At 69.2% G+C, this 55110-nt stretch carries 60 protein-coding genes and 1 pseudogene (2 of these 61 running past the window's edge); 17 read left to right on the forward strand and 44 right to left on the reverse strand.

The window, feature by feature from the left end:
- From RS86_RS15825 to RS86_RS21110, 4 genes and pseudogenes are all read right to left on the reverse strand, one after another.
- Positions 1-163, reverse strand: partial view of a tyrosine recombinase XerC gene (locus RS86_RS15825; RefSeq protein WP_045273206.1) — the beginning only. It extends 740 nt beyond the left edge of the window; only the first 163 of its 903 coding nucleotides appear in the window; its start codon is at positions 161-163; its stop codon lies beyond the left edge, outside the window.
- A gap of 77 nt (positions 164-240) precedes the next feature.
- Complete coding sequence (gene dprA, locus RS86_RS15830) at positions 241-1494, reverse strand: DNA-processing protein DprA (RefSeq protein ID WP_052680312.1); 1254 nt, start codon at positions 1492-1494, stop codon at positions 241-243.
- Entirely contained in the window at positions 1491-1853 is a 363-nt protein-coding gene (locus RS86_RS21105) for a hypothetical protein (RefSeq protein WP_268747854.1), read from the reverse strand. Before RS86_RS21105 ends, dprA begins: the two co-directional genes overlap by 4 nt.
- Positions 1842-2099, reverse strand: a pseudogene (locus RS86_RS21110) (ATP-binding protein); the annotation flags it as partial. The gene RS86_RS21105 and the pseudogene RS86_RS21110, both read right to left, overlap by 12 nt.
- 37 nt (positions 2100-2136) lie before the next feature.
- Between RS86_RS21110 and RS86_RS15840 the strand changes: the two are divergent.
- From RS86_RS15840 to RS86_RS15860, 6 genes are all read left to right on the forward strand, one after another.
- Positions 2137-3615 (forward strand): recombinase family protein, encoded by a 1479-nt coding sequence (locus RS86_RS15840; RefSeq protein ID WP_045273207.1) that lies wholly within the window; start codon positions 2137-2139, stop codon positions 3613-3615.
- Positions 3616-3859: 244 nt separating this feature from the next.
- The gene (locus RS86_RS15845; protein WP_045273208.1) at positions 3860-4153 is read left to right on the forward strand and encodes a hypothetical protein; all 294 of its coding nucleotides are present in this window, start codon (positions 3860-3862) and stop codon (positions 4151-4153) included.
- Positions 4154-4205: 52 nt separating this feature from the next.
- Positions 4206-4331, forward strand: a complete 126-nt coding sequence (locus RS86_RS21115) for a hypothetical protein (protein ID WP_268747853.1) — start codon at positions 4206-4208, stop codon at positions 4329-4331.
- Positions 4332-4620: 289 nt separating this feature from the next.
- Entirely contained in the window at positions 4621-4803 is a 183-nt protein-coding gene (locus RS86_RS15850; RefSeq protein ID WP_045273209.1) for a hypothetical protein, read from the forward strand.
- 24 nt (positions 4804-4827) lie between these two features.
- Positions 4828-5100: a hypothetical protein gene (locus RS86_RS15855; protein WP_045273210.1), complete on the forward strand. Its 273-nt coding sequence runs from the start codon at positions 4828-4830 to the stop codon at positions 5098-5100.
- Between the two features lie 77 nt (positions 5101-5177).
- Positions 5178-5753, forward strand: coding sequence for a hypothetical protein (locus RS86_RS15860; RefSeq protein WP_045273211.1), 576 nt, complete (start codon positions 5178-5180; stop codon positions 5751-5753).
- Positions 5754-5946: 193 nt separating this feature from the next.
- Here RS86_RS15860 and RS86_RS15865 read toward each other — a convergent pair whose 3' ends face one another.
- The 15 genes from RS86_RS15865 to RS86_RS15925 form a co-directional block, all read right to left on the reverse strand.
- Positions 5947-6246, reverse strand: a complete 300-nt coding sequence (locus RS86_RS15865) for a DUF7169 domain-containing protein (RefSeq protein WP_045273212.1) — start codon at positions 6244-6246, stop codon at positions 5947-5949.
- Between the two features lie 14 nt (positions 6247-6260).
- Positions 6261-6428 (reverse strand): hypothetical protein, encoded by a 168-nt coding sequence (locus RS86_RS20670; RefSeq protein WP_160299702.1) that lies wholly within the window; start codon positions 6426-6428, stop codon positions 6261-6263.
- Positions 6425-7054, reverse strand: coding sequence for an HNH endonuclease (locus RS86_RS20470; protein ID WP_152642203.1), 630 nt, complete (start codon positions 7052-7054; stop codon positions 6425-6427). Before RS86_RS20470 ends, RS86_RS20670 begins: the two co-directional genes overlap by 4 nt.
- A 107-nt stretch (positions 7055-7161) precedes the next feature.
- On the reverse strand, positions 7162-7338 hold the full coding sequence (locus RS86_RS20675) for a hypothetical protein (RefSeq protein ID WP_160299703.1): 177 nt from the start codon (positions 7336-7338) through the stop codon (positions 7162-7164).
- Positions 7339-7747: 409 nt separating this feature from the next.
- A complete protein-coding gene (locus tag RS86_RS15875; protein WP_045273214.1) occupies positions 7748-8053 on the reverse strand; it encodes a hypothetical protein in 306 nt (101 codons plus the stop codon).
- Positions 8050-8448 carry a hypothetical protein gene (locus RS86_RS15880; protein ID WP_045273215.1) on the reverse strand — a complete coding sequence of 133 codons (399 nt, stop codon included), beginning with the start codon at positions 8446-8448 and terminating at the stop codon, positions 8050-8052. Before RS86_RS15880 ends, RS86_RS15875 begins: the two co-directional genes overlap by 4 nt.
- 443 nt (positions 8449-8891) lie before the next feature.
- Positions 8892-10007 carry a phage major capsid protein gene (locus RS86_RS19975; RefSeq protein WP_052680316.1) on the reverse strand — a complete coding sequence of 372 codons (1116 nt, stop codon included), beginning with the start codon at positions 10005-10007 and terminating at the stop codon, positions 8892-8894.
- A gap of 559 nt (positions 10008-10566) precedes the next feature.
- The gene (locus tag RS86_RS19980) at positions 10567-11295 is read right to left on the reverse strand and encodes an HNH endonuclease (protein WP_052680317.1); all 729 of its coding nucleotides are present in this window, start codon (positions 11293-11295) and stop codon (positions 10567-10569) included.
- Positions 11296-11555: 260 nt separating this feature from the next.
- Complete coding sequence (locus tag RS86_RS15895) at positions 11556-12491, reverse strand: ATP-binding protein (protein WP_052680318.1); 936 nt, start codon at positions 12489-12491, stop codon at positions 11556-11558.
- The gene (locus tag RS86_RS15900) at positions 12488-12850 is read right to left on the reverse strand and encodes a YraN family protein (RefSeq protein WP_045273216.1); all 363 of its coding nucleotides are present in this window, start codon (positions 12848-12850) and stop codon (positions 12488-12490) included. Before RS86_RS15900 ends, RS86_RS15895 begins: the two co-directional genes overlap by 4 nt.
- 402 nt (positions 12851-13252) lie before the next feature.
- Entirely contained in the window at positions 13253-13579 is a 327-nt protein-coding gene (locus tag RS86_RS15905) for a DUF2469 family protein (RefSeq protein ID WP_045273217.1), read from the reverse strand.
- A gap of 53 nt (positions 13580-13632) precedes the next feature.
- On the reverse strand, positions 13633-14292 hold the full coding sequence (locus RS86_RS15910) for a ribonuclease HII (RefSeq protein ID WP_045273218.1): 660 nt from the start codon (positions 14290-14292) through the stop codon (positions 13633-13635).
- Complete coding sequence (lepB, locus tag RS86_RS15915; RefSeq protein ID WP_045273219.1) at positions 14273-15055, reverse strand: signal peptidase I; 783 nt, start codon at positions 15053-15055, stop codon at positions 14273-14275. Before lepB ends, RS86_RS15910 begins: the two co-directional genes overlap by 20 nt.
- A gap of 121 nt (positions 15056-15176) precedes the next feature.
- A complete protein-coding gene (gene rplS, locus RS86_RS15920; protein WP_045273220.1) occupies positions 15177-15527 on the reverse strand; it encodes a 50S ribosomal protein L19 in 351 nt (116 codons plus the stop codon).
- Positions 15528-15717: 190 nt separating this feature from the next.
- Entirely contained in the window at positions 15718-16245 is a 528-nt protein-coding gene (locus RS86_RS15925; protein WP_045273221.1) for a hypothetical protein, read from the reverse strand.
- Between the two features lie 103 nt (positions 16246-16348).
- Between RS86_RS15925 and map the strand changes: the two genes are divergently transcribed.
- A complete protein-coding gene (gene map / locus RS86_RS15930; protein ID WP_045273222.1) occupies positions 16349-17131 on the forward strand; it encodes a type I methionyl aminopeptidase in 783 nt (260 codons plus the stop codon).
- Between the two features lie 76 nt (positions 17132-17207).
- Positions 17208-17801 (forward strand): histidine phosphatase family protein, encoded by a 594-nt coding sequence (locus RS86_RS15935; protein WP_235281798.1) that lies wholly within the window; start codon positions 17208-17210, stop codon positions 17799-17801.
- A 50-nt stretch (positions 17802-17851) separates the two neighbouring features.
- Here RS86_RS15935 and trmD read toward each other — a convergent pair whose 3' ends face one another.
- The 9 genes from trmD to RS86_RS15980 form a co-directional block, all read right to left on the reverse strand.
- Positions 17852-18580 (reverse strand): tRNA (guanosine(37)-N1)-methyltransferase TrmD, encoded by a 729-nt coding sequence (trmD, locus tag RS86_RS15940; protein WP_045273331.1) that lies wholly within the window; start codon positions 18578-18580, stop codon positions 17852-17854.
- Entirely contained in the window at positions 18570-19190 is a 621-nt protein-coding gene (gene rimM / locus RS86_RS15945) for a ribosome maturation factor RimM (RefSeq protein ID WP_045273223.1), read from the reverse strand. Before rimM ends, trmD begins: the two co-directional genes overlap by 11 nt.
- Positions 19191-19192: 2 nt before the next feature.
- Positions 19193-19423, reverse strand: coding sequence for an RNA-binding protein (locus tag RS86_RS15950; protein ID WP_045273224.1), 231 nt, complete (start codon positions 19421-19423; stop codon positions 19193-19195).
- Between the two features lie 6 nt (positions 19424-19429).
- The gene (gene rpsP, locus RS86_RS15955) at positions 19430-19861 is read right to left on the reverse strand and encodes a 30S ribosomal protein S16 (RefSeq protein ID WP_045273225.1); all 432 of its coding nucleotides are present in this window, start codon (positions 19859-19861) and stop codon (positions 19430-19432) included.
- A 175-nt stretch (positions 19862-20036) separates the two neighbouring features.
- Entirely contained in the window at positions 20037-21470 is a 1434-nt protein-coding gene (locus RS86_RS15960) for an aminopeptidase P family protein (protein ID WP_235281799.1), read from the reverse strand.
- Positions 21471-21521: 51 nt separating this feature from the next.
- Entirely contained in the window at positions 21522-22487 is a 966-nt protein-coding gene (locus tag RS86_RS15965) for an ABC transporter permease (protein ID WP_045273226.1), read from the reverse strand.
- Positions 22484-23434, reverse strand: a complete 951-nt coding sequence (locus RS86_RS15970) for an ABC transporter permease (protein ID WP_045273227.1) — start codon at positions 23432-23434, stop codon at positions 22484-22486. Before RS86_RS15970 ends, RS86_RS15965 begins: the two co-directional genes overlap by 4 nt.
- Positions 23431-25263, reverse strand: coding sequence for an ABC transporter ATP-binding protein (locus RS86_RS21155; protein WP_045273228.1), 1833 nt, complete (start codon positions 25261-25263; stop codon positions 23431-23433). Before RS86_RS21155 ends, RS86_RS15970 begins: the two co-directional genes overlap by 4 nt.
- Positions 25264-25333: 70 nt before the next feature.
- The gene (locus tag RS86_RS15980) at positions 25334-27103 is read right to left on the reverse strand and encodes an ABC transporter substrate-binding protein (RefSeq protein ID WP_045273229.1); all 1770 of its coding nucleotides are present in this window, start codon (positions 27101-27103) and stop codon (positions 25334-25336) included.
- Between the two features lie 113 nt (positions 27104-27216).
- Here RS86_RS15980 and RS86_RS15985 point away from each other — a divergent pair, with 113 nt between their 5' ends.
- The 3 genes from RS86_RS15985 (at position 27217) to RS86_RS15995 (ending at position 30478) form a co-directional block, all read left to right on the forward strand.
- Complete coding sequence (locus tag RS86_RS15985; protein WP_045273230.1) at positions 27217-28146, forward strand: ornithine cyclodeaminase family protein; 930 nt, start codon at positions 27217-27219, stop codon at positions 28144-28146.
- Between the two features lie 64 nt (positions 28147-28210).
- Positions 28211-29212 carry a proline racemase family protein gene (locus RS86_RS15990; RefSeq protein ID WP_045273231.1) on the forward strand — a complete coding sequence of 334 codons (1002 nt, stop codon included), beginning with the start codon at positions 28211-28213 and terminating at the stop codon, positions 29210-29212.
- An 81-nt stretch (positions 29213-29293) separates the two neighbouring features.
- A complete protein-coding gene (locus RS86_RS15995; RefSeq protein WP_045273232.1) occupies positions 29294-30478 on the forward strand; it encodes a metal-dependent hydrolase family protein in 1185 nt (394 codons plus the stop codon).
- A gap of 64 nt (positions 30479-30542) precedes the next feature.
- On the opposite strand, the gene RS86_RS16000 is transcribed toward RS86_RS15995, so the two are convergent.
- From RS86_RS16000 to RS86_RS16055, 12 genes are all read right to left on the reverse strand, one after another.
- Complete coding sequence (locus RS86_RS16000) at positions 30543-32021, reverse strand: aldehyde dehydrogenase family protein (RefSeq protein ID WP_045273233.1); 1479 nt, start codon at positions 32019-32021, stop codon at positions 30543-30545.
- A gap of 9 nt (positions 32022-32030) precedes the next feature.
- On the reverse strand, positions 32031-33032 hold the full coding sequence (locus RS86_RS16005) for a proline racemase family protein (protein ID WP_045273234.1): 1002 nt from the start codon (positions 33030-33032) through the stop codon (positions 32031-32033).
- A 55-nt stretch (positions 33033-33087) separates the two neighbouring features.
- Positions 33088-34020, reverse strand: coding sequence for a dihydrodipicolinate synthase family protein (locus tag RS86_RS16010; RefSeq protein WP_045273235.1), 933 nt, complete (start codon positions 34018-34020; stop codon positions 33088-33090).
- A gap of 159 nt (positions 34021-34179) precedes the next feature.
- Positions 34180-35538 (reverse strand): FAD-dependent oxidoreductase, encoded by a 1359-nt coding sequence (locus tag RS86_RS16015; protein WP_045273236.1) that lies wholly within the window; start codon positions 35536-35538, stop codon positions 34180-34182.
- On the reverse strand, positions 35535-35780 hold the full coding sequence (locus RS86_RS16020; protein WP_045273237.1) for a (2Fe-2S)-binding protein: 246 nt from the start codon (positions 35778-35780) through the stop codon (positions 35535-35537). Before RS86_RS16020 ends, RS86_RS16015 begins: the two co-directional genes overlap by 4 nt.
- On the reverse strand, positions 35777-36988 hold the full coding sequence (locus tag RS86_RS16025) for an NAD(P)/FAD-dependent oxidoreductase (protein ID WP_045273238.1): 1212 nt from the start codon (positions 36986-36988) through the stop codon (positions 35777-35779). Before RS86_RS16025 ends, RS86_RS16020 begins: the two co-directional genes overlap by 4 nt.
- Positions 36989-37117: 129 nt before the next feature.
- Positions 37118-37828 (reverse strand): ABC transporter ATP-binding protein, encoded by a 711-nt coding sequence (locus RS86_RS16030; protein WP_045273239.1) that lies wholly within the window; start codon positions 37826-37828, stop codon positions 37118-37120.
- Positions 37825-38745 carry an ABC transporter ATP-binding protein gene (locus tag RS86_RS16035; RefSeq protein ID WP_082076828.1) on the reverse strand — a complete coding sequence of 307 codons (921 nt, stop codon included), beginning with the start codon at positions 38743-38745 and terminating at the stop codon, positions 37825-37827. Before RS86_RS16035 ends, RS86_RS16030 begins: the two co-directional genes overlap by 4 nt.
- Positions 38742-39935, reverse strand: coding sequence for a branched-chain amino acid ABC transporter permease (locus RS86_RS16040; RefSeq protein ID WP_082076829.1), 1194 nt, complete (start codon positions 39933-39935; stop codon positions 38742-38744). Before RS86_RS16040 ends, RS86_RS16035 begins: the two co-directional genes overlap by 4 nt.
- 1 nt (position 39936) lies before the next feature.
- Positions 39937-40824 carry a branched-chain amino acid ABC transporter permease gene (locus tag RS86_RS16045; RefSeq protein WP_181158377.1) on the reverse strand — a complete coding sequence of 296 codons (888 nt, stop codon included), beginning with the start codon at positions 40822-40824 and terminating at the stop codon, positions 39937-39939.
- 72 nt (positions 40825-40896) lie between these two features.
- Complete coding sequence (locus RS86_RS16050; RefSeq protein WP_052680320.1) at positions 40897-42084, reverse strand: branched-chain amino acid ABC transporter substrate-binding protein; 1188 nt, start codon at positions 42082-42084, stop codon at positions 40897-40899.
- A gap of 94 nt (positions 42085-42178) precedes the next feature.
- On the reverse strand, positions 42179-42841 hold the full coding sequence (locus RS86_RS16055; protein WP_045273241.1) for a GntR family transcriptional regulator: 663 nt from the start codon (positions 42839-42841) through the stop codon (positions 42179-42181).
- A gap of 92 nt (positions 42842-42933) precedes the next feature.
- Here RS86_RS16055 and RS86_RS16060 point away from each other — a divergent pair, with 92 nt between their 5' ends.
- Positions 42934-44073: a glutamate--cysteine ligase gene (locus RS86_RS16060; protein ID WP_045273242.1), complete on the forward strand. Its 1140-nt coding sequence runs from the start codon at positions 42934-42936 to the stop codon at positions 44071-44073.
- Positions 44074-44127: 54 nt separating this feature from the next.
- Here the strand turns inward: RS86_RS16060 and RS86_RS16065 are convergent, their stop codons facing one another.
- Positions 44128-45090 carry a sugar-binding transcriptional regulator gene (locus tag RS86_RS16065; RefSeq protein WP_045273243.1) on the reverse strand — a complete coding sequence of 321 codons (963 nt, stop codon included), beginning with the start codon at positions 45088-45090 and terminating at the stop codon, positions 44128-44130.
- Positions 45091-45198: 108 nt separating this feature from the next.
- Here RS86_RS16065 and RS86_RS16070 point away from each other — a divergent pair, with 108 nt between their 5' ends.
- From RS86_RS16070 to glpK, 3 genes are all read left to right on the forward strand, one after another.
- Complete coding sequence (locus RS86_RS16070) at positions 45199-46908, forward strand: glycerol-3-phosphate dehydrogenase/oxidase (RefSeq protein ID WP_045273244.1); 1710 nt, start codon at positions 45199-45201, stop codon at positions 46906-46908.
- An 86-nt stretch (positions 46909-46994) separates the two neighbouring features.
- The gene (locus tag RS86_RS16075; protein WP_045273245.1) at positions 46995-47768 is read left to right on the forward strand and encodes an MIP/aquaporin family protein; all 774 of its coding nucleotides are present in this window, start codon (positions 46995-46997) and stop codon (positions 47766-47768) included.
- A gap of 30 nt (positions 47769-47798) precedes the next feature.
- Positions 47799-49313 (forward strand): glycerol kinase GlpK, encoded by a 1515-nt coding sequence (gene glpK, locus RS86_RS16080; protein WP_045273246.1) that lies wholly within the window; start codon positions 47799-47801, stop codon positions 49311-49313.
- Positions 49314-49395: 82 nt separating this feature from the next.
- Here glpK and RS86_RS16085 read toward each other — a convergent pair whose 3' ends face one another.
- The 3 genes from RS86_RS16085 to RS86_RS16095 form a co-directional block, all read right to left on the reverse strand.
- Positions 49396-51513, reverse strand: coding sequence for an endo-beta-N-acetylglucosaminidase (locus RS86_RS16085; protein WP_045273247.1), 2118 nt, complete (start codon positions 51511-51513; stop codon positions 49396-49398).
- Between the two features lie 227 nt (positions 51514-51740).
- Entirely contained in the window at positions 51741-53291 is a 1551-nt protein-coding gene (ffh, locus tag RS86_RS16090; protein WP_045273248.1) for a signal recognition particle protein, read from the reverse strand.
- 43 nt (positions 53292-53334) lie between these two features.
- Positions 53335-53922, reverse strand: coding sequence for a TetR/AcrR family transcriptional regulator (locus tag RS86_RS16095; protein ID WP_052680327.1), 588 nt, complete (start codon positions 53920-53922; stop codon positions 53335-53337).
- 85 nt (positions 53923-54007) lie between these two features.
- On the opposite strand from RS86_RS16095, the gene lipB reads away from it, so the two are divergent.
- Together lipB and lipA are read left to right on the forward strand one after the other, a co-directional pair.
- The gene (gene lipB / locus RS86_RS16100; protein WP_045273250.1) at positions 54008-54649 is read left to right on the forward strand and encodes a lipoyl(octanoyl) transferase LipB; all 642 of its coding nucleotides are present in this window, start codon (positions 54008-54010) and stop codon (positions 54647-54649) included.
- Positions 54646-55110, forward strand: partial view of a lipoyl synthase gene (gene lipA / locus RS86_RS16105; protein ID WP_045273251.1) — the beginning only. 525 nt of this gene lie beyond the right edge of the window; 465 of the gene's 990 nt are visible here — the first part of the coding sequence; it begins with the start codon at positions 54646-54648; the stop codon falls past the right edge of the window. The genes lipB and lipA overlap by 4 nt, the downstream gene beginning before the upstream one ends.

A 55110-nucleotide genomic window follows, 5' to 3' on the forward strand; every position in this document is an offset into this window, starting at 1 on the left:
AGTCCCGCAGCGCCTCCAGGTCGACATCGGCGAGTTCCGCATCCGCCGTGGAGGCGGCGAGGTCGGCCAGATCCGAGCGGTATGCCCGCACCGTCGCCGGGGAGAGCCGGCGCACCTGGGTGAGGTGCGTCGTGAACGCCGCGGCTGCCTCGGGTACGCGCATGGCTCCAGCATGCGCTCCTCTGCGCCGCAGCAGCCGGAGCACGCGCGGGCGCGGTATCGACTCGGGGCAGGATGCTCTCACCGCAGGACACTGCGCCACCCGCGTTCGGAACGGACGGCGCCGCCGTCCAGCTCGAGGACGCCGAGAAGGGCCTCCACGCGATCGATGCTCAGCCCGCTGCGCTGCGCCAGCTCCGAGCTGCTGCGCGCCGCGCGCACGTTCAGGGCATCGGCCAGGCGCACCATGTCCGGATCCTCCGCGCGCCTCGCCGCCACGACCGGCGCCCCTCCGAGCAGCTCCCGCACGTCCGCCACAGACGTGACGCAGCACGCGTCGTAGTCGCGCAGCAGCCGGTGACATCCCGCCGACGCCGTCGAGGTGATCGGCCCCGGCACGGCACCGAGCGGCCTGCCGAGCGCGGCCGCATGCCCTGCGGTGTTCAGGGATCCGCTGCGCTGCCCTGCCTCGACGACGATCGTCGCGGCGGAGAGCGCGCTGATCAGCCGGTTGCGAGCCAGGAACCTCCACTTCGTCGGTGCGACGCCGCACGCGACCTCGCTCACGAGCGCGCCGCTCGCGGCGATCCGCTCGAACAACTGCGCATGCCCGCTCGGATACGGCCGATCCACGCCGCCGGCCAGCACCGCCACCGTCGTGCCGCCGGCGCGCAGCGCAGCCCGGTGGGCGGTGCCGTCGATTCCGTACGCGCCTCCGGAGACGATGACGCGCCCCTCCGCAGCGAGCTCTCCCGCGAACTCCCCTGCCACGTGTTCGCCGTAGCTCGAGGAGGCCCGCGCGCCGACGAGCGCCACGCCGGATCCGGCCAGGGCCGCAGCATCGCCACGCAACCAGAGCGCGAGCGGAGCATGCTCGCCGAGGTCGGCCAAGGACGCCGGCCATTCCGGATCCGACGGGAGCAGGAGCCTCACGCCCATGCGCGCCGCTGTTCGCAGGCCGCCCACATGCAGCTCGGGATCGAGTCGGGGCGCCCATCGACGGCGCCCCTCCCGCAGCGACTCCGCGGCGGGACGATCGTCATCCGCCGGCGCCCCGGAACGGCCGTATCCGCCCGCCACCACCTCCAGAGCGTCCGTGGCCCCGAGCGCCGCGACCAGGGCACCGGCGACGCCATCGCCGGGCTCGGTGATGAGGCTCCAGATCAGCCCGTCACGCACGTCGGGCTCTGCGCCGTCGGGACGGATCCGGCCCGCTGCCGCGAGGAAGTCGGCATTCCCGCGCAAGTCCCTCAGCAGCGCCTTCAGCTGCGCGACGCTCGGGGTGCGCCGCGCCGCAGGGCCGGTCGCCCCCGCCATGTGTTCCGTGCCGTTCATGCCGTCATCCCTTTCTTCAGATAGAGCGCCAGGCCCACGTGCGCGAGCCCGGGAGCGTCCGCACCCGCCAGATCCGCCACCGACCACGCGAGACGCAGCACCCGGTCGTATCCGCGGAGGGTGAGGGCGCCGCGCTGGAGCGCGCGATCCAGGGGCGCCCGCGCCTCGACCGGGAGCCGGAACTCACCCTGGCGCAGCCATGTCCCTGGCACGTGGGCGTTGAGCCGCCACGGCATCCCTCTCCATCGCCGCGCTGCGCGGTCACGGGCGGCCTCGACCTGCTCGCGAGCATCGGCCGTCGAGAGCGTGCCGCGCTCCTGCGCCGTGACCTGGACCGCGGACACGCGGGCGACCCTCACCTCGATGTCGAGCCGGTCCCTGATCGGGCCCGACAGCCGCGCCGCGTAGCGCCGGATCGCCGAGGGCGGGCAGATGCACTCCTCGCCGACCACTCCGAACGCTCCGCACGGGCACGGATTCGTCGCCAGCACCAATTGGAACCGCGCGGGGAAGCGCGTCGTGAACGCCGACCGATGGATCTCGATCATGCCCACCTCGAGAGGCTGCCGAAGCGCCTCCAGGACGCCGCCGGGAGCCTCGGCCGCCTCATCGAGGAATGCCTAAAGGCGACATAATGGGGCCATGAAGAAGGCGGTTCTGTACATCCGAGTGTCACGTAGCAAGGACGAGTCTGTCAGCCTGGCGCGGCAGGAGGCTGAGCTGCGGGAGCTGTGCCAGCGCGAGAACTGGGCAGTGGCGGCAGTGGTCGAGGACGACGGCATCACGGGCACCCGAGAGCGTGAGAACGCGGAAGCGGCGCTGGCTATGGTCGCGTCCGGGGAGGCTGATGTGCTGGTCTCCTGGGAGTTGTCGCGGTGGTCGAGGATGGGGCTGTCGGCTGTGGCCAAGCTGGTCGCCGTGCTGGATGAGCGGCCCTCGGCCCTGCTGGTCTTTCACAAGGAGGGGTTGAGGTCGAGCCAGCCGGCCTTCGGGATCATGGCGGCTGTGATCGCCGAGGTTGCCCGTATGGAGGCCCAGGGGACGCGGGATCGCATTCTGTCGATGCGGGCTTATGTGCTCGGCCAGACGGCCCCAGAGGATCAGAGGTGGCTCGGTGGCAAGTGTCCTGTCGGGTACAAGGCCGTGCCTCGTCCGGATGGGAAGGGCAAGCGGCTCGTCGTCGATGAGGAGGCCGCCCGGCACCTGCGAGAGGTTGCCCGCCGGTTGATCGCGGGACATACCTTGACGGAGGTCACGCAGTACCTCACTGACAACCTGCCGACTCCGCAGAGTAAGGGGCCTTGGCGGATCTCCACCGTGCGGAAGCTGATGCAGTCGCCGACGCTGCTGGGTCGAACTACGCAGAAGGTCGAGGTCGGGAAGCGGGTAGATGGCTCCCCCATCATCGAATACCACGTGGTCACGGATGCTCAGGGGCTGCCGATTCAGCGGTGGGATCCGGTGCTCGATGCTGGGACGTTCGCAGCCGTGCAGGAGCGGTTCTACAAGAAGGGGCCGAACCAGCCGAGGAAGGCGGCGAGCTGGCTGAGTGGGTTCATGATCTGCGCGCTCTGCGGATCGGTGATGTACGCCAACTCGCGGAAGAACAGGGCTGTGGACACGTTCAGGTGCTCCAACAGAGCCATACCCGGACAGGCATGTCCGGGTGTCTCGATCAGTCGCAAGGTGCTCGAGGACTATATGGAGTCGGTCATCCTCGGGATGATCGGGAGCCTGAAGGAATATACGGTGACCGAGCGGATCGAGGGGCCTGACCTGGGATCACTGGATGACGTGGGCCTTGCGATCGCGGATGTGCAGCGGGCGCTCGCGGCAGACGGGGCGGACTATGGGGTCCTGCTCCCCCAGCTCGATGCGTTGAAGGCTGAGCGGCGTCGGCTGGTTGATTCGCCGGCACGGGTGGTCCGGAAGCGCGTTCCAACCGGGCGGACGCTGGCTGAGGCGTGGGTTGAGGGGACGATCCCGCAGCGGCAGTACATCATCTCGGACATGCTCGACTGCGTGAAGGTGAGTCGGCCCCGGGTCGCCGGCAAGGCTGGGCGCATCGAGGACCGGATCGAGGAAGTCTGGATCGACCCTGTCGCGGAGCCCGACGACTAGACCCGACACGCCGTAAGAGTCAATCCGACACGCCGTAAGCGGCAAGTCCGAAGCTGGCAGTTTGCTATGTCTGGGCTGGATGTGGGCTGAGAGCGGAGAGGTCGCGGCCAGTGTTTGCAATGGCTATGTGCAGGCTGTGAGGGCGTTTTCGCGCGCGGGCCGGAAGGGGGCCTGAACAGGGGTAAAACCGGCCTCATGATTGTTTCTGCGGCCGGGATGGTCCTGGTCGCGGAGAGGATACACCATGCAGGTTGAAGAGGTCATCGTGGACGGCGAGCCGTTCTACGGAGTCATCATGGCGGACGATGCATCGCTGGAAGATCAGCAGAGAGCGGCCCTCGTTCTCCTCGATCACGCGGAGTGGATGGCTGCTCATGGGCCGACTGCAATGGTCCGGGCGAACTATGCCGAGATTGCCGCCGCTGAGAGCCCTCTGATGCTGGCGATCGACCTGGATGACAGCGACCCGTCCGGCTCCACTGCCTCGCGCTACCTGCTGACGCTGGTCCTCATGCAGGCGAGGGTCCTCATGTACTGACCTGCGTCATTGCCCCGCCTGCGTCCCGAGTTGACGCGACTCAATCAGCGGTGTGAATCCATACATCATCCTGATCCTGGCCTTCGTGGCCGCTGTCCCTCCGCTCGCGTTGCTTGGTTCCTGGCTTGGCGACCTCATTGTCGGCCTGCTGCCTGAGTCCTGGCAGGACGAGCTGTGAGCATCCCTCTGTACCCGTCGCGGCATGCGCTTGAGGCGATGGAGGCTCGCGGAGTCACTTGGGGCCAGGTGGTCGAGACCGTTACGCATGCGGAGGTCTCAGAGCCTCACCAGGGGCGGACGCGGTACCACCGTGGCGACCTGTGTGTCGTGGTGGCCCCTGGCGGGTGCGTCGTGACGGTGCTCCTGCGTGCCCTCGTTCGCTGGGATGACTGCGACGTGAGGGCACGGCGCGGAACTCCCGACCTGCGCCCGGGGCGTCCCGGAGTGCGCGGTGCACGATCGAAATCGTGAACAACAGCAAGCACGGCACCAAGACTCAGGCACTCATCGCCATGGCGACTGACATCGCGGAAGCACTTGAGGCGGGGACGACCCAATCGGACACGGTTCAGGCGTCCCTGCCTCAGTTCGCGGCGATGGTGAGGCCGCATGATGCCGTGCTTGCTGATCGCATCCTCGCGTTCGCTTGACCCAACCAACAAGGAGAAGAAGACATGGCTGCTATCGCCAACACCACCAAAGCCCTTGAGGCGCTCAAGGCTGAGTATGCCTTCGGAGAGCGCGAGTTCGCGGATGGTGCGGAGCTCGTGGCGTACGTCGCGGAGCTCGACGTCATCGTGCAGGAAGCCCGGGATATCAAGGGGTTCTACAAGAACAAGTTGGCGGTCATCTCGTCTCAGAAGAGTCGGGCGGCTCGGCAGGAGCGGATCGAGAAGGCACTCGCGCTGCTGGAGCGCGAGGAAGCGGCCCACGCGAACGCGAAGTGACGCGTGCATCTCGTCCTCACTCGTTCGGGTGAGGACGGGATGGGCGTTTCAAGCCCTCCAGAACAAAGGAACTGAGAATGACTGACACCAAGAAGACGTGGTCCGTGAAGAAGCGCTGGGCGATCCTCGGTGGCGTGCCTGTGGGCCTTGTCGCCCTGCCTGCCGCTGCGCTCGCTGCGTACTTTGCGCTCGCTGGGATCAGCGGCTCGGGGACGAACGGGGAGTTCACGGCCAAGTGGGCGACGGGATTCGCGCCGACCATGGATACGAGCGCACTGACTGTGCAGCCCGCGGGAACTGCCGCGGTGAACAGCGGGCGGCTCGACCTGCCCGCGCTCACGATCTACCCGAACGAGACATTCACTGTCGAGGCGCCCATCGTGTCGGGTGCGGCCAGCCAGGCGGGCTACGTGGCCGGGGTCGCGATGCCTGGCCTTCCGAAGGGTGCCACAGCTGAGCTCGTGAGTGGGTGTGGTGTGAAGGTGACGAACTCGATGCAATACGTCAAGGTGAAGGTGACGGCGCCCGCCGCGCTCGTCGCAGGTGGTCAGTGGTCGCTCGCTGCGGATAGCGGCGTCAAGGTCACGCCGCTGGCATCCAGCACGTCGAGCGCGCCCGCAGGGGTGACCTGCCCTGTGTTCACGGCTCCGTAATCGCCTGCGAAGAAGGCCCCGTCGCTCCTGGTTTGTCCAGGGTGGCGGGGCCTTCGTCGTTCAGGGCTTGCTCATCTCAGCGACGTTGAGTTCTGGGCTCCCCGAATGGCTTCTGAGTGGCCTAGCAAGCGCTGGCGATTCGGGGAGCCCAGATGAGCCGTATGGCTTGCGTTCTGAAACTGCCCTAACTGCCCTACTTACCCTCAAGGCGGGCGATTGCGTCGGCCATGGCGGCTTCGGCTTCGCGGAGGCTCTTTTCGGCTTCGATGACCGCTTCGCGGAGAGCGATCCGGCGGCCGTCGAGCAAGTGGTAGACGGTGGGATCGGAGACTGGGCCCTTGCTGCGCTCGGTGGTGTCCTCGATGGGGCGCGGTGTTGCGCCGGCCTGCCACTGGGCTTCTGCTGCGTCTCCGATGAGGGCGTGAGTTCTGAGGTAGGCGGCGCCGAAGAGTTCGAGGGTGTCGAGAGCGTCGGTTGGAGCGGGAGCAGCCATGGGAGAGCCTTTCATTAGTGGTTGGGGTTGCGGTAGGGGATGACGTCCTCGCCATACAGGAGGCGAGCACCGTGGATGCTGCTGGGCAGGTCGCTGGACTGCTGCCATACGTGGTCGATGGGATCGGCGTCGGCGAGGAAGCCGCCGGTAGCGTGGCTGGGTGGGGCGGGCTGGTCGGTCATGCGGTCTCCTTGATGTGTGGGAAGAGCTCGATGATGTGGTCGACCCGGTGAGGGTAGGTGATTGCGAGCCAGGTGATCGGGTGGACGTCGTGCTTGCCGCCTGGGCCGCGATTACAGGTTGAACAGGACGGCGCGAGGTTCGAGAAGTCGTCTGAGCCGCCGAGTGCCTTCGGCATGACGTGTTCGAGGTCTTCGGCTGGGTTGGTCAGGCAGTAGATGCAGACCTTCGGGTCGATGCCCTGGGCGGTCCAGTGGGCGGCTAGCTTCTTGTCCCGTTTGAGCTTCCGGTGGCGCTTGCGGCAGCCATTACGGGCGCAGCGGCGCTGGCGGCCGTCGAGCGCGGTCCAGTCGCGGCTGAAGGCGTCTGCGGGGAGGAGTTCGCCGCAGCCCGCGCAGGGCCTCGTCTGGCCGCGGAGGCGGAGGAAGTCGGCGTCGGCTTCTGCTTCGGTGCGGGCTCTGAGGCGGGCGTAGGTGGCGCGGTGGGCAGCGAGGTGCGCTTCGCGACCTGCCGGGGTGGCCCGGCGGCGGCGAGAGGCTTCGCGATTGGCTTCGCGATTGGCTTCGCGGCCGGCTAGGGTGGCCCGGCGACGGCGCATGGCTTCGCGGGCTGCCTTGCGGTTCGCCACCGTGCACGGGACACAGGCAGACTCTCCGCGGCGACGGTGGGCCGTGTAGCCGGCGGTAGTCCCGCACCGGGGGTCGGTAGTCGGGGGGAGTTTCTTGGTCGCGGTGGTCACTGGGCGGCCGCCTGCGCGTTCTTGAGCTGGGCGAAGTGCGCTTCGCGGATGGCGCGGTCGCGCTCGTTCCGGGCATGGCTGCGGCGGCGCTGGACCCAGCGGATGCGGTTGTGGATGCGCCAGCGATCGTGCGGGTCGGTGGTTTCGGCGAGCAGGGCGTTCAGCCGGCTCATTGAGGCTGGAAGGTGGTGTGGAAGGGCCATGGTGGGCTCTCTCTCGGTGGGGGCGCTGTCGGTCTGAGGGGGCGAGAAGAACGCCCCCAGCCGGCAGCGCGGGCGACTGGGGGCGTGCGCATATGTTGACGCGGTTAGGTCTGGGGACTGGCGAGAGCTGCGACCTTGGCTGCCCGCTTCTTCGCCCGGTACTTCTGGGCGGCGGCTACGGCCTTAGCGCGGCCAGCCGGGGTAGCGCGGCGAGCTCGGGCATCTTCTTTGTTACAAGGGCGACACCAGACGGCGAGACCGTCTGCACGGTGCCGATTGGGGGCGAAGTCATGGGTGTGGGTGCCACATTTTGGGCATCGTTTAGAGGCCAGCCGGGACTCTATGGTTGCGGCGGCTGAGGTGATGGTGTCGATGTCATTCATGGGCGAGCTCCGGCGGTCTTGGCGGTCTTCTGGGCCTTGAGGACGGCGAGTCGTGAGGCCGATGCGGTGGGCTTGGCGCCGGCGCGGAGGCGGCGATCGCGGTCGTCACGGATGGTGCGGTTGATCTGGGCGAGCTGGCCCTGGAAGGTCGCGAGGAGCCGAGAGTCGAAGGATCCGGTCGGGAGCTGGGCGTCCATCTGGTCGGCTACTGCGCGGGCGAGGGAGACGATTGCGGCCATGCGGTCTTCGGCCATGACCGGGTCGGAGGCGATGACGGTTTCGAGATCTTCGCGGAGGGTCATGCGTAGCCTCCATGGAGGTTGGTGAGTGTGCTGATGACTGCGTACCGGTGGGCGTGGCTGGCGGAGTAGGCCGGGAGGTCGGTGAGGTCGGCTGACCAGCCGTCGGTGTCGTCAGGGTCGGCGTCGTCTTCGAGGGCCGGCGAGCCCTCGGTGAGGAGGTAGCGGAGCTTGGCGAGGTTGTCATCGGGGAGGAGGTTCTTGGCGGCCATCAGAAGCTCCAGCTCGTTGGCGAGGGTCATTGCCGGGGTCGTGTCGGTGAGGTCCTCGTCCGCGAGGGTCTGCTGGAGGCGGTCGAGGGTGGTGCTGCCGATGCCGATGGTTTCGAAGCGGGCGGCAATGCCGGTGGTGAGGCGGATGGACTCGGCGCGGAGCGCCGGGTGGGCGAGAGAGGTCATGGGAGCCTTTCGGATCTGGGAGCGGGGTGAGGGGTGAAGTCCGATTCTCGGATTTGAAAACCGTTCAGGAGGGGGACGGACATTGCCGGGAGTTGAGCCGAGGGCTGTCCACCCACAGGATGGAAGGCGCCCTACCTCCCCGGGGCGCTGGAAGTAGTGAGCACCACACCCCGGCTGCGTCGGCGAAACCGGTGGACTAGACACCGGGCAGGAGGGCAACAGCAGCCGGGGTGTGGTGGGTGTCGATCGCCGCGGTGCCAGCCGTGCATCGACTCTGGTCGCGCGGGTCCTAACCGCCACCAGACTCGACCACGCCTTAGAAAGGAGAAGGCTGTCGAGTCTCCACGTGGCATAAACCCCGAAGGAACACGTGGAGCAGTGACCGGCCAGGCTTTGAGACCTGGCCGGCCGGCTGGGTTACCTACCCAGCGGAGGGTGTTGGCTTACGCGCCAGCGGTCTCCACGATGACGATTGCCGGGGAGGCGAAGACGTCGATCGCGAAGCGGCCTTCGGTCAGAGCGCGGAGCTCGTTGTACTCGAAGCGCGAGATGGAGTCCCACTTGGTCTCCACACCCTGCTTGTCGACCGAGATGCCGACCTTCGAGCTGTCGAGCACGATCGCCGTGTCGGCGGCCAGGCCGGTCACGATGACCGGGAAGAGACCGTTGAGGCGACCATCTTCTGCCCGCTTGTAGAGGTAGTTGCCGTCGGCGTCCTTGGCCAGCTCGATGGCGTTAGCCGTCGCGCGGGAGAGAAGGACCACATCGGGGCTGTAGCCCAGGTCGAGGGCCTTGGTGCTGCCGAGGTAGATCGAGTCCATCGCGTTGTCCACGAAGGCCTGGGACTGCGTGCCGGCGACCGTGGTGAACTCGGCCACAGCAAGGTCAGCGACCTTCGCGAAGATGCCGGCGTTGAGCTCGGAGACCAGGAAGCCTTCGAGCGCGTCGTTGTCCTTCATCAGGTACGTGCCGACGTACTCGCTCATGTGGGCGACCACGTCGAGCGCACCCTCGACCTCTTCGACCGTGAAGACCGAGGTCGGCTTGAGGGAGCCCGCGGGGACCACTGCAGCATTGTTCGTGCGCACCGTCTGGCGGACGTACGAGTACTTGGACTCGCGCGCCTTGACGGCGAGGACGTCCAGGATGCCGAGGTTGCCCGTGGGCTTCGCGAGGACCAGCGGCGTCTTGTCGAACTCCACCGGGGTGACATTCGAGGCGTTGGCCACAAGGCCCTTGGCCTCGATGTTGGCAGCCTGTGCGGCAGCCATGCGCTTGAGCGAGGCGGGGGTGATGAAGCCCTTCTTGCCGGCCTCGCGGGTGACCACGCCAGTGCGGGCGTCCTCATACTCCTCGCCCGCGCTCGCCTGGTCGATGAGGTCGGCGTTCTTCAGACCGCGGATCGCGGCCTTGAGCTCGTAGGCGCGGTCGTTGCCCTGCTCGATGGTGTCGATCTCGGCATCGGTCAGGTTGCGGGCGGCCGCCTTGGCGTCGTCCACGATGTTGCTGAGCTTCAGCTGGATTGCCGAGAGCTCGGCCTTAGCGGACTTGATGTCCATGGTGTTTCTCCTTGGTAGGAACTAGAGCGAGCTGCTGCTCGCGGAAGTGCCTCCAAGACGGACTGCGCACGCCAGCTAGCGGTCCCTCTCGGCGCCTGCCGCTCGGGGATCGATCGATGCTGGGGTGTCAGCTGGCCTTGTGCCCGGTCCGAACGGTTCCGCTCCTGCGGCTTGGCTCGGTGGGCTGTGGCGGTGTGGTCTGCGCGGCTGTTGGTCCGGCAGGCCAATAGAAAAGCCCCGACGCGGTGAGCGTCGAGGCTTGGGCGAGGAGACGGGCGGTAAGCCCGATTTCTCCCTCTACTTACCTATACCACATGTCAGTTAGCTGTCTTCGGCGGGTGTCGCGGAGCAGAAACTGATCCTGATCAGTACTTTCTCTCAAACTGTCTTCATTTCCCACGACTGACCCATGGCATTCTGTTGCGCAACGTTTGCGGAAGTGCTGCTTCTGCGGGTCCGCGGGTTAGCGGATGGTCTCAAATCTGTGAGCCTGTCGGGGAGCGCCCCCAGCGTGAACCGGCTCAACCGGGTTAGCCGATTGGCGCGGGTGACGCGGGTGTCAGCGGGCGGTCGGGGCCATGCGGGCGACCTCGGCGGCTGCCTCCCGGCGTGCGCGCTCGGCCTTGCGGGCGGCGGCTGCATCTGTCCGACCGGCGCGCATCCGGCCAGCGGCCGCGAGATCCGGGGAGACGTGGAAGCCGCGGTATCCGCGGACGCCCTTGCGCGTGGTCCGGACCAGGCCGCGGGATTCGAGGTCCCGGTTGAGCTGCTGAGTGCTGAGCGGCGGGTGCCCGAGGTCTGCGAGGTAGTCCACGGCTATCCGGCGAAGCGCGGTAGCCGGCGCCCAGCTGGCCGGGTCGAGGACGAAGACCTCCGCGAGGTTCTGAGGGAGTGCGAGAGCCAGAGCCCGGGCCGCGGAGGTCTGCGGGAGGCCGAAGGCCGCGGAGTAGTCGAGTGCATTGAGCGACTGGGCGCGGTGGCCCGCAGCGGCCTTGGTCCAGTCGGGGGACGTGGTGATCGTCTGAATCGCGGTGATCCGGTCATCGGGGAGCCCGACTGCCCGCATCCAGGCGATGGGGTCGGTGTCGGACTTGGAGCGGTTGCACGGGCCACAGGCAGGCAGCAGGTTCCACGGGAGGTCGGTGCCGCCATGCTCGCGTGGGATGAAGTGGTCTACTGCACCGTCGGGGATGCTGCGACCGCAGTAGGTGCAGGTCCAGGTGGAACGGTGCCCCCAGCGCTGAGAGGCGAGGTCGTGGAGGTCGGCGGAGCTGAGCCAGTTGGCCATGGGGAGGTCCTTTCGGGGGTGGGGTGCAAAAGGTAAACCATATACACACATATATCGCGGGTCACTCGTGCCCTACTTGCCCCCAGGGGCCCGGATCCCAGTGTTTCCTAGGGAACGGGGAAGGGCGGAAACTGCCCTGAAGTCGCCCTGGAGGCTCCCCAGAGCAGCACCTTTTGCACCCCAGTTCGGTGTGAATGCTAGCGCGGGACGCCATGGATCAGTCGGGGTTGAGGTCGTGAGCTGCCGTGACCCGGTCGCTTTTAGGCACTCCTTGACTCGTCGAGGAAGAGCAGCCCGCCGTGCGCGCGGGCGATCGCCCCCGGACGAGCCGCCCGGGATCCGCCGCCGATGAGTGCCGCGATAGACGCGCTGTGATGCGGCGCGACGAAGGGCGGGCGACGATCCAGCCGAGTGATGCTCTCCCCCATCAGCGAGCGGATCGATGCGGCCTCGAGTGCGAGCTCTTCGTCCAGATCGGGGAGTATGCCGGCGAGCCTGCGCGCCAGCATGGTCTTGCCGGCACCGGGCGGACCAGAAAGGAGCAGATGGTGCCCGCCGGCCGCGGCGGCGACCAGCGCGGACACCGCTTCGTCCTGACCGATCACGTCGGCCAGCTCGGGCGCCGGACCGCTCTGCGTCGAGGTCACCACCGCCCGCACCGGCTCCGGATCACCGGGGTCTGCAAGGTCGGCTCCATGCAGCAGCGCCACATGCGCGAGGCTCACCGCCGCGTGCACCTCGAGCCCCGGCACGAGCCGCGCCTCGGCCTCGTTCGCCACCGGGACGACGGCGCGCTCGAATCCGGCCGCTCGCGCCGCGTGCAGCGCGGGCAGCACGCCGGGGACGGGACGCAGCCGCCCGTCCAGTCCGAGCTCGCCGAGGTGCACGGTGCGCGCGAGCGAGACCGGGTCGAGGGATCCCGCCGTGCCGAACGCCGCGATCGCGATGGCGAGATCGAACGCCGACCCGTGCTTGGGCAGGCTCGCCGGCGACAGGTTCACCGTGAGCTTGCGGCGGGGCAGATCGAGGCCGCTGTTGCGGCACGCGTTATGCACGCGGCGCACGGCCTCACCGAGCGCGCGATCCGCGAGCCCGATGAGATCGAAGCCCGGGGTCTGCTGCGAGAGGTCGGCCTCGACGTCGACCATATGCCCGTTCAAACCGGTCAGCGCGACCGACCAGGTGCGTGCGGTCATCGCAGATCCCGCAGGTGCTCGAGGTCGCCGACGGCCGGATCCGCGCCCACGATCCCGATCGCCTCGAGCCGCAGCGCCCGCGCCGCGCTCGACATCGGGTGCTCGCGGACCCAGACGTGCGCGAGACGCCACAGCCGTTTCCGCTTGCGCTCGTCGATCGCCTCGAACGGGTGGCCGAAATCGAGGGTTCGACGGGTCTTCACCTCGACGAACGCGAGCACCCCCTCACGCTGAGCGACGATGTCGAGTTCGCCCTCATCGCACCGCCAGTTGCGATCGAGGATCCGGTATCCGAGTCGGGTCAGGTGCTCGGCGGCGCGGTCCTCCCCCGCGCGTCCGAGCTCGTCTTTGGCTGCCATGACAGACAGCCTGCGAGCTGGCCGTTCTGCGTGGAGGCGCGTTCGCGCAACCGGTGCGGAACCTGCGGTGCCACCAACCTGTGGAGGACGATCACACCCCCAAGGCGGAGCGTCGCCCTTCCAATACCCTCGCCACTACCGAGTCGTCCCCGTCAGCGGACGCCATGGGGTGCGCTGACGGGGACGACTCGAATTGTGGGGGTGCGCGAAGGGCTCAGTTGAGACGGCGGGGGGCAGATCTCGTCGAACGAACGCGTTGTTGCCCGGAACACGGGGCATCGACGCGGCGATGCCGTGCACTCGGCAGTCCGCCGTGCGCTCGGCGAGCAGCGGTCCGGACGCTCGGCGAACAACGGCCTGGACGGCCGGCGCCTCAGCGCGTGGGCGCCCCTACGGCCGGGATCACTCGCCGTCGAGCGAGAGCTCCTGGGGCAGCTCGAACTCGCGGCGCGACAGCTCCTCGACGTTCACGTCCTTGAACGTCAGCACGCGCACCGACTTCACGAAGCGGTCGGCGCGGTAGATGTCCCACACCCAGACGTCGTTCATGGACACTTCGAAGTAGAAGTCGTGCTCGGTGTCACGACGCACCACGTTGACCTCGTTCGCGAGGTAGAACCGGCGCTCGGTCTCGACTACGTACTGGAACTGAAGGACCACGTCGCGGTACTCGCGGTACAGGGCGAGCTCGAGCTCACGGTCGTAGTCGTCGAAGGCGTCGTCATCCATGATCCCCCCATCCTACGAGAGCCGCCTCGGCAGGGCCGCATCCGCGCGGGTGCTCAGAACAGGGTGGGCGCGTCGGCGATCGCCCAGGACGAGCGGTGATGACGGGTGAGACCGCGCAACCGGATCGCCTCGCGGTGCTCGATGCTCGCGTAGCCCTTGTTGCGGTCCCACTGATAGTCCGGGAACTCGGGAGCGAGCTCGACCATGAGCGCGTCGCGCGCCACCTTCGCCAGCACCGAGGCCGCCGCCACGGATGCGCAGTCGCGGTCGGCCTTGATGATCGAGCGCACGGTCAGGGGGCCGGGGTGCACGGCGGAGACGTAGTCGTGGTTGCCGTCGAGGATCACGAGCGCCGATGAGGCCTCCCATGCGTCCCCGCACGCGGCGATGATGGCGCGGGAGGCGGCGAGGCCGAGCGCGCGCATGATGCCGACCTCGTCGATCTCCGCGTTCGTGGCCCAGCCCACCGCGCTCGCGGGCGCCCAGGCCCCGGCGCGTTCGGCGACCTCGGGCCGGCGCTTCTCCGGCACCAGCTTCGAATCCCGCAGCCCCTGGGGCACGCGGCGCCGGGCTGCGGCCGCGTCCACGACCGTGGCTCCCACCGCGACAGGACCGGCGAGGGCTCCCCGACCGACCTCGTCCAGGGCGATCAGATGGGAGTGCTCGCGCAGCAGCCGCCGCTCGAGGACCAGGCTAGGCTCGACGACCGCCACGGCGGCGCCCCTGCGGCTTCGGGTTCGAGACCCCGTTGAAGACGGCGTAGTGGCCGTCGATGAGGCCGAATCGATCGAACGGCCAGGTGGTGAGGAACGCGCGCCCGACGATGTTCTCCTTGGGCACGAACCCGCCTCCCGGCTGGTCCTGGTGATATCGGGAGTCCTCGGAGCGCGTGCGGTTGTCGCCGAGCACCCACACGGCGCCCTTCGGCACCGTGACGTCGAACGGGATGCTGGACGCGCGGGAGTCGCCCACGCCCGGCTTGAGATAGGAGGACTCGTCGATCGGCGCACCGTTGACGGTGAGCTGACCCAGCGAGTTGCAGCACACGACATGGTCGCCCGGCAGTCCGATGAGCCTCTTGACCAGATGGTCGTCCGAATCGGGGGCGGCGACGCCGATCAGCGTCAGGAACCACTCCCCGGCCTCGAGCAGCGGCGATCGCGGCGGCTGCGGCGGCGCCGGCGGCAGCCAGCCGCCCGGATCCTTGAAGACCACGACGTCGCCGCGGTGATAGCCGTTCCAGTGCGGAGTGATCTCATCGACGAGGATCCGGTCCTTGACGAGAAGAGTGTTCTCCATCGAGCCGGACGGGATGTAGAAGCTGCGCACTACGAAGGTCTTCACGAGGAAGGAGACCAGCACCGCGATGAGGAGGATCACCACGACGTCTCGAAGGAAGATCACCCAGCCGCGGCGTCGCGGCGTCGTCTGCACCCGTACCGCGTCAGCGGATCCGGCCGCGATCTCTTCCGTCATGCGCCATCCTTCACAGACCTCGGCCGTCGGTCGACGGCGCCATCCAGCTTCTCATGTCCAGGGAATGAACAAGCGCCCCGAGAGCCGTGTCTCGGGGCGCTTGTTCGAAAGCCGAATGGGATCAGCGCGCGTCGCGCTTCTCCTTGATCTTCGCCTTCTTGCCGCGCAGGTTGCGGAGGTAGTACAGCTTCGCGCGACGCACGTCACCGCGGGTGACGACCTCGATGTGGTCGATCACCGGGGAGTGCACCGGGAAGGTGCGCTCGACGCCCACCTGGAAGCTGATCTTGCGGACCACGAAGGTCTCGCGCACGCCGTCGCCCGAGCGGCCGATGACGACGCCCTGGAAGACCTGGATACGGGAGCGGCTGCCCTCGATGATGTTGACGTGCACCTTGACGGTGTCGCCGGGGAAGAACTCGGGGATGTCGGAGCGGAGCGAAGCCGCGTCGACGACGTCGAGGATCTGCATGATCGTCTCTCTCTGCACTCGCCTCAGGTCGCATGCATGTGGGAAGGGTTGAAATCGGAAGTCTGTGCCGAACGGCGCACGAGGCGTCCGCGGGTTCCCCTGAGGCAGAACCGGGTCACGGCACAAACACCCATTCTGCCATGGATCCGAACCCGCACCAAAACGCGGACCGACGCCGCGTTGCGCGGACTCAGCGCTCCGAACGGCCCTCGCGGGAATTCCCCGTCTCGGTGATGACGATGACGTCCCCATTGCGGCTCGCGCGCTCCCGCACGGGCTCGCTCTGATCCCCGTAGACGGTCGCGCGCACGGTGTCGGGGTCGATCACGAACGCTGTCCTTCCGCGCTCCGCGACGTCCTTCCAGAGCTGCCAGAGCGTCGACCAGAACAGGCCGAGGAACGCGACGATCGTGCCGGTCAGGACCCAGCCGAACGCATCCTTCGGGAAGAAGCCGAGCGCGATCGTCAGGCCGTGCCACACGGTGAACCCGAGGACGTCGCGCCAGGAGACGGCGCGCTCCTCGCGGACGGTCGGACGCGCTCGGACAAGGAACGCCAGGGCGACCTCCCCCACGAGCACCGACGGCAGGGCGACGAACAGCACCCAGAGGAACGCCCACCCGCCCGCCTGGAACACACCCCAGCCGATGAACAGCCAGAGCGGCAGCACGAGAGCGGCCGGGAACAGCCAGGAGAAGAACGCGCGCCGGATCCACATACCGCGATGCTACGTCTCGGCAGCAGGCGCGGATCCGCACGTTCGCTGTGAGCGTCCCCTGTGTGCGCGGTAGGAGAGAATGGATGCGACGAGAGGACTGGGAATGATCGAACTGCGCACCCCCGCCGAGATCGAGGAGATGCGGGCGGCCGGACGCTTCGTGGCGGAAACGCTGGCGACGCTGCGCGCCGAGACCAAGGTGGGCACGAACCTGCTCTCGATCGATCGTCGCGCCCACGACATGATCCGCAAGGCCGGCGCCGAGTCCTGCTACATCGACTACCACCCCTCGTTCGGTGCGAGCCCGTTCGGGAAGGTGATCTGCACGTCGGTGAACGACGCCGTGCTGCACGGCCTGCCGCACGACTACACGCTGCGCGACGGCGATCTCGTGTCCCTGGACTTCGCCGTGTCGGTCGACGGCTGGGTCGCCGACTCCGCCGTCTCGTTCGTGGTGGGCACGCCCCGCGATGAGGACCTGCGCCTCGTCGACACCAGCGAGCGCGCCCTGGAAGCGGCGATCGCCGCCGCCGTGGTCGGCAACCGCATCGGCGACATCTCGGCCTCGATCGCCGCTGTCGCCCATGGCGAGGGCTACTCGATCAACACCGACTTCGGCGGCCACGGCGTCGGGCGCATCATGCACGGCGACCCGCACGTGCCCAACGACGGGCGTCCCGGACGCGGCTTCCCCTTGCGGGCGGGCCTCGTGATGGCGCTGGAGCCCTGGTTCCTCGCGACCACCGACGAGCTGGTGACGGATCCGGACGGCTGGACGCTGCGCAGCGCCGACGGGTCCCGCGGATCCCACTCCGAGCACACCATTGCGATCACCGAGGATGGCCCGATCATCCTCACCGACCGCTCGTTCCTCGGCGTCGACTGACCCGCTGCTCCGAGGGCGGCCACCGGCGTCACGCCGCCGACTGCGCCGCGCGGCGCCCGTGTGCCATTCTGTGGGCATGTCCCGACACGACCTGCGGATGCCGGAGCGCCTGTTCCTGGCCAGGCATGGCCAGACCGCGTGGAATCGCGAGCACCGGTTGCAGGGTCAGCTCGACTCCCCGCTGACCGAGGCCGGTATCGGGCACGCGAACGAGATCGCACGACGACTCGAGGGGGCAGGAGTCGGGATCGTCTGCACGAGTCCGCTGGGACGCGCACGACGGACCGCCGAGATCGTCGCGGCGCACCTAGACGTCGAGGTCGTCGCCGTGGACGAACTCGCCGAGGTGCACCACGGGTCCTTCGCGGGTCGCACGTGGGACGAACTCGAGGAGGCCAGCCCCGGCATCCGCGCTCTGCGATCGGAGAACCGCTACGGCTGGGCGTTCCCCGGCGGCGAGAGCTACGCCTCTGCACGCCCGCGGGCACTCCGCGCCCTGGACGAGTGCTCCTGGGCGGGCGAGGGCACACCGCTGATCGTCGCCCACGAGATGATCGGCCGCCTGCTGCGCGCAGCGATGCGCGGATTCAGTCATGCGGAAGCGCTCGCACTGCGCCATCCTCACGGCATCGTCTTCGAGATCACTCGCGGAGCAGAGCGGCTGGTCTGAGAGGCGGGCGGACACCACCCGCGACGCTAGCGTCCGTGGCGGAACCGCGCTCAGCCCTCGTCGTCGGGCAGAAGGTCGGGACGGCGGCGCCGAGTGCGCTCGATCTGCTGCTCGCGGCGCCAGGCCGCGATCGCCCCGTGGTTGCCGCTCAGCAGGATCGGCGGCACCTCGCGGTCGCGCCAGACCGACGGCTTCGTGTACGACGGGTACTCGAGCAGTCCGTCCTCGTGCGATTCCTCGACGAGGCTCTCGGGGTTGCCGACGACGCCGGGGATGAGCCGGCCGATCGCCTCGACCATCGCCATGACGGCGACCTCTCCCCCGTTCAGGACGTAGTCGCCGAGGCTGATCAGCCGCACCTCGCCGAGCGCCGCGGCCTCTTCGAACACGCGCTCGTCGATGCCCTCGTAGCGACCGCAGCCGAAGATCAGATGCTCTCGATCCGCGAGCTCGCGGGCCGTGGACTGCCGGAAAACCTCGCCGGCCGGCGAGGGGAAGATGATGGTGGGGCGCCCTTCGACGCGCTCAGGGACCGAGGCCGCGCGAGTGGGTTCGGCAGCGAGCTGATCGAGGGCGAGGCCCCACGGCTCCGGCTTCATGACCATGCCAGCGCCGCCGCCGTAGGGCGTGTCGTCGACGGTGCGGTGCCGGTCGCCGGTCCAGTCCCGCAGATCGTGGACGTTCAGATCCAGGATCCCGCTGTCCCGCGCCTTGCCGAGCAGGGAGAGGGTCAGCCCGTCGAAGTACGACGGGAAGATCGAGACGACGTCAATCCGCACCAGGCGCGTCCTGCTCGGCGGCGTCCTCCGCGGGGCCATCGGTGGGAGCGTCATCCTCGGCGAGCTCTTCGAAGAGCCCGGCGGGCGGCGTGACGATGATCCGCCCCGCGGCGATGTCCACGGTCGGCACGATCGCCGCGACGAACGGAACCATGATCTCGGATCCGGACGCGGGTCGGACGATGAGCAGATCCTGTGCGGGCAGGTGGTCCACGCGGATCACCCGGCCGACGACGACGTCGTCGCGGACGACGTCGAGTCCGGTGAGCTGGTGGTCGTACCAGGCGTCGTCCTCGGGCTCCTCGGAGTCGTCCTGGTCGATCCACAGGATCGCCTTGACGAGGCCTTCGGCGGCGTCACGGTCATCGACGCCCTCGAAGAACACGACGGAGCTGCCGTTCATTACCCGGTGCTCGCGGACCGTGATGGACTTGCCGTGCCACGGAGATGCCTCCGGCACCTGCAACGTGAACTCGGCGCCGGGCACGAAGCGTCCAGCAGGATCGTCGGTGTAGAGCTCCAGCTTGAGTGCACCCTTGAGCCCGTGCGCCTTGACGAGGCGCCCCACACGCAGCTGGTTGCGTCCGTTGGGGCGATCGGTGACAGCCACGCTCAGTCGTCCGCGACGTCGACGCGAACGCGACGTCCGTCCGCGAGCGCGGTGATCAGCGTGCGCAGGGCCTTGGCGGTGCGGCCGCCGCGCCCGATCACGCGCCCCCTGTCATCGGGGTGCACATGCACCTCGAGGACGTCGCCACGAGGCGACGAGGTGGCGGTGATGGTGACATCCTCCGGGTGATCGACGATCCCGGAGACGATGTGCTCGAGCGCGGCAGCCAGCACGACGGATTACTCCGCGTCGGCCGCAGCCTCGGCTGCGTCCTCGGCGGGGGTCTCGACGGGAGCCTCCTCAGCGGGAGTCTCCTTCTTCTCGACCTTGGGCTTGATGACGGACTTCTTGGCCGAGTTGGCCTCGAAGGCGACCTTCTCGCCGGCGACCTTGAGGGTGGACTTCGCGTCCTTGTCGCCCTTGAACTTGCCCCAGTCGCCCGTGATCTTGAGGATGGCGGCGACCTGCTCGGTCGGCTGAGCGCCGACCGACAGCCAGTACTGCGCCCGCTCGGAGTCGACCTCGATGAACGAGGGCTCCTCGGTGGGGTGGTACTTGCCGATCTCCTCGATCACACGACCGTCGCGCTTGGTGCGCGAGTCGGCGACGACGATGCGGTAGTAGGGCGCACGGATCTTGCCCAGGCGCTTGAGACGAATCTTGACAGCCACGATTCTCCTGAATGGTGTGGAAGGAAGACGAACTGATCACCAGAAGCGTGGGGTGCACACCCGGTGGAAGCTCTGCGGGTGGATCACGGCCGGATAGAGGGTCGAGCGGCGATCCAGCTATCCATTCTGCCAGATCCGCGCCGCTGAGGCGAAACGGCGCGAACGGCGCGCCGCGTCAACGCGGCGTGCGCATCCATTCCTCGATTCCGGTCGCGTCGATCGGGAGGGCGGAGGACAGCACTTCGGCGCCCGTGCCGGTGATGAGGACATCGTCCTCCAACCGCACACCGATGCCTCGCAGCTCGGGCGGGAGCGATTCGTCGAACGCGTGGAAGTAGAGTCCCGGCTCGACCGCGAGCACCATCCCGTCGCGCATCGCGGAGCCCTGATACGCCGCGTACCCCGAGGACGCGCAGTCGTGCACGTCGAGCCCGACGTGATGGCCCACGCCGCACACGATGAACCGCCGGTGTTGCTGCCCGTCGGGTGACATGGCCTCATCCACCGAGACATCGAGCAGACCCCAGTCGTGCAGCCCCTGGGCGAGTACCTCCATGCTCGCCACGTGGAAATCGCTCCACGCCCGTCCGGGGCCCACAGCGGCGAGAGCGGCGCGGTGCGCGCGCTCCACCAGATCGTGCACCTGCCGCTGCACAGCGGTGAAAGATCCCGACGCGGGGAACGTCCGGGTGATGTCGGCGGTGTACCCGGTGCGCTCTTCCACTCCCATGTCCAGCAGCAGCGCGGCTTCGGGATCAACGGCCCCCTCCGCGCGCACCCAGTGCAGAATCGAGGCGCGCGCACCGGATCCGACGATCGTGGCGTAGCCAGGACCGTTGCCCGCGGTCCGCGCGTGGCGGTCGAACGTGCCCTGCAGCCAACGCTCCCCTCCCCCGGCGATCGCCGTCGGGATCTCCCCCACGGTCGCCGCGAACCCCGCGACCGTGTGGTCCACGGCCGCGCGCAGCTGCGCGATCTCCCACGGATCCTTGATCATGCGCAGCTCGGAGAGCGTCCTGGCAAGCTCCGTCGACCGCGGTACCGAAGCGATGCCGGGGGACGCCGTGCCTGCGAGCTGCAGGGTGCCTTCGTCGACGTGGAGCTCCTCGAGCGGCCGAGTGCGGAGCGACAGCGCCTCCGCATACTCCGCGAGCCCCGGCATCGGGCCGACCCACAGCTCGCCGCGCAGCGCGGAGGCGAAGAAGCCCTCGTCACCCGGGCGGAACGGCGCCGGCAGGTAGAGGACCGCGACATGACCGCTCCCCGCCGGCTCCATCACGAGGACCGCATCCTCGATCGGTGCGCCGACAAGCCACAGGAAGTCACTGTCGGCGCGGAACTCATAGACAGTGTCGTTCGCACGCACAGGCGCCCGTCCCGCGCCCACCGAGAGCCGTCGGCCTGGCAGTGCTTCCGAGAGCCGCGCGCGGTGCGCCGCGGCGGCCGCTGCAGCCCCCGGCGTCAGCGCCGGGGAGCGATCCGGATCCCCCCAGCCAGCGCCCATCGTGCGGACGAAGCCGGGCGCGAGCGTCAGCCGTGGCATGCGCGGATCGCGTTCTTCTGGCACGGGCATCGACGCGGACGGGGCGTGGCTGTGGTCGAGGGACATTCGTTCTCCTTCGGGAATCGAGAGGATGCGCCGGGGCGCGGCAGGATCAGTTCAGCGTCCGGCAGTGCGCACGCGGGAGTCCATGACGGCGTAGAGCACGTCCACGACCAGGTTCGACACGACGACGAAGAACCCGCCGAGCAGCACGATCGCGATCACGACCGGCCGGTCCTGCATCGCGACGCTCGTGACGGCGAGGCTTCCGACCCCGAGAAGCCCGAAGACCTGCTCGATCACGATGACACCGCCCAGCATGAGACCGATGTCGATCCCGAGCTGCGTGACCAGCGGCGGCATCGCGCTGCGGAACGCGTGCGTATAGGTCACCCGACGTTCGGTGAGGCCCTTGGCACGGGCGGTGCGGATGTAGTCCTGGCCGAGCACCTCGAGCATCTGTCCCCTGGTGAGACGCGCGTAGACGGCGGCGACCACGAGCGCGAGCGTCAGCCAGGGCAGCGCGAGGTGCCACGCCCATCCGAGCGGGTCGTCGACGAAGGGGACGTAGCCTCCTGGCGGGAACAGCTGCAGCCCCGCTTTGGACGGGAGGAAGTAGAGCAGGTACAGCGCCATCATGCCGAGCACGAAGGTCGGGAAGCTGATACCCACGATCGCGAAGGCCTGCCCGACGCGGTCGCGCACGGAACCAGGATGTTTGGCAGAGGCGATGCCGATCGGGATCCCGATCGCGAGCCAGAGGATCACCGCGCCGAACACGAGCGACAGCGTCACCGGGATGCGAGAGAGCAGCAGGTCCGCGACCGGCAGGTTCGAGCGGTACGAGTAGCCGAGATCGCCGTGCAGCAGGTTTCCGATGAAGCGCAGGTACTGCACATAGATGGGCTGGTCGAGCCCGAGCTTCATGCGGATCTGCGCCATCAGCTCCTCCGTCGCCTTGTCGCCGGCGATGATCCGAGCAGGATCGGAGGGCGTCACGTAGAACAGGAAGAACACGAACACACTGAGCAGGAACAGCACGAGGATCCCGAACAGCACGCGGGAGACGATGAACTTCGTCATCTGCGGGCTCCTCCCTTGCGGCCGGACGGATCCAGCGCATCGCGCAGTCCGTCGCCGAACAGGTTGAACGAGAGCGTCAGGGCGAGCAGTGCCGTGCCGGGCACGACGACCATCCACCACGCGACGAGGTAGAGCGAGCCGTTCGCGGCATCCGCGAGCATGTTGCCCCAGCTCGCGGTCGGAGGCACGATCCCGAGTCCGAGGAAGGACAGCGTCGCCTCGAACACGATCGCCGACGGGATCATCAGCGTGGTGTACACGATGATGGGAACGACAAGGTTGGGCACGATGTCGCGGACCATGATCGCCCAGCGCGACGCACCGAGCGATCGCGCGGCCTCCACGAACTCACGGTGGCGCAGCGCGATCACCTGTCCGCGGATGATGCGGGCCAGCCCCGTCCAGCTGAAGAAGACGATCACCGCGATCGAGAGCGACAGGCTCGGACCGAGCACCGACACGAGCGCGATCGCGCACAGCAGGAACGGCACGCTCATGACGAGGTCGGTGATGCGGCTGAGGATCGTGTCGACCGGGCCCCCGAGGAATCCGGAGACGAGGCCGACGACGACGCCGATCACCGAAGCGATGATCGAGGCGACCACGCCCACGAGAAGGGAGACCTGCGCGCCGTAGGCGAGCCGGACCAGAACGTCGCGGCCGAGCTGATCGGCCCCCAGGAGGAAGTCGCCGGACGGTCCGACAGGGATTCCGTCCGGGCTGAGCCCCGTGTCGCGGAACTGATCGTTCGGGCCGTGCCCGGTCCAGGTCGCGATGAGCGGCGCGCACAGTGCGAACAGCACGATGAGCACGATCATCGCGGCCGATGCGATGCTCGCCGGATCCCGGCGCAAGCGCTGCAGCGTCAGGTACCAGGAGCCGCGCAGTTGCACGTCGGCGGAGCTGCGGGCGGCGATCGCCGCCGTGCGGGGGGTCACGAGCTTCATGCCGCCTCTCCTTCCACGATCTCGATGAGCTGTCGGTCCGCGCGCTGCGAGGGGACCTCGGGCGGTGCGGCGGCGAGGAGCGTGCGGGTGAAGGGATGCTGAGGATCGCGGTAGAGCGTCTCGGCGTCGCCGAGCTCGACGATCCGGCCGCCGTCCATGACCGCGATCCGGTCGCACACGTGGCGCACCACGGCGAGGTCATGCGAGATGAACACGTAGGTCAGCCCGAGTTCGCGCTGAAGATCGGCGAGGAGATTCAGCACCTGAGCCTGGATCGACACATCCAGCGCCGAGACCGGCTCGTCGAGGATCACGAGTTCCGGGTGGAGGGCGAGCGCGCGGGCGATGCCGATGCGCTGGCGCTGACCGCCGGAGAACTGCGCAGGGAAGCGGTTGTAGTGCTCGGGATTGAGGCCCACCAGCTCCATGAGCTCCTGCACCTTGGCGCGCCGCTGCTCACCGGCCGCGAGGCGGTGGATGCGGAACGGATCGCCGATGATGGATCCGACCCTGCGGCGCGGGTTCAGCGATCCGAACGGATCCTGGAACACCACCTGCACCTTGCGGCGCAGCTCACGCCACTCCGCGCGGCTCAGCGCGGCTGGATCCGCGCCGTCGAACGAGACGGAGCCGGCCGTCGGAGCGATGAGTCCGGCCAGAGTGCGAGCGAGCGTCGTCTTGCCGCAGCCGCTCTCCCCCACCAGCCCCAGAGTCTCCCCGCGCCGCACCTCGATCGAGATGTCGTCGAGCACCCGCCGCGAACGTCCCCGTCCCGACGCGAAGTCGAGCGAGACCGCGTTCGCCGAGGCGATGATCCGCGGTGCGTCCGCGGGCACCTCCGAGGCTGCCACGGGCTGGGTCGTGGCGGGCTCGGACGGCGCGTCCTCAAGCCAGCACGCGACCTCCGTGCCGTCGTCGTAGCGGCGCAGCGAAGGGGCGATGGCGCAGATGTCCATCGCGTCAGGGCAGCGATCGGCGAACACGCACCCGACCGGCGGTGCGAGCAGACTCGGCGGGCGCCCTGGGATGGGAATGAGCGGAACACCGGGCTCGCGGTTGAAGGACGAGGAGCGCAGCAGGCCCGCCGTGTAGGGGTGCGCGGGGGCTCCCAGCACTGCGGCGCTGGCGCCGACTTCCAGACGCTTGCCGCCGTACATGACCATGACGCGATCCGCGACCCGGGACAGCACACCGAGATCGTGGCTGATCATCAGGACCGTCGAGCCGGTCTCCTCGCGCATCTCGCCCAGCAGGTCCAGGATCTGCGCCTGCACGGTCGAATCGAGGGCAGTGGTCGGCTCGTCGGCGATGATGAGCGCGGGCCCCAGCGAGAGCCCCATCGCGATCATCACGCGCTGGCGCATGCCGCCGGAGAACTGATGCGGGTAGGCATCGAACCGAGCGCCGGCGTCGGGGATGCGGACCTTGTCGAGCAGCTCGATCGCGCGGGCCTTCGCCGCCTGACCGCTGACCTTCTCATGCGCACGGATCTGTTCCACGATCTGCCAGCCGATCGTGTACTGCGGGTGCAAGCTCGACAGCGGATCCTGGAAGATCATGCTGATCTCCCTGCCGCGCACGCCTCGCAGCGCCTCCGGAGCGAGCGTCAGCAGGTCCCGGCCGCGGAAGAGCGCCGCGCCCGAGGTCTCGGCACCGGCCACGAGACCCATGATCGATTGCACGAGTACGGACTTTCCCGACCCGGACTCGCCCACGATGCCGAAGAACTCCCCCTCGGCGACCGAGAACGAGACGTCGCGTACGGCATGCACCGTACCGTCCTCGGTCGGGATGTCGACGACGAGATTGGTGACTTCAAGAAGCGCCATCGCGCTCTCCTCTCTGCTCCGGTGGAACGGCGCGGACGCTGCCGCGCCGTTCCACCGGGTACGCCGTCTGTTACTTGGTCAGCCAGAGGTTGGTCCAGTCGCCGTTCTGGCTCTGCGCGTAGAAGTCGAAGCCCGCGACGCGATCGGAGTGGTACTTGGCGCCCTTGCGGTACGCGACGCTGACGATCGGCGCCTCCTCCATGACCGCCTGGTCGACCTGATGCCAGAGCGCGCCAGCTTCTTCGGTCGTCGATGCGGACAGCGCCTCGGTGGCGAGCTTGTCGGCCTTGTCGCTGTTGTAGTCGACGTAGTTGTACGTCTGCGGCGTGCCCGTGAACGTGAACTGAGGCTGGAAGACGCTGCGTGCTGCTCCGCCCTGCCAGTCCGGCGACCAGCCGACGAAGGCGACGTCCCAGGCACCCGAGGTGGCGTTGTCCGGGTTGGTCATGAAGTTCGCGTAGTAGTCCGTCGGCGGGACCGGCGTCAGTTCGAGCGTGATGCCGGACTTCTTCAGACTCTCCTGCACGGTCTGCGCGATGTTCGGCTGAACACCCAGATTGCGGTACGGCATCTTGAGCGTCACTCCGTTCGGGAAACCTGCCTCGGCGAGCAGCTGCTTGGCCTTGGCCGGGTCGCCCTTGGCGTCCTTGCTCGGGAACGGGTCATACGCCTTGTAGCCGAGGACACCGGGTCCGAAGATCCCGTTCGTGACGCCCGCGACCTCGGATCCGCCCAGGACCTGCACGACCGCGGCCTTGTCGACGGCGTAGTTCAGCGCCTCGCGCACCTTGATGTTCGCGAGGGCACCGCCGTTGTTCGGAGACTTGGTGTTGATCCAGATGAACTGGTCCACCGCCCCGTTCTCCACGAACTGCAGCTTCTTGTCCCCCGCGGCCTTCAGCTGGGAGATGTTCGCGATGCTCGGCGCCAGGTCGAAGAGCACATCCGCCGACCCTGCCTGCAGCTGCTGCATCGCGGCGTCGCCCTCGACGCCCATCGTCATCTCGATGCCGTCGACGTTCGCCGTCCGCAACGGGTCACCGGACGCCTTCCAGGACGGGTTGCGCTCGAGCACGAGCTTCGCATCTGGCGTGTATGACTTGATGCGGTAGGGACCCGAGGAGATGAAGTGCTGCCGGTACTCCGGGGAATCGGGAACGTAGTCCAGCACCTCGACGGGAGCCGGATCCGTCGAGTCCAGCGAGAGCATGTAGGGGAAGTCGCTCGCCGGCTCGGTGAGGTGGAATTCGACGGTCTTGTCGTCCACGGCCTTGATGCCGCTGATCGGGTTCGCCTCGACATAGGCCTTCATGGCCGCCGGGGCCGGATCGACCTTCGCGAACCCGGCGCAGAACTCGGCCATGCCCGCGATGAGGTTCTGGAAGTAGCCGAGCTGCGCCCCCGAGATCACAGGATTGCAGAGGCGCTGGAAGCCGCGGGCCACGTCGCCCGCGACGATCGGACGCGCGCCGCTCGGTGCGTCCCACGTGATCCCGTCCCGGAGCGTCACGGTATACGTCAGTCCGTCCGCGCTCGGCTTCGGGACCTCGGTCGCGAGATCCGGCTGCAGCTCGATGCGGGTCTTCGCATCGCTCGAGGCCTTGTAGCTGACGAGCGGACGGGCGATCGCGCGCATGACGTTGTAGGTGGGCACGTAGGCGGTGAGCTGCGGGTCGTAGTGATCCAGATCGCCCTTCGCGAGAACCTTGAGCACCCCGCCCTTGTGGGGTGTCCCTGCGGCGCCCGTGGCGTCGCCTCCACCTCCCGCGGAGCATCCGGTCGTGAGGACGGCCGCTGCAACGATGAGCGCAGCAGCAGCGCTGAATCTGGATTTCACCATGAGTCGCCTTTGATTCTCGGGTGGCACGTCGTCCCGGAGCGGGAGGCGACGCTCAGGCCGACCTCGTCGTCCTGATGTGTGACATATTACACATCACGCGCTAATGTGGAAGCATGCCCGATGTCTTCGCCGATCTCACCCTCGTGTCCGCGTCAGCGCTCGCCGCACGCGTCGATATGGGCACCGCGATCGCCGCGATCGCGGCCGTGCTGCGCGGAGGCTTCGACCCCGAGCAGGACCTGCCGCGCATGGTGCTGGATGTGCCGAACGGACAGCTGCTGCTCATGCCGGCCGCCGCGGACGGTGCCGTGGGGCAGAAGTTCGCATCGGTCGCGCCCGGCAATCCCGCGCACGGGCTCGACCGCATCCAGGCCGTGTACGTGCTCCTCGACGGCGAGACCCTCGCGCCGACCGCGATCCTGGACGGCACCGCCCTCACCGAGCTGCGAACGCCCGCGGTCTCGGCTGCGGGCCTCGATCTGCTCGCCGAACCAGAGGCCGGAGACCTGGTGGTGTTCGGCACGGGCCCCCAGGCGGTACGCCACGTCGAGGCGATCGCCGCGATCCGCCCGCTGCGCACCGTGCGTCTGATCGGGCGGGATGAGCAGCGACGCGCCGCCGCCGTCGCCGCCGCCGCCGCCTTCGCGCCACATGCGGAGGTCTCGGCAGGGTCGGTCTCAGATGTCGCCGCGGCAGATCTTCTCGTGTGCGCGACGAGTGCGTCCGAGCCGCTGTTCGCCTCGGGCCTGGTCCGCGACGACGCCGCGGTCGCCGCGATCGGATCCCACGAGGCGGGCAAGAGCGAGCTGGATCCGGCGTTGCTCGGACGAGGGCAGGTCGTCGTCGAGAGCCGGCGCGTGGCGCGGTCCGAGGCAGGCGACGTGATGCGCGCCGTCGCCGAAGGCGCACTGCGGGACGAGGACGTCGTGACCCTGCACGAGGTCTTCACCAGCGTCTTTCCCGTGGACAGGACCCGCCCGCGCATTCTCAAGACCTGCGGCATGGGCTGGCAGGATCTCGTCATCGCCCGCCGTGCGCTCTAAATCCCGCGCTCGCGCTCTTCGGGCCGCCCGGCTCGTCCCATCACACGCTCGAGAGGAGCACTCCATGGCCTGGACTTCCGGCACCGCACTCACCACCGAGGACTGGCACACCGCGGGAGAGCCGTTCCGCATCGTCGAAGGCGTGCCGACCCCTGGCGCCACCGTGGCGGAGCGCCGGGTGGCGGCGATGACCGGCGAAGCGGACGCCATACGGCGCTTCCTCTGCCTGGAACCTCGCGGCCACGATGACATGTACGGAGGCTTCCTCACTCCGCCCGACGACTCCGGCGCCGATCTCGGTGTGCTGTTCTGGCACAAGGACGGCTTCTCCACGGCGTGCGGGCACGGCACGATCGCGCTCGGAGCCTGGGCGGTCCGCACCGGTCGGGTCCCCTCGGATCCGGACGGCGAGACGACCGTGACGATCGACGTGCCGAGCGGTCGCGTCCAGGCCCTCGTACGGCAGGAGAAGGGCCGGATCATCGAGGTCGTCTTCCGCAACGTCGAGTCGCGGGTGCTCGCGCGCGGCATCTCGCTGACGACCTCGCTCGGGCGGGTCGACGTGGATCTGATCTTCGGCGGCGCCGTATACGCCACGCTGACCGCCTCCGCGGTCGGGCTGTCCGTGCTCCCGGAGCACACCGCCGACCTCATCCGCATCGGGCGCGAGATCAAGTGGGCGCTGAACGACCATCCGGCCGCTCAGCTCGACGACGCGCGGTTGAGCGGCGTGTACGGCACGATCCTGTTCGACGACCTCGGACGCACCGAACGCGGCCCCTGGCAGCGCAACGTCACCGTCTTCGCGGACGGCGAGGTGGACCGCAGTCCGTGCGGTTCCGGCACCGCGGCCCGCGTCGCGCTCCTCGCCGCGTCCGGCGCGCTCGGCGATGGCGAGGAGCTCACGCACGACTCGATCATCGGGACGCGCTTCCTCGCAACCGTCGCGGCCCGCACCCCGGACGGCGTGATCCCTGAGGTGCGCGGGCTCGCGCACCGGGTGGGATCGTGCACCTTCGACCTCGACGACGGCGATCCGCTGCCCGAGGGCTTCAGCCTGCGCTGACGCCGGGACGCCGTCGTATCGTGAAGCGTCCCGCTCCCCCTTCCATCCGCATCCCCATCCCCCCTGTGAAGGAGCATTCTCATGCGCACCGGATCCCTCAGCATCCTCGGAGCAGCCGTCTGGAACGGCGACCGTTTCGAAGACCGCGACCTGCACATCATCCACGGCGCCGTCGCCGATCGCCCTGCAGAGGGCGCGACGACCGTGGACGGCCGTGGCCGCTGGGTCATCCCCGGCCTCATCGATGCGCACTTCCACGCCTACGCGACCAGCCAGGACGGGCTCGAGGACGAGCGCGGCCCGCTGAGCTTCGCGGCGATCAACGGCACCCGCCGGCTCGGCGCGGCGCTGCGCCGCGGCTTCACCACCGTGCGCGACGTGGCAGGGGGCGACATCGGCCTCGCGCGCGCGATCGACGCGAACCTCTTCGACTCGCCGCGCTACCTGTTCACCGGCCCGGCGCTGAGCCAGACCGGCGGCCACGGGGATCCGCGCTCCGCGCACGTGGACATCTGCTTCAGCCATGGACACATGTGCGAGATCGTCGACGGCGTCGAGCCGCTGCGCCTCGCCGTGCGCAACCGGCTGCGCACGGGTGCGCACGCGATCAAGGTCATGACGTCCGGCGGCGTGTTCTCGCTCACGGATCCCATCCGGGTTCCGCAGTACTCCGCCGAGGAGCTGCGCGCCGTCGTCACCGAGGCGACGCGGCAGGGTTCCTATGTCGCCGCGCACGCCTATTCGTCCGAGGCCGTGCAGCACTCGATCGACAACGGGGTGCGCTCGATCGAGCACGGCAACCTCATCGACGCGTCGACCGCGGAGCGCATGGCCGCCGCCGGTGCTTACCTCGTGCCGACACTCGCCGCCTACGACGCCATGGACCGGCGCGGGGCGGGTATCGGCCTCAACGCCGTCTCGCTCGCGAAGAACGCCGAGGTGCTCTCGCACGGGCAGGAGGCGGTGCGCCTCGCGCTCGCCGCGGGCGTGCCCGTCGGATTCGGCACCGACCTCATGGGCGAACTCGAGGACGATCAGCTCTGCGGCGTGCGGCTGCAGGTCGAGGCGGGCGGCGCTGCGGCGACGCTGCACTCGATGACGACGGTCAACGCAGCCCTCATCCGGGACGACCGCGCGGGGCACCTCGGGCTCGGAGCGTACGGGGATGCCGTGCTGCTGACGGCCGACCCGCTCGCCGAGCCGGCGGCTCTGTGGGAGCAGGACGCACGGGGCCTCGTGGTGCGCGCGGGGCGCCCGATCGACTGAGACCGCTCAGATCGAAAAGGCGGCCGCCCCCCTCATGGGGCGGCCGCCTTTTCGTGCTGACGGCTCAGCGGGCGAAGGCGCCCCACTCTGTGGAGCGGCCTGCCGCGCTGCGGGTCTGCGGCACGTGCCACGGGTTGTCGTCGCGCAGCGGTGCAGGCAGCAGCTCCTGCGGCGCGTTCTGATACGCCACGCCGCGCAGGAACCGGCCGATGCCGGCGGTGCCCACGCTCGTCGCGTCGGTCGTGGTCGCCGGATACGGGCCGCCGTGCTGCATCGCCGGCGTCACCGCGACTCCCGTGGGCCAGCCTCCGAACAGCACGCGGCCACTCGTGGCGGCCAGGGCGTCGACGAGCGCGTCGAGGGATCCGTCGGCGAGCTCGTCCGCACGCGCGTGCACCGTCGAGGTGAGGTTGCCGGGGAACAGCTCCTCGTGCACCGCCGGGAGCTCCTCCGCGTCGGCGTAGCGGACGATGACGGACAGCGGCCCGAACGACTCCTCGAGCAGCTCCTCCCGGTGCGCTCGGAGCGTGTCGAGCCCCACCGCGACGACCGTGGGAGTCGCGTGGCGCTGCCCGCTCTCGTCCTCGCGGATCTCGCCCTCGGCGAGAACGGTCGCGCCCTCCGCACCGAGTACGGCGGACCTCCGCCCCTCGAATGCGCGCCCGATGCCGGGATTCAGCAGGCGGTGCTCGGCCACGCCGCCGGCAGCGGGTGCGACGGCGGACAGGTCGGCGTCATCCGGCACGAACAGGAAGCCGGGCTTCGTGCACAGCTGGCCGGCGGATCCGGCGACGGAGGCGACGAAGCCCTGCAGCAGCTCGGCATCCGCGTAGGTCGCATATACGGGGTTCACGCTGCCCAGCTCCCCGTAGAACGGGATCGGGCGCTGCCGGGCGGCGGCGATATCCGCCAGCATCCGGCCGACATGCGTGGAACCCGTGAAGGCCCCCGCGCGGATCCGCTCGTCCTGCAGCAGCGCGACACCGTTCTGCTGCCCCTCGATGAGCTGGAAGACACCGGCGGGCATGCCGGCGCCCTCGAGCGCCTCCGCGACGATCGCGGCCGTGCGGCGGGAGAGCTCGGGGTGCCCCGAATGCGCCTTGACCACGACGGGGCAGCCCGCCGCGAGAGCGGCCGCGGAGTCGCCGCCGGCCACCGAGAACGCGAACGGGAAGTTCGACGCGGCGAAGTTCAGCACCGGCCCGACCGGCTCCAGCACGCGGCGCACATCCGGGCGCGGCCCGATCACGTATGCGGCATCGGCGTCGTCGATCCGCGCGTCGAGGTAGGCGCCGTCGACGATCGTGTCCGCGAACAGCCGCAGCTGCCAGGACGTGCGCTTCAGCTCGCCCGTGAGCCGCGCCTCGGTGAGACCGGTCTCCCGCATCGCGATCGTGATGAGCTCCCCCGCATGCGCGTCGAGGGCGTCGGCGACCGCGACGAGGGCGGCACCACGGTCCGCGGGCGAGGTCGCGGCGAAAGGGCGGGCGGCCGCGGCGGCGCGCGCGGCGACCTCGGACACGGTGGTCGTGCTGTCAGTCATGCATCTCTCCTAGAAGACGAAGCCCTCGGGGAACGGATCGTCCCCGTCGAGGATGTACTGGCCGAGCCCGGTCACCCAGGCGCGGCCGGTGATCGTGGGGATCACGGCGGGCTTGTCGCCCACCGTCGTCTCGCCGACGAGGCGCCCGATGAACTCCGTGCCGATGAACGACTCGTTCACGAAAGGCGCGTCCAGCGCGAGCTCGCCTCGGGCGTGCAGTTCGGCCATACGGGCGCTCGTGCCGGTGCCGCAGGGCGACCGGTCGAACCAGCCGGGGTGGATGGCCATGGCATGCCGCGAGCGGACGGCGTCGGATCCGGGGGCGATGAACTCCACGTGGTGCACGTGGTCCGCGCCCTCCAGAACGGGATGCACGGGCGGCGCCTGCGTGTTGATCGCGTCCATGATCAGAAGGCCGGCGCGGACGATGTCGTCCTGGCGCGCCCGGTCGAACGGAAGCCCGACCTCGTCCAGGTCGACGAGAGCGTAGTAGTTGCCGCCGAAAGCGACGGAGTACGTGATCTCCCCGATCCCGGGGACCTGGATCCGCTCGTCGAGACGGTCCACGAAGCTCGGGACGTTCTCGATCGTCACGTTCACGGCGCGGCCGTCCTCGACGGCGACCCGCGCGATCACAAGACCAGCCGGAACGTCCAGCCGGATCTCGGTCACCGGCTCGGTCACCTCGACCATGCCGGTCTCCACCAGCACCGTTGCCACGCCGATCGTGCCGTGCCCGCACATCGGCAGGAACCCGGACGCCTCGATGAACACGACGCCCCAATCGGCGTCGTCGCGCGCGGGCGGCTGCAGCAGCGCGCCCGACATCGAGGCGTGCCCGCGCGGCTCGTTCATCAGAAATCCGCGCAGGCCGTCGAGGTGCTCCATCGCATACAGGCGGCGGTCGTTCATCGTCGCGCCGGGGATCCGGCCCACGCCGCCCGTGACGACGCGGGTCGGCATCCCCTCGGTGTGCGAGTCGACGGCCTGCAGCACACGGCGCGCGCGCATCAGCGTGCTCCCGCCGAGCGACCGAGCCCGCGTCCCGTCCCGAACGCGCCTCGCATCACGCGACCACCGCGGAGCGCGCCGCCAGGGCGGCGAGGGCGCGCTCGGTGTCGGCGGTGACCTGGGCACGCTGCTCGGCGCTCAGCGGGCCGCGCGGCGGACGGGTGGGGCCGCCGTAGGAGTTGCCGCAGATGTCCATGGAGAGCTTGATCGCCTGCACGAACTCGGTGCGCGAGTCCCAGCGGAACACTGCGACGAGCTGCTCGTAGAGCGCCTTCGCCTCGTGCCACTTCCCTTCGGCGCAGAGGGTGTAGAGCTCGACCGCCTCGCGCGGGAAGGCGTTCGGGTAGCCGGCGAACCAGCCCACGGCGCCGTTCACCATGAGCTCGAAGAGCACGTCGTCGGCACCGGCGATGATGTCGATGTCGCACAGTTCCTTGATCTCGTAGACGCGGCGCACGTCGCCCGAGAACTCCTTGATCGCCACGACCTCGGGGATCTGCGCGAGCTTCGCCACGAGCGACGGCACCAGGTCGACCTTCGTGTCGAAGGGGTTGTTGTAGGCCATGATCGGCAGGCCGGCCTTCGCGACCTCCTCGTAGTGCGCGATGACCTCGCCCTCGTTGGCGCGATAGATGGTCGGCGGCAGCAGCAGCACGCCGTCCGCGCCGTCCTCGCGGGCGAGCTCGGCCCACTTCCGCGCCTGATGGCTGCCCACGCCGTGCACGCCGGCGATCACGATGCCCCGGCCGTCCACGGCCTCGACGGCGACCTGGATCACCTTGCGGCGCTCCTCGTCGGTGAGCGAGGAGTACTCCCCGAGGGAGCCGTTCGGGCCGACGCCCCGGCAGCCGTTGGACATGAGGAAGTCGACGTGCTCGCCGAACTTGTCGTAGTCGACGGCGAGTCCGGCCGGTGCCGAGGAGTCCTCGGTGAAGGCCAGGGTGGTCGCGACGACGACGCCGCCGAGGTCCATGGTCTGCTCAGTCATTGCGATGTCCATTCTCTCCGTTCCCGCGCCGCCATGGCCGGGTTCTCGTGTGCGGGCCGCGTGGTGGTCCGCTCCGGGAAGTGTCGTGCGACGTCCTCGTCGCCAGTAATACGTAACATATCACCCACTACTAAACCTCGGCAAGGATCCGTCGCCGGTTCAGTCCGCGAGGGCCTGACAGGTCGCGGCGAGCTCGCCGATCCGCACCGACGACAGCACGGGACGGCGGTCGTAGCCCACGGGGGCGCCGATGATGTCCTCGACGCTGCGCCCGCACGTGCGCGCCTGGCAGGCGCCGAGGCCCGCCCGCGTGGCGAGGCGCATCCCCCGTGAGGACGCCGCCGCATACTCGTCGAGGGCATCGCGACGCACCGACTCGCAGCGGCAGACGATCGTCTGCGCGTCGAGCCAGCGGGTCCAGCCGGAGCCGATCCGGTGCGTCTGGAGTCGAGCGGCGAAGGCTCGCATGCGGCGGCGCGCGGCCAGCGGCGCCCGGTACCGGATGTCCGCCGCCGCGACGCCGGCCGCGGCGAGGCCCGCGACGGCCCCCTCCGCGAGAGCCGCGTCGGCGCCGCCGATCCCGGTGATCTCCCCGGCCGCATACACGTCCGGCACGCTCGTGTCCTGCGACGATCCGACCAGGACGAACCGGTCCGACCCGATCTCGCAGCCGGCCTGGATGGCGGCCTCCAGCCGCGGGGTGAAGCCGTGGCCGAGCGCGACCGCGTCGCATTCGACGGTGCGCTCCGTCCCCGGGATCGGACGCCAGTCGACGTCGACGCGCTGCACGGTCGCGGCCTCGACGGCCGACTCGCCGTGGATGCGGGTGACCGCGGAACCGAAGCGGTACGGCGTGCGGTGCGCGGCGATCGAGCCCAGGTACGACGCCAGCTCCCCCGCTTTGCCCGCAGCGGCGGTGAGTTCCCAGGGGCGCCGTCCCCAGCCTCGCGCGATGGTCGCGATGCTCGCCGCCTCCACGATCTCGGCCACCTCGCCGCCGACGCGGCCGATGCTCTGCGCGACGGGCAGGAGGAACGGGCCTGCTCCGCCGACCACCGTGCGCGCGCCGAGCCGCACCCCGTCCCGCTTCGCGAGTGCCTGCGCCGCACCCGCAGAGGTCACCCCTGGCAGCGTCCATCCCGGTACGGGGAGCACACGATCGTGCGCGCCCGTGGCGATCACCAGGGCATCGGCCAGCACGGTCTCGCCGCGGCGCTGCGCGGCGTCCGCCGGCCCGATCAGGGCGTGCACGCGTACGGGGGCTCCCGGCTCGATCCGCCACACCGACGCGGAGGACAGAACGCGCGCGCCCGACAGAGCCTCCTGCAGCTGACGGAACCGTGCGGTCTGATGCTGCAGGTGCGGATCCGTGAGCTCGGGATGATGCCGCCAGAACTGTCCGCCGACGCGCTCGCCCTCATCCAGGACCGTGACGTCCGCACCGGCCTCGACCGCGGCGGCCGCGGCCGCGAGTCCCGCCGGTCCTGCGCCGATGACCACCACACGCCGCGCGCTCATGCCCGCACCTCTCGCTCCACGATGTCGCCCTCGCAGGCCTCGCGCTGACAGGCGCGCACGCCCTCGACGCCGTTGACCGTGAGCACGCAGTCCTGACACACGCCCATTCCGCAGAAGATGCCGCGCTCGGCCCCCGCCGCGGTACGCCACGTGCGCCGGCCGGACGACAGCAGCACGCCGGCGATGGTCTGCCCGTCACGCCCGGAGACGGCGACGCCGTCCACGCTGATCTGCACCGTCATGCCGCGCTCTCCTGTTCCCGCGCACCATGTGCCGCGCGCTCCGCGCCCCGCCCGTCCGGTCCCTGCAGGCTGGCCCGCGAGGGCAGGAACGGGGTCGGATCCAACGGCGCCGCGGCACCGAGGACCGCGTGCGCGATGAGCGCGCCCGTGGTCGGGGCGAGGCCGATGCCCGCACCCTCGTGACCGGCCGCGTGGAAGAGGCCGGCGACCGTGGCGTCGGCGCCGATCGCGGGCAGGTGGTCGGGAGCATAGGGACGGAACCCGTAGTAAGTGCGCAGCAGCATGGTGTCGCGCAGGAAGGGGAACAGCTGCGACGCCTTCGCCGCGATCTCCGAGAGCGGCGCGAGCAGCCCCTCGCCCGAGAAGCCGACGCGTTCACGGCTGGACCCGATCAGGACGGTGCCGGACGGCGTGGACTCGACCACGGTCGACGTCTGCAGCGCCGCATCGGCGGAACCCACCGCGCCCACGTAGTCGGCGTCGTACACCTTGTGGAACACCCGCTGCGGCATCGCGGCCGTGACGAGGATCGTGCCGCGGCGCGGGCGGATGTCCAGCGTGCTGCCGAACAGCGCCGCCGCCTCGCCCGCCCAGGGCCCTGCGCAGTTGACCACCGCGTCCGCCTCGACCAGACCGCGCGCAGTGCGCACCCCCGTCACCCGCTCGCCGACGACGACGCCCGCCACCACGTCGTCGAGCACCAGGCGCGCGCCCTGGTGCACGGCGCGGGCCAGCATCGCCTGCGTGGCCAGACTCGGTTGCACCTGCGCATCGTCGGGATAGTGCACGCCGCACGCGATCTCGGGGCTCAGGTGCGGTTCGGCGGCACGCAGCGCCGCCTCATCCAGTGCCTCGGAGCGGATGCCGATGCCGCTCTGCGACATCGCGAAAGACCTCAGCGCATCCGCGCCGCCGGGGAAGGCGACGACGATGCCGCCCTTCGCCTCGAACTCCGTCGCGGGCTGGCCGGGGACGCGCTCCGCGTCGAGTCTCTCGGCCAGCGCGCGCCATGCGCGATTGGCCTCGATCGCCAGCTCCGCCTCGGCCCCCGGCTCCTTGTCGGAGACGAGGATGTTCCCCTCGCACCGGCTCGAGGTCTCCCCCGCGACACCCGTGCGATCGATGACGATCACCTCGGCTCCCGCCTCGACGAGCGCGAGCGCGCAGGCCGCGCCGACTGCTCCGGCGCCGATCACGACGACCCTCATTCACGCCTCCTGACGTGCGCATCCGTTCGTTGACACGCGAGTAACATGTGACATTTTACAACGTCGTCGGAGCTGTCGGAGGCGACTCTCCGGCGCAGATCCGCCGACTCTGCGGATCCGCGCCGGAGATCAACCGCCGAGGTATGCGTCGACCACCCTGGCGTCCGCTGCGAGCTCGGCCGCTGAACCGGACAGCGTCGCCCGACCGGTCTCCACGACGTACGCACGGTCGGCGATCCGCAGAGCAGCCCTTGCGTTCTGCTCCACGAGCAGTACCGTGGTCCCCTGCGCGTTCACCGCCTGGATCGTCTCCATGACCTGCTTGACCACGAGCGGCGCGAGGCCCATGGACGGCTCGTCCAGCAGGAGCAGCCTGGGGCCGCCGACGATCGCACGCCCGATCGCCACCATCTGCTGTTCGCCGCCCGAGAGGGTTCCGCCCTGCTGCTTGCGGCGCTCCGCCAGGCGAGGCATGAGCGCGTAGACCTGATCCACCCGCTGCGCGATCAGCTTCTGATCCCGCACGGTGTATCCGCCGAGCAGCAGGTTCTCGTGCACGGTCATGGTGGAGAAGATCCGCCGGCCCTCCGGCACGTGCACGAGCCCTGCGGCCACGATGTCCCAGGGCTTCGCCGTGGCGAGGTCGATGTCGCCCCAGCGCACCGTGCCGCTCTTGGGCCGCACGAGCCCGGAGAGCATGTTCATGGTCGTCGACTTGCCCGCGCCGTTGTTGCCGAGCAGGCAGACGATCTCGCCCTCGTGCACGTCGAAGCTCAGCTCCCGCAGCGCGTGCACGCGGCCGTAGTAGACGTCTACCGCCTGAACCGTGAGCGAGCTCATGAGCGCTTCCCCTTCTTCGTCGTGCCGTCACCCTCGAGCAGGGACAGATCCACCGTGCCGGTCTGCAGCTTCGTCGCGTCGAGGGGCTCGTCCTCGACGCCGAGGTACGCCTCGATCACGACCGGATCGTTCTTGATCTGCTCCGGGGTCCCGACGGCGATCTCCTTGCCGTAGTTGAGCACGACGATGCGCTCGGCGAGCTCCATGATGAGGCCCATGTCGTGCTCGATCAGCACCACCGCGACCCCGAGGTCGCGGATGCGGCGGATGAGCTGCATGAGCGCCTGCTTCTCGCTGAAGTTCAGGCCGGCCGCCGGCTCGTCCAGCAGCAGCAGCTTCGGACTCGTGGCCAGCGCCCGCGCGATCTCCACGCGGCGCTGCTCGCCGTACGGCAGCTGCGTCACGTAGAGGTTCTCGTCATCCGTGAAGCCGACGAAGTCGAGCCAGCCGCGTGCCGCCTCAGCGCAGGCGAGTTCGGCACGACGATAGCCGGGGGTGTGCAGGAACGTCGCCCAGAAGCCCTCGCGCAGGTTCGCGTGCATGGCCGTCTTCACGTTGTCCAGCACACTGAGCTCGCGGAACAGCCGCAGGTTCTGGAACGTGCGCGCCATCCCCCACTTCGTCACCCGCGACGGCAGCACCCGGTAGAAGCCGAAGCTCTGCAGCAGGTCGACCAGGCGGAGACGGCGCCAGAAGCCCGGCGCCTCCCGCACGATGTCCTTGCCGTCGAAGACGACGGATCCGGATGTCGGCAGATAGAACCCGGAGATGCAGTTGAACGCGCTCGTCTTGCCCGCGCCGTTCGGCCCGATCACCGCGAGGATCTCGCCCTCCTGCACCGAGAAGCTGAGACCGTCGACGGCCTTCACCCCGCCGAACTGCAGCCGCAGCTCCGAGACCTCCAGCAGCGCGCTCATCGCCCCTCCCCCTCTTCCGCGGTCGCATCCTCCGCCGCGAGCGGCGTATCGTCCTCGTCGACCGGCACCGGCGCGAGGAACCCCTGGGTGGGCGGCGGCACCGGCCGCCGTTTCCGCAGCCACGGCAGGATCGCCGTGGAGGGCCAGAGTCCCGACGGACGGAACAGCATCACGACCACGAGCAGCACGCCGAAGATGAGGAAGCGCCACTCGGAGAAGTCGCGGAGGAGTTCGGGGGCGAGCGATACGAACAGCGCGCCGATGATGACGCCGGGGGTGGATCCCATGCCGCCCAGCACGACCGCCATCAGGATCAGGGCGGAGTAGAGGAACTGGAAGCTGTTCGGGCTGATCGCGCTGAGGTGCGTGGCCATGAGCTGACCCGCGACGCCCGCCCAGACCGCGCCGATGATGTAGGCGGAGATCTTCGCGAGGTAGGTGTTGATGCCCATGGCCTCGGCGGCGTCCTCATCGTCGCGGACGGCCTTCCAGGCGCGGCCCATCTTGCCCTTCGCAAGGCGGCCCGCGCCGATCACGCCCACGAGCACGACGATCGCTGCGACGAAGTAGTAGAACAGCACGCGCTGCGGGAACACCAGCCCGCCGATCGTGAGCCCGTCGGCGAAGCTCCAGTCGCCGAAGCTCCACGTCGGGATCCCGTGGATACCCGAGGGCCCTCCGGTGATCTTCAGGTTGTTGGCGGTGATCCGGATGATCTCACCGAAACCGAGCGTGACGATGGCGAGATAGTCGCTGCGCAGACGTAGAGTCGGCGCGCCGATGATGATGCCGGCCACCATGCAGCACAGGATCGTCGCGGGCAGCGCCATCCACATCGGCAGCCCCACCACGGTGGTGAGGATGCCCGAGACGTAGGCGCCGACCGCGAAGAAGGCGATGTAGCCGAGGTCGAGCAGGCCGGCATAGCCGACGACGACGTTCAGGCCCATGCACAGCATCACGTAGATGAGCGCGCTCGTGGCGATCGACATCGTGTAGCGCGACGCGTCGACGAACGGGAGCACGGCGAGGAGCACGATGCACAGCCCGCCGAGGGCGCGCAGGAATCCCTGCTGAGAGGAGAACACGCCGCGCGGGGCGGACGGACGGTCGAACAGCGGCGAGGGCGCACGCAGCTTCGCGTCGCGCAGCGCCGAGGTCACGGAGCCTGGGGTGGTGGTGCCGGACATGTCACATCCTCTCGACGACGCGGGCGCCGAGCAGCCCCGTCGGTTTGAAGGTGAGGAACAGGATGAGGAAGGCGAACGAGAAGACGTCGCGCCATTCGCCGCCGAACCACGCGGATCCGAACGACTCCAGCAGGCCCAGCAGCAGGCCGCCGAGCATGGCGCCGTACAGGTTGCCGATGCCGCCGATCACGGCCGCCGTGAACGCCTTCAGGCCGATGATGAAGCCCATCAGGAAGTCGATCGAGCCGTAGTAGGCCCCGGCCATGACGCCGGCGGCGCCCGCGAGCGCCGATCCGATGAAGAACACGGTCGCGATCACCCGGTTCACGTTGATGCCCATGAGCTGGGCACCCTGCGGATCCAGGGCGATCGCTCGCATCGCCCTGCCCTGCCTGGTGCGTTCGACGATGTGCGCGAGCACGAGCATGAGGGCGGCGGCGATGATGACGAGCACGATCTGCGCCGGCGTGATCCGCATGCCGAGGAAATCGAAGCCGGCGGACTCGAGCCGCACCGGGAAGGCCTCGGGGTTCGGCCCGAAGATCTGCCGCACGGCGTACTCCAGGGTGAAGGAGACACCGATCGCGGTGATCAGCACCGCCAGGCGGGGGCTCTTGCGCAGGGGCCGGTACGCGATCCGCTCGATGCCGACGCCGATGAGTCCGGTCGTCACCATCGACAGCAGGAGGATCACGAGCAGCAGCGGGATGGATGACTCGTTCGAGATCCCGAAGGCGGAGAGTGTGGCGAAGCCGGCGAACGCGCCGAGCATGTAGATGTCGCCGTGCGCGAAGTTGAGCAGCTTGATGATCCCGTAGACCATGCTGTAGCCGAGCGCGACGAGGGCGTAGAACGAGCCGACGATGAGGCCGTTCCAGATGAGTTGCATCACGAGGGATGTCCTTTCCGGGGCAGCGGAGACCGAGGCGGGGGCGGCCGCGGAGAGCCGCCCCTGACGCGGTCAGCCCTGCAGGTCGTCCTTGAGGACGAACTTGCCGGAGGAAGGATCGATCGACACGATCACGAAGCCGCCGCCGGACCGGGTGTGGTCGGGCATGAAGGTCAGCGGACCGGCGAGCGTCTTGAAGTCCTTGAGGCCTTCGAGCGCCTTGACCACACCGTCGAAGTCGGTGCCCTTGGCCGTCTTCATCGCCTCGGCGACGACCTTGACCGCGTCGTAGGACTGGGTCGAGTACGGGCCGGGGTCGGCACCGGCGAGCTTCTTGTAGTCGGCGATCCACTTGTCGGCGCCCTTGAGCATGTCCGGCGTCTGCGTGAAGGTGCCGAGCACGTTCTCGGTGTATCCCTTGCCCGCGATCTCGGCGAACTTCGCATCGACGGATCCGTCGCCGACGAGGAACGTCCCGGAGAAGCCGGCGTCCTTGGACTGCCGCGCGATCAGGCCGCCCTCCTGGTAGTACCCCGTCCAGTACACGAGATCGGGCTTGGCGCCGGACAGCTGCGTCGCGACGGCCGAGTAGTCGTTCTCACCGGGTGTGATGACCGCGTTGACGTCGACCGTGAGGCCCGCGTCCTTCGCCTGCTGCGCGAACGAGTCGGCGAGGTCCTTCGAGTAGGCGGTGGCGTCGTTGACCGCCGCGACCGTCTTCGCACCGGACTTCTGCGCGTACTTCACCGCCGACGCGGCCTGCTGAGTGCCGGTGCCGTTGATGAGGAACACGCCGGGGAGCTTCTGCTTGACGAGCTCGTTCGAGTTCGCCGCCGGGATCACCATGGGGATCTTCGCCTCGTTGAAGATCGGCAGAGTGGGCAGCGTGGCGCCGGAGCAGTAGCCGCCGACCGACGCGACGACCCCGTCGGTGACGAGCTTGTTCGCTGCGGCGACGGCGGTCGTCGCATCGCAGCCGTCGTCCTGCACCTCGAGCTCGAGCTTGCGGCCGTCGATCCCGCCGTCGGCGTTGATCTCGTCGATCGCGAGCTGCGCCCCGTTCTTCATGTAGTTGCCGAACGCGGACTCGCTGCCGGAGAAGGGGGCGAGCATACCCAGCTTGATCGGGCCTGATGCACTGCCCGATCCGCTGTCACCTCCGCCCGCGAGGCCTCCGGAGCAGCCGGCGGTGAGGATCAGCGCGCCTGCTGCGGCGACGACGGACAAGGCACGCAGTGCGCGTGCGGTTCGGATGTGCATGTGAGGGCCTCCTGGATGCGTCATTGCATACGTGGTTACTACCGTGTGACACATTACTCATACGCAACGCCCGAAGGGAAGGGCGCACTGCGGCTCAGTGCTCCTCGTGCCCGCTCCACACGCCGCCGACGTGACCGAGGTGGCGGCGCATGAGTGCTTCCGCGCCCTCGCCGTCCCCTGCCACCAGCAGGTCGACGAGTTCCGCGTGTTCCAGGGCCGTGGGCACCAGGGCGTCGGCGTCCGCGAGGCGGACCAGTCCGACGAGTCGGGTCTGCTGCCGCAGCTCGCGGACGGTGTCGACCAGCTTCTGGTTCCCGGTCACCGCGAGGACGCGGAGATGGAACGCGGTATCGGCCTCGAGGTACTCCTCGAAGCGGCGAGCCCTGCCTGCTGCGACGATCCGGTCGGCGAGCTCGCGCAGCTCCTTCGCGAGAGCTCCGTCGACCTCGCCGGCGACCCGTCGCATGGGCGGGGCCTCCAGCAGCAGGCGCACTTCCGTGAGCTGGTGCAGCTCATCGGCGGAGACCTCGGTCACCTGGAAGCCCCGGTTGCGGATCGGACGCAGGAATCCGCGGCGGGCGAGGTTCAGCATGGCCTCGCGCACCGGAGTGGCGCTCACGCCGAAGTCGCCGGCGAGGGTCGGCACGGTCAGCACCTCGCCCGGAGGCGTCTCCCCCGACACGATCCGCGCCGCGATCATGCGCTCGACCTGTTCCCTCAGACTCTCTGCAGGCACGAGGATGGATCCAGTGCTCATACGCGGCACCCGTCGCAAAACGTCATACGGCACATGCTAGCGCCGCGCGTGGGATCATTGGCCGACGACCTCCCGCACCGAATCGAGGCCCTATGCCGATCGAGTTCGCCTCCTCGCCGCGTTCCACGGTCGGGCTGGAGTGGGAGCTCATGCTCGCCGATCCGGCCACCGGTGATCTGGTCGGCCGCGCCCCAGAACTCCTGCACGATCTGGAGGGCGCGAGCGCCGACGAGCGGCACACCGTCACCGGCGAACTGCTGACGAACACGATCGAGGTCACGAGCGGCATCGGATCCACCGTGTCCGCCGCGGTCGAGGACATCGCAGCGGCGATCGCGGCGGTGCGGGCCGCGACGGATCCGGCCGGCATCGAGCTGCTGTCCGCGGGCAGCCATCCGTTCGCGCAGTGGTTCGATCAGCAGGTCACCGACAAGACGCGCTACCACTCGCTCATCGAGAAGACCCAGTGGTGGGGTCGCAACATGATGATCTGGGGCATCCACGTGCACGTCGGGGTCGAGGACCGCGACAAGGTGCTGCCGATCGTCGGCGCGCTCACCTCGTATCTGCCGCACCTGCAGGCCCTCGCCGCCTCCAGCCCGTTCTGGGCCGGGGAGCGCACCGGCTACGCGTCCAACCGCGCCCTCGTTTTCCAGCAGCTGCCGACGGCGGGGCTGCCCTGGCCGCTGCCGGACTGGGCGGCCTACGAGGGCTACCTCGACGACATGGTGCGCACGGGAGTGATGGCCGATGCGACAGAGGTGCGCTGGGACATCCGCCCCGCACCGCGCTGGGGCACGATCGAGGTACGCGCCTGCGACGGCATGTCCACCCTGCGCGAGCTCGCCGCCGTCGCGGCCCTCACGCAGGTGCTCGTGGAGTCGTTCTCGCGCGACCTCGACGAGGGGCGACCGCTCGCGGTCCTCGCCCCGTGGTTCCACCGCGAGAACAAGTGGCGCACGGCGCGGTACGGGCTCGATGCCGAGGTCATCGTGTCGGCCGACGGCACGCAGCGCTCGGTGCGGGAGCACCTGGCCGAGGAGCTGGAGCGCCTCTCCCCCATCGCGGCCGAGCTGCAGTGCTCGGCGCAGTTCGGCGGGGTCGCGGACATCCTGCGGGACGGCGCGAGCTACGAGCGCCAGGTCGCGGTCGCCGACGCGACAGGAGGCGACCTGCACGAGGTGGTCGATCACCTGATCCGCGAGTTCCGCTCGGGCCCGGAGACCCTCTGATTCCTCGGCACCCGGTCCAGGGCCTCCGAGGACGGTCCGGAGCACCGCGAGGGATCAGCCCTCGACGAGCTGACGCGCGAGCCCCTCGTCCAGCACGACGTCGGTGACCAGCCGGGCGCCGATCGCCGCCCGCAGCGAGGGCAGCTTCTGCGCGCCGGCGACGACGCAGAACCGCCGCGCGACGCGGCGCAGCCGGTCCAGCCCCGGCCCCGTCGCACGCGCGTTCACCGCGATGTCCTTCCAGGTGCCGTCGGCACGGAAGAACACGGTCGCCACATCGCCGATCGCCCTGTCCTCGCGCAGGCTCCGGTAATCGTCGCGGCCGAGGTAGCCGCCCACGTAGACGCGGCTGGGCACCTCGGCGCTCGGGGAGCCGACGCTGAACACGGCGAGGTCCATCTTGGCCTGCAGATCCAGCACGCGAAGGGTGCTGCGCTCCCGCCACATCGCCTCCCTCGTGCGGGGGTCGTCGAAGAACGCGGGCACCGGGAACTGCTGCACCTGCGCGCCGAAGGCGGATCCGAACCTCTGCAGGATCTCGCTCGAGTACTCCACCCCGCTGGTCAGGGTGTTGCCGGCGCCGTTGAGCTGAACGATAGTCGTGCCGCGGGTCTCCTTCTGCCCGAGGTCACGGCTGACCGCGCTGATCGTCGATCCCCAAGCGAGGCCGACCACCATGTTCGAGTCGATGATCTGGGTGAGCAGGCGGCCTGCGGTGAGCGCCACGCGCTCCAGCCGCTCCACCTCGGTCACGCTCTCCGGCATCGGCACCACATGCGCGGTCACGTGCAGGCGGTCGTGCAGCTGCTGCTCGAGCTCCCCCGCGTGCTCCAGGGGCGAGTTGATCCTGATGTCGACGAGGCCGACCTCGCGCGCATAGCTCAGCAGACGCGACACCGAGGACCGGGACGTCTCCAGCTCTTCCGCGATGACGTCCATCGTCTTGTCCTGCAGGTAGTACAGCCGCGCCGCCGTGAGCGCGGCGACGGCCTTCGACTGGCGCTTCCGTTCATCCATTCCTGGCCCTCCGAGGATCGATCCGACCGATTCTTGCACATTCGTGCAGCCTGCTTGACCATACGGGCGGCTGGGGGAATGCTGTGAGAAATCCGGAAGGAGACGAAGATGACCGACCACGTCCACAACGCCGCAGAACGCCCCGAGGTGACGCGAGTCCGCGAAGCGGGCCGCACCACCGTGCTGGTGATCGGAGGCGGGATCAACGGGATCTCCACCTTCCGCGACCTCGCTCTGCAGGGCGTCGACGTGGTCCTCGTCGAGCGCGGCGACTTCGCCTCCGGCGCCTCCTCCGCCTCGAGCCACATGATCCACGGCGGCATCCGCTACCTCGAGAACGGCGAGTTCCGCCTCGTCAAGGAGTCGGTCACCGAGCGCAACGGGCTGCTGAGGATCGCCCCGCACTACGTCAAGCCACTCGAGACGACGATCCCGATCTACTCGACCTTCTCGGGAATCCTGTCGGCGCCGCTGCGCTTCCTCACGCACAAGTCGGGCAAGCCCCAGGAGCGCGGAGCGTTCCTCATCAAGATGGGCCTGACCATCTACGACACGTTCTCGCGTGACGGCGGCATGGTGCCGCGGCACAAATTCCTCGGCCGCAAGAAGTCCCTCGCGGAGCTTCCCGCCATGGATCCGAAGATCAAGTACACGGCGACCTACTACGACGCCTCGATGCACGACCCGGAGCGCCTCGCGCTCGACGTGCTGCAGGACGGTCGCGCGGCGCACCCGGGTGCGCGCGCCCTGAACTACGTCGAGGCGATCGGCCACGACGGCGACGCCGTGCTCGTGCGCGACCGCGAGAGCGGCACCGAGTTCGCGATCGCCGCCGACGTCGTCGTGAACACGTCCGGCCCCTGGACCGACCTCACCAACGAGGCCATGGGAGAGCTCACCCGCTTCATGGGCGGCACCAAGGGCTCGCACATCGTGCTGGACAACCCCGAGCTGCTCGCCGCGACCCGCGGACGCGAGATCTTCTTCGAGCACTCCGACGGCCGCATCGTGCTGATCTACCCGCTCAAGGGCAAGGTCATGGTCGGCACGACGGACATCGACGCCGACCCGCGCGAGGTGGCGCTGTGCACCGAGGAGGAGATCGACTACTTCTTCGATCTCGTGCACCACGTCTTCCCGGACATCGCCGTGAACCGCGAGCAGATCGTCTACCGGTTCAGCGGGATCCGCCCGCTCCCCCGTCACGAGGACACCGCGCCGGGATTCGTCTCGCGGGACTACCGCGTCGAGGTCGACAACAGCCACGCCGTCCCGCACCTCAGCCTCGTCGGCGGCAAGTGGACGACGTTCCGCGCGCTCGGCGAGACGCTTTCGGACAAGATCCTGGATCTGCTGGGCCGTACCCGCGTCGTCTCGACCCTGGGCCGCGCGATCGGCGGCGGCAAGGACTACCCGCAGGACGACGCGGCGCGCGCCGCCTGGATCTCGCAGCACCTGCCCGGTGCCGGAGAGCGGGCCGAACCGCTGCTCAAGCGCTACGGCACCCGCGCCGCCGACGTGTGGCAGTACGTCGAGCAGGGTGCCGACGCGCCCCTCGCCGGCGGTCAGCTCTCGACCCGCGAGCTCGAGTGGATGGTGCAGAACGAGCTGATCGTGCGCCTCGAAGACGTGATCCTGCGCCGCACGAGCCTCGCCTTCACCGGAGACGTGACCGAGGAGATCCTCGAAGAGGTCGCCGAGGCGCTCGCGCCGCTCAAGGGCTGGGACCGCGCGCGCACCGCGCGCGAGGTCGAGCTGACCCGCGAGCTGCTGAACACCCGGCACGGACTTTCCCTCGTCGCCCGCACCCGCGGGTAGCGAGATCCCAGCGCCGCCCTTCTCGGCGTCTTCTCGAACACCGCACCGGCAGAGGGGCCGGTGCTCTGCGAAAGGTCAATGGAGACATGCCTGATGTGAATATGGGCCTCTACTTCGTGTCCGAACTGGTCGGCACCGCGATGCTGCTCCTGCTCGGCTGCGGCGTCGTGGCGAACGTCGCGCTGGTGAAGAACAAGGGCTTCAACGGCGGCTTCCTGATGGTCAACTGGGGATGGGGCCTGGCGGTCTTCGCCGGTGTGCTCGTCTCCGCCTACTCCGGGGCGATCCTGAACCCCGCGGTCGGCATCGGTCTGTTCGTGCAGCACCTGCTCGACCCCACGAAGGGGATCGACTTCACCCACTACGCCGTCGCGACCGGGGCGGAGCTGCTCGGTGCGATCATCGGCGCCGTGCTCTGCTGGCTCGCCTACAAGCAGCACTTCGACGAGGAGCCGGAGCCGGCCAACAAGCTCGGCGTCTTCTCGACGGGCCCGGCGATCCGCTCCTACGGCTGGAACCTGGTCACCGAGATCATCGGCACGTTCGTCCTCGTGTTCGTGATCTTCGCGTTCGCGGACTACGGCGACGTCAAGATCGGCACCCCTGGTGGCCTCGGCGCGCTGTCGGCCCTTCCCGTCGCGCTCCTCGTCGTCGCGATCGGCGCCTCGCTCGGCGGTCCGACCGGCTACGCGATCAACCCGGCCCGTGACCTCGGTCCTCGCATCGCGCACGCGATCCTCCCGATCAAGGGCAAGGGATCGAGCGACTGGGCGTACTCCTGGGTGCCCGTCGTCGGCCCGCTCCTCGGTGGAACCATCGCCGCGCTGCTCTCGCCGGTGCTGCTGCACCTCGCAAAGTAACCCGAACCGCTATTCAAAGGAGAACTGCACATGGCTGATTACGTCATCGCCATCGACCAGGGCACGACCTCGAGCCGCGCCATCATCTTCGACCGCAAGGGCAGCATCATCGCCACCGGTCAGAAGGAGCACGAGCAGATCCTGCCGCAGGCCGGCTGGGTCGAGCACGACGCCTCCGAGATCTGGGCGAACGTCCAGGAGGTCATCGGCATCGCCTTGGCGCGCGCCAACGTGACGCGCCACGACATCGCCGCGGTCGGCATCACCAACCAGCGCGAAACCGCGGTGGTGTGGGACAAGACCACCGGCAAGCCGATCTACAACGCGATCGTCTGGCAGGACACCCGCACCCAGCCCATCGTCGACCGGCTCGCGGCGGACGGCGGCGTCGAGCGGTTCAAGGAGATCGTCGGCCTCCCGCTGGCGACCTACTTCTCCGGCACCAAGATCGCCTGGATCCTGGAGAACGTCGAGGGCGCGCGCGAGAAGGCCGAGGCCGGAGACCTGCTCTTCGGCACCACGGACTGCTGGGTGCTGTGGAACCTGACCGGCGGCGTGAACGGCGGCGTGCACGCGACCGACGTCACCAACGCCTCGCGGACGATGTTCATGGACCTCGCGACGCTGCAGTGGCGCGACGACATCCTCGAGGCGTTCGGCGTTCCGAAGTCGATGATGCCATCGATCCGCTCCTCCTCCGAGGTGTACGGCGCTGCCGAGAACTCCTCGCTGCTGCGGGAGACCCCGATCGCCGGCATCCTGGGCGACCAGCAGGCGGCGACCTTCGGCCAGGCGGCGTTCAACACGGGCGAGAGCAAGAACACCTACGGCACGGGCTGCTTCCTGATCTTCAACACGGGCGAGGGGATCGTCCACTCGAAGAACGGGCTGCTCACCACCGTCGGCTACAAGCTCGGCGACGGGCCGACGCACTACGCGCTCGAGGGCTCGATCGCGGTCACCGGATCCCTCATCCAGTGGCTGCGCGACCAGCTCGGCATCATCTCCTCCGCCCCCGAGGTGGAGGAGCTGGCCCGCCAGGTCGACGACAACGGCGGCGTGTACATCGTGCCGGCGTTCTCCGGCCTGTTCGCGCCGTACTGGCGTCCGGACGCCCGCGGCGCGATCGTGGGTCTGACCCGCTACGCGAACAAGAACCACATCGCACGCGCCGCGCTCGAGGCCGTGGCGTTCCAGACCCGCGACGTGCTCGACGCGGTCAACGCCGACGCCGGAGTGGACCTCACCGAGCTCAAGGTCGACGGCGGCATGGTCGCGAACGACGCGCTCATGCAGTTCCAGGCCGACGTGCTCGGCGTGCCGGTGGTGCGTCCCGTGGTCGCCGAGACCACCGCGCTCGGCGCGGCGTACGCGGCCGGCCTCGCGGTCGGATTCTGGAGCGGCCTGGACGACCTCGCCGCCAACTGGCAGGAGGACCGCCGCTGGGAGCCCACCATGGACGCCGCAGAGCGCGACCGCCAGCTGCGGCTGTGGCGCAAGGCCGTCACGAAGTCGATGGACTGGGTCGACGCCGACGTGAAGTGACCTGACACACGACGAAGGCGGTCCGGAGGTGAATCCTCCGGACCGCCTTCGTCGTGTCGGCCGGCGAGCGCCGACCCCCGGGTCACGGGTTCAGGACAGCCTTGACCGGGGCGCTGCGGTGCAGGTCGCCGCCGAACGCGACGAGCTGGAACTGACGCCCTCCCGAGAGATCCACCGCCTCCGCGAAGAACACATCGCGGTGCACACGACCGAGCCATGTCGTGCCGGAGCCGCCGATCTGCAGCACGTCGTAACCCACGGCGTCGGACCGGAGGTCCCAGGCGAAGGTCAGATGCCGCTTTCCGTCGCCGGCATCGCCCGCATCGGCGACCTGGAAGCCCGTCGGCGTCGCGGGCTTGAGCGGCTTCCCGGCCTCGCGCAGAGACACCCGGCCGATGCGGCCGTCGCCGCTCGTCCGCAGCGAGATCCGCGCGATGCGACGGCCGCGGGCGTTCACACCGCCCGTCCAGCCGTCCCAGCCTGCGGGATCCGACTTCGCGAGCGGCTGCCAGTCGACCTCGGACGGCGCATCCTGCCAGGTGACCCCGAGATCGATCGTCTGGACGCCCTGGGCGCGGACCTCGACCGCGATCGCCTTGTCGGCCGTCAGGTCGGTCTTGAACAGGTGGATCACTCCCCCGCCGCGCAGGGAGAGGCTGTGCCCGCTGCCGTAGCTGGCCGACTCGTCCAGCGTGACGACGACATCGCCCTCGGTCCAGAACTGCCACGTGAGCGCCCTGTCCGCGCTGCCCATGTTGTCCCAGCCCCTGTCGCGCACCTTCGCGCCCTCGAGGAAGAACGCGGATCCGACGCCGACGTTGAAGTCGGTCGCGATCGGCAGGCCGCCGTAGGGAGAGCGCTCCGTGATCCAGTGCGCGATGCCGTCCCACTGCCGGTAGTTCAGCGTGTCGGTGCGATACGGGGGCGTCCGGGGCTCGAGGCGCCCCGAGGTCCCGGGGTTCCCCGTCGGGCCGGACCAGAACCGCTGCTCCAGATCGCGATACGTCGCGCGCCCGTCCGCGGTGGACGTGGCGCCGTCCCACGATCCGTTCAGCCAGATCTGCGAGTCCACGAACAGCGCGACAGAGGTCGGCGCGGGCCGTCCGGGGCCTGCGACGCTGCCGAAGTCCTCCTCCGGCCGGAATCCGCCCTTCTGGTGCTCGACACCGGCGAAGCCCACGACGCGCGGGTCACGGCCGGCGGCGACGGCCGACGCGGCGCTCTTGCTGAGATCGCGGTCCGCGCCGCCGGTCGTCGCCTGCCACCAGTAGTTCATGAACAGGGAGTCGTAGATCGGCGCGTCCGGTGTGCCCAGCCAGCGCAGGTTGTTCTCGCTCAGCCTGTTCTCGTAGCTGACCTCGCCGCTGTCGAAGTCGGCCGAGTCGTAGCCCTGCAGATAGAAGTCGGGATCGGTGCGCTTGAGGTAGCGCAGGAAGTCCTGGAACTTGGCGATCTGCGCGGCGCTGACGCTGCCCTCCTGGTTGATGAACAGCCCGTCGAATCCGAAGTACTTCCGGATCTCGATCATCTTGTCCGCAACAGGGAAGGACCCGTCGCCGGCCTGCACGAGGAAGGCGTCGAAGTCGACGGGGCGAGGCCAGAACCAGCCCCCGATAGACCGCGCGCCGTTCTTGTGCGCGGCCTCGGTCCATCCAGGGTTGGGGATGTCGATCACGCCATACGGGCGTCCGGGGGCGCGCTGTCCGTCGATCATCTCGATGGGCGCCGAGCCCTTGACCTGTCCGTGCCAGGTGCCCCAGATGTCGATGTACGACCAGTAGCGCTGGGTGTACACCTGCGCCTCGAGGCCGATCGCCTGGTTGTGGCCCTCGTAGACGCTTCCCGCGTCGTCGATCGTGAGCGTGGACAACTGCACCGCGGGATCGAGATCCGGATGCGCCTGCGTCGCGGCGAAGGGCGCGATCCGCGTGGCTCGCGGGATCAGGCAGCGCAGGTGCGGCGCCCACGGGGTCGTGCTCGGATCGAAGGCCAGCAGGTCGTCGGCGGCCCAGCCGAACGTGTATGGGCCGGGCGGCGTGCCCCCGGACGCCGGCACGGGCGCGGCGGCGCCGGTGCCGGCGGCGCCGGTTCCGGCAACGGGACGCACCGCCGCCGTCGCGATGCCGGGTGCGCCGGCCAGCAGCGCCGCCAGTCCGACACCTCCGACGGTCAGGAATGTTCTGCGATTCAGGTCAGCCATGTGCACCCTCCAGGTTGCGCTCCGTTGCGTAGCGGATCCGCGTCCCGTCAGCCGGCGATGCGAAGCCGCGCCCAGGCTATAACGTTTTAGTGTTGCCGCGCGAGGATCTTCTCGGCGCGTCGAGGAGTGCGCCAGGGAAAGATCCGATGTTCGCCGGCGTCGCCACCGCGTTCAAACGCCACGGGGCGCCGAGCCGGAACGGGCTCGGCGCCCCGTGGGCGACGCTGTCAGTTCTTGCCGAAGAGCTTCTGGATCTCGGCCATGTCGGCCTCGCTCGGCGCCGGCTGCCCGCTCAGGCCGAAGCCGGATCCGGTCGCGGCCTGGCTGGTGGCCAGCCCGGCGTTCTCGGCGGCGCGCTTCGCCGGGTTGCCCGATCGGGAACCGGAGCCCTTGGCCTTCTTGCCGCGCTTTGAGGAGGCGCCGGGACGCCCCATGCCGGGCATCGCGCCCATGCCGGGGATGTTCGGGGTGCCACCGCGGGCGACGGTCTTCATCATCTTGGCAGCCTGCTCGAACCGCTGCACGAGCTGGTTCACGTCGGTCACGGTCATGCCGGAGCCGCGCGCGATGCGCAGGCGGCGGGATCCGTTGAGCACCTTGGGGTTGCGGCGCTCCCCCGGCGTCATCGAGCGGATGATCGCCTCGGTGCGGTCGATCTCGCGCTCGTCGAAGTCCTCGAGCTGCTGCTTCATCTGACCCATGCCAGGGAGCATCCCGAGCATCTTCTTCATCGAGCCCATCTTCTTGAGCTGCTGCATCTGCTCGAGGAAGTCCTCGAGCGTGAAGGTCTCAGTTGCGAGCTTCTCAGCGACCTTGAGCGCTTCAGCTTCATCGAACGCGCTCTGTGCCTGCTCGATGAGGGTCAGGATGTCACCGAGATCGAGGATCCGGCTCGCCATGCGGTCGGGGTGGAACGGCTCAAGGTCGTCGAGGCCTTCGCCCGTCGACGCGAACATGATCGGGCGGCCCGTGACCGAGGCGACCGAGAGCGCGGCACCGCCGCGGGCGTCGCCGTCGAGCTTGGACAGCACCACGCCGGTGAAGTCCACGCCGTCCTGGAACGCCTTCGCGGTGTTGACCGCATCCTGACCGATCATCGCGTCGATCACGAACAGGACCTCGTCCGGATCCACCGCTGCGCGGATGTCGGCGGCCTGCTTCATGAGCTCGGCGTCGACGCCGAGTCGTCCTGCGGTGTCGATGATGACGATGTCGTGCTGCTGGCGGCGGGCGTGCTCCACGCCGTCGCGCGACACCCGCACGGGGTCGCCGACGCCGTTGCCCGGCTCCGGCGCGTAGATGGTGGCACCCGCCTGCTCGGCGACGACGGTGAGCTGGGTCACCGCGTTCGGGCGCTGCAGGTCGGCGGCGACGAGCAGGGGCGTGTGTCCCTCGCTCTGCAGCTGCTTGGCGAGCTTTCCGGCGAAGGTCGTCTTTCCGGATCCCTGGAGTCCGGCGAGCATGATGACCGTCGGCGGGTTCTTCGCGAACTCGAGGCGGCGCTGCTCGCCGCCGAGGATCGCGACGAGCTCCTCGTTGACGATCTGCACGACCTGCTGCGCGGGGTTCAGCGCCTTGTTGACCTCGTCGCCCAGGGCGCGTTCGCGCACCTTCGCGGTGAAGTCCTTGACGACGGGCAGCGCGACGTCGGCGTCGAGCAGGGCGCGTCGGATCTCGCGGACGGTGCCGTCGATGTCGGCGGCGGTCAGCTTGCCCTTCGTGCGCAGGTTGCGGAAGGTCTCGGTGAGCCGATCGGAAAGCGTGCCAAATGTAGCCATGGTGCTGCAATTCTACGCGAGCGGATCCCCGATCCGCGGCGCGTCAGCCCCAGTGCAGATCCGCGATGCGCGGCAGCGCGTGCTGTAGCTGCGCGAGCGGCGACCCGTGGCCCGCGCCGCCCTCGGCCCAGACGCGCAGCGACGACAGCACGACGATCGCGTAGGCGGCGCCGAGCACATCGGCCCTGATGCGCTCCACACCCGCGCCGCGCGCGGCCTCGGACAGGGCGGTGGCGAGCCTGCCCTGGCGCAGCGCGGACTCGCGCTGCAGCTCCTCCGCCAGGCCCATGGCCTGCGCGTTGCCGAAGGCGAGGGCGAGCGGATCCGGCTCGACCCCCTCCAGGATCGCGGCGAGCACAGCCTCGATCCCCGCCGAATCGGCGCCGGCACCCGGCGCCTCGAGCGCTGCGACCGCGCGATCGAGACGCTCGTCGAAACCGGACCAGAGCACGTCGCTCTTGGAGGAGAAGTAGTTGAAGAAGCTCGACCTGCTCACCCCGGCGCGTTGCGCGATGCCGGCGATCGATGTGCCCTCGTACCCGGATTCCAGGAACAGCTCGCAGGCCGCTTCGGCGATCGTCTCGCGCGAGGAGACCCGGGGGCGGCCGACGCCGCGGGCAGGGGTGGTCACCACGCCACCGTATCGCGATGCGCGCACCCGTCGATTCACCCCTATTATTGAACCGCATACAACAACTCGACCAGAAGGATCGGCCATGCTCGACATCCAGACGGTGGGCCTCGCCCCCGAGTTCGTGCCCTACCTCGACGGGTGGGATCTGCAGCGGCGCGTACACGCCGAGATCGTGGCCGGCGCCCGTCCTGACACGCTGCTGCTCCTCGAACACGAGGCGGTGTACACGGCCGGCAAGCGCACCGAACCTCAGGAGCGCCCCCACGACGGCACGCCCGTGGTCGACGTCGACCGCGGGGGGAAGATCACGTGGCACGGGCCGGGACAGCTCGTGGGCTATCCCCTCGTGCGTCTTCCGGAGCCCATGGACGTCGTCGCCCATGTCCGCCGACTGGAGCGCCTACTGATCGACGTGCTGCGTCCCCTGGGCGTGGACGGGTACCAGGTCGAGGGCCGCAGCGGCGTGTGGGTGCGCCGGCCGCTCAGCGAGGACAAGGTGGCCGCGATCGGAGTGCGCGTGCAGCAGGGCGTGACCATGCACGGCTTCGCGATCAACTGCGACAACACCCTCGCCGGCTTCCGCGGCATCATCCCCTGCGGCATCACCGACGCCGGTGTCACCACCGTGAGCGAGGTGATCGGCCGCGAGGTCTCCCCCGCCGACATCGTCGATGCGGTGGCCGCCGCATTCGCCGGCGAGTACGCGGCGGAGGTGGCCGCATGAGCGCCGCTCCCGAGGGCCGCAAGCTCCTGCGCCTGGAGATCCGCAACGCCGAGACTCCGATCGAGCGCAAGCCGGAGTGGATCAAGACAAAGGCGCGGATGGGGCCGGAGTACAAGGCCCTGCACTCGCTCGTGAAGGACGAGGGGCTGCACACGGTCTGCCAGGAGGCCGGCTGCCCCAACATCTTCGAGTGCTGGGAGGACAAGGAGGCCACGTTCCTCATCGGCGGCTCGCAGTGCACGCGCCGCTGCGACTTCTGCCAGATCGACACGGGCAAACCCGCCGATTACGACACCGACGAGCCGCGCCGCGTGGCCGAGAGCGTGCAGCAGATGGGTCTGCGCTACGCGACCGTCACGAGCGTGGCCCGTGACGACCTCCCCGACACCGGGGCCTGGCTGAACGCCGAGACGGTGCGCAAGATCCACGAACTCAACCCGAACACCGGTGTCGAGCTGCTC

It is taken from the genome of Microbacterium azadirachtae (assembly GCF_000956505.1).
Lineage (GTDB): Bacteria > Actinomycetota > Actinomycetes > Actinomycetales > Microbacteriaceae > Microbacterium > Microbacterium azadirachtae_A.

What these genes read in the sequence shown, in the direction of transcription:
- dprA (WP_052680312.1), bottom strand. Translation starts at nt 1,494, where the DNA reads ATGAACGGCACGGAACACATGGCGGGGGCGACCGGCCCTGCGGCGCGG.
- RS86_RS15840 (WP_045273207.1), top strand. Translation starts at nt 2,137, where the DNA reads ATGAAGAAGGCGGTTCTGTACATCCGAGTGTCACGTAGCAAGGACGAG.
- RS86_RS15845 (WP_045273208.1), top strand. Translation starts at nt 3,860, where the DNA reads ATGCAGGTTGAAGAGGTCATCGTGGACGGCGAGCCGTTCTACGGAGTC.
- RS86_RS15855 (WP_045273210.1), top strand. Translation starts at nt 4,828, where the DNA reads ATGGCTGCTATCGCCAACACCACCAAAGCCCTTGAGGCGCTCAAGGCT.
- RS86_RS15860 (WP_045273211.1), top strand. Translation starts at nt 5,178, where the DNA reads ATGACTGACACCAAGAAGACGTGGTCCGTGAAGAAGCGCTGGGCGATC.
- RS86_RS15865 (WP_045273212.1), bottom strand. Translation starts at nt 6,246, where the DNA reads ATGGCTGCTCCCGCTCCAACCGACGCTCTCGACACCCTCGAACTCTTC.
- RS86_RS20670 (WP_160299702.1), bottom strand. Translation starts at nt 6,428, where the DNA reads ATGACCGACCAGCCCGCCCCACCCAGCCACGCTACCGGCGGCTTCCTC.
- RS86_RS20675 (WP_160299703.1), bottom strand. Translation starts at nt 7,338, where the DNA reads ATGAGCCGGCTGAACGCCCTGCTCGCCGAAACCACCGACCCGCACGAT.
- RS86_RS15875 (WP_045273214.1), bottom strand. Translation starts at nt 8,053, where the DNA reads ATGACCCTCCGCGAAGATCTCGAAACCGTCATCGCCTCCGACCCGGTC.
- RS86_RS15880 (WP_045273215.1), bottom strand. Translation starts at nt 8,448, where the DNA reads ATGACCTCTCTCGCCCACCCGGCGCTCCGCGCCGAGTCCATCCGCCTC.
- RS86_RS19975 (WP_052680316.1), bottom strand. Translation starts at nt 10,007, where the DNA reads ATGGACATCAAGTCCGCTAAGGCCGAGCTCTCGGCAATCCAGCTGAAG.
- RS86_RS19980 (WP_052680317.1), bottom strand. Translation starts at nt 11,295, where the DNA reads ATGGCCAACTGGCTCAGCTCCGCCGACCTCCACGACCTCGCCTCTCAG.
- RS86_RS15895 (WP_052680318.1), bottom strand. Translation starts at nt 12,491, where the DNA reads ATGACCGCACGCACCTGGTCGGTCGCGCTGACCGGTTTGAACGGGCAT.
- RS86_RS15900 (WP_045273216.1), bottom strand. Translation starts at nt 12,850, where the DNA reads ATGGCAGCCAAAGACGAGCTCGGACGCGCGGGGGAGGACCGCGCCGCC.
- RS86_RS15905 (WP_045273217.1), bottom strand. Translation starts at nt 13,579, where the DNA reads ATGGATGACGACGCCTTCGACGACTACGACCGTGAGCTCGAGCTCGCC.
- lepB (WP_045273219.1), bottom strand. Translation starts at nt 15,055, where the DNA reads ATGACGGAAGAGATCGCGGCCGGATCCGCTGACGCGGTACGGGTGCAG.
- rplS (WP_045273220.1), bottom strand. Translation starts at nt 15,527, where the DNA reads ATGCAGATCCTCGACGTCGTCGACGCGGCTTCGCTCCGCTCCGACATC.
- RS86_RS15925 (WP_045273221.1), bottom strand. Translation starts at nt 16,245, where the DNA reads ATGTGGATCCGGCGCGCGTTCTTCTCCTGGCTGTTCCCGGCCGCTCTC.
- map (WP_045273222.1), top strand. Translation starts at nt 16,349, where the DNA reads ATGATCGAACTGCGCACCCCCGCCGAGATCGAGGAGATGCGGGCGGCC.
- RS86_RS15935 (WP_235281798.1), top strand. Translation starts at nt 17,208, where the DNA reads ATGTCCCGACACGACCTGCGGATGCCGGAGCGCCTGTTCCTGGCCAGG.
- RS86_RS15960 (WP_235281799.1), bottom strand. Translation starts at nt 21,470, where the DNA reads ATGTCCCTCGACCACAGCCACGCCCCGTCCGCGTCGATGCCCGTGCCA.
- RS86_RS15965 (WP_045273226.1), bottom strand. Translation starts at nt 22,487, where the DNA reads ATGACGAAGTTCATCGTCTCCCGCGTGCTGTTCGGGATCCTCGTGCTG.
- RS86_RS15970 (WP_045273227.1), bottom strand. Translation starts at nt 23,434, where the DNA reads ATGAAGCTCGTGACCCCCCGCACGGCGGCGATCGCCGCCCGCAGCTCC.
- RS86_RS21155 (WP_045273228.1), bottom strand. Translation starts at nt 25,263, where the DNA reads ATGGCGCTTCTTGAAGTCACCAATCTCGTCGTCGACATCCCGACCGAG.
- RS86_RS15980 (WP_045273229.1), bottom strand. Translation starts at nt 27,103, where the DNA reads ATGGTGAAATCCAGATTCAGCGCTGCTGCTGCGCTCATCGTTGCAGCG.
- RS86_RS15985 (WP_045273230.1), top strand. Translation starts at nt 27,217, where the DNA reads ATGCCCGATGTCTTCGCCGATCTCACCCTCGTGTCCGCGTCAGCGCTC.
- RS86_RS15990 (WP_045273231.1), top strand. Translation starts at nt 28,211, where the DNA reads ATGGCCTGGACTTCCGGCACCGCACTCACCACCGAGGACTGGCACACC.
- RS86_RS15995 (WP_045273232.1), top strand. Translation starts at nt 29,294, where the DNA reads ATGCGCACCGGATCCCTCAGCATCCTCGGAGCAGCCGTCTGGAACGGC.
- RS86_RS16000 (WP_045273233.1), bottom strand. Translation starts at nt 32,021, where the DNA reads ATGACTGACAGCACGACCACCGTGTCCGAGGTCGCCGCGCGCGCCGCC.
- RS86_RS16005 (WP_045273234.1), bottom strand. Translation starts at nt 33,032, where the DNA reads ATGCGCGCGCGCCGTGTGCTGCAGGCCGTCGACTCGCACACCGAGGGG.
- RS86_RS16010 (WP_045273235.1), bottom strand. Translation starts at nt 34,020, where the DNA reads ATGACTGAGCAGACCATGGACCTCGGCGGCGTCGTCGTCGCGACCACC.
- RS86_RS16015 (WP_045273236.1), bottom strand. Translation starts at nt 35,538, where the DNA reads ATGAGCGCGCGGCGTGTGGTGGTCATCGGCGCAGGACCGGCGGGACTC.
- RS86_RS16020 (WP_045273237.1), bottom strand. Translation starts at nt 35,780, where the DNA reads ATGACGGTGCAGATCAGCGTGGACGGCGTCGCCGTCTCCGGGCGTGAC.
- RS86_RS16025 (WP_045273238.1), bottom strand. Translation starts at nt 36,988, where the DNA reads ATGAGGGTCGTCGTGATCGGCGCCGGAGCAGTCGGCGCGGCCTGCGCG.
- RS86_RS16030 (WP_045273239.1), bottom strand. Translation starts at nt 37,828, where the DNA reads ATGAGCTCGCTCACGGTTCAGGCGGTAGACGTCTACTACGGCCGCGTG.
- RS86_RS16035 (WP_082076828.1), bottom strand. Translation starts at nt 38,745, where the DNA reads ATGAGCGCGCTGCTGGAGGTCTCGGAGCTGCGGCTGCAGTTCGGCGGG.
- RS86_RS16040 (WP_082076829.1), bottom strand. Translation starts at nt 39,935, where the DNA reads ATGTCCGGCACCACCACCCCAGGCTCCGTGACCTCGGCGCTGCGCGAC.
- RS86_RS16045 (WP_181158377.1), bottom strand. Translation starts at nt 40,824, where the DNA reads ATGCAACTCATCTGGAACGGCCTCATCGTCGGCTCGTTCTACGCCCTC.
- RS86_RS16050 (WP_052680320.1), bottom strand. Translation starts at nt 42,084, where the DNA reads ATGCACATCCGAACCGCACGCGCACTGCGTGCCTTGTCCGTCGTCGCC.
- RS86_RS16055 (WP_045273241.1), bottom strand. Translation starts at nt 42,841, where the DNA reads ATGAGCACTGGATCCATCCTCGTGCCTGCAGAGAGTCTGAGGGAACAG.
- RS86_RS16060 (WP_045273242.1), top strand. Translation starts at nt 42,934, where the DNA reads ATGCCGATCGAGTTCGCCTCCTCGCCGCGTTCCACGGTCGGGCTGGAG.
- RS86_RS16065 (WP_045273243.1), bottom strand. Translation starts at nt 45,090, where the DNA reads ATGGATGAACGGAAGCGCCAGTCGAAGGCCGTCGCCGCGCTCACGGCG.
- RS86_RS16070 (WP_045273244.1), top strand. Translation starts at nt 45,199, where the DNA reads ATGACCGACCACGTCCACAACGCCGCAGAACGCCCCGAGGTGACGCGA.
- RS86_RS16075 (WP_045273245.1), top strand. Translation starts at nt 46,995, where the DNA reads ATGCCTGATGTGAATATGGGCCTCTACTTCGTGTCCGAACTGGTCGGC.
- glpK (WP_045273246.1), top strand. Translation starts at nt 47,799, where the DNA reads ATGGCTGATTACGTCATCGCCATCGACCAGGGCACGACCTCGAGCCGC.
- RS86_RS16085 (WP_045273247.1), bottom strand. Translation starts at nt 51,513, where the DNA reads ATGGCTGACCTGAATCGCAGAACATTCCTGACCGTCGGAGGTGTCGGA.
- ffh (WP_045273248.1), bottom strand. Translation starts at nt 53,291, where the DNA reads ATGGCTACATTTGGCACGCTTTCCGATCGGCTCACCGAGACCTTCCGC.
- lipB (WP_045273250.1), top strand. Translation starts at nt 54,008, where the DNA reads ATGCTCGACATCCAGACGGTGGGCCTCGCCCCCGAGTTCGTGCCCTAC.